Raw genomic sequence first — 57,671 nt, 5'->3', positions numbered from 1 at the left:
TGCTGCCTGCATCTACTGGTAAGGCCTTATGCTCACGGTCTTTTAAATTGGCTGCAACTATATGATTACCCGCAGCGCGCCCAAAGACCAATAAATCAAGTAAAGAATTGGTACCTAAACGATTGGCACCATGTACTGAAACACATGAGCACTCTCCAATGGCATAGAGGCCCTGCACAATATGATTGGGATTACCGTCTTTGGGTACGACAACTTGACCATGAATATTAGTGGGGATACCACCCATTTGATAGTGAATCGTTGGCACCACTGGAATCGGCTCTTTAGTCACATCAATATTGGCAAAGTTCATACCAATTTCATAGACCGAGGGTAAGCGTTTCATAATGGTTTCAGCGCCAATATGGGTTAAGTCGAGCACGACATAATCGCCGTTCGGGCCACAACCCCGACCCTCCTTAATTTCTTGATCCATCGAGCGCGAGACAAAATCGCGGGGCGCTAAATCTTTTAAAGTGGGGGCGTAACGCTCCATAAACCGTTCGCCATCTTTGTTGCGCAATACGCCACCTTCGCCACGACAGCCTTCAGTTAGTAATACACCAGCTCCGGCTACTCCAGTGGGGTGAAACTGCCAAAATTCCATATCTTCTAAAGGAATACCAGCGCGTGCTGCCATGCCCATCCCATCGCCAGTATTAATATAGGCATTGGTTGAAGCAGACCAAATGCGCCCCGCCCCACCCGTTGCCAAAATCACAATTTTGGCTTCAAGAATATACAGCTCGCCTGTTTCCATTTCTAGCGCAGTAACACCGACGACATCGCCAGCTGCATCACGAATTAAATCGAGCGCTAGCCACTCCACATAAAAATGGGTTTTAGCCATCACATTGCGTTGGTACAAGGTATGTAACATTGCATGCCCAGTTCGGTCAGCTGCGGCGCAAGCACGCTGTACTGGCTTTTCACCATAATTCGCCGTGTGTCCGCCAAAGGGGCGCTGATAAATGGTGCCATCGGGATTGCGATCAAAGGGCATCCCAAAGTGTTCGAGCTCATACACAACCTTGGGCGCTTCGCGGCACATAAATTCAATCACGTCTTGATCACCCAACCAATCGGAGCCCTTCACCGTATCGTAAAAGTGATAGTGCCAATTGTCTTCACTCATATTACCTAAGGCAGCGCCAATTCCACCCTGTGCAGCAACGGTGTGTGAACGGGTTGGAAATACTTTACTTAGCACCGCCACATCTAGCCCAGCCTCAGCGAGTTGCAGTGAGGCGCGCATGCCAGAACCGCCTGCGCCAACAATCACTGCGTCAAAACGACGTCGCGGTAATACTTTTTGAATCTCTGTCATCTCACACTTTCCACAAAATTTGAATAGCGTAAGCAGTGCAAGCTATCAACCACAGAGCTGTTAGGGCTTGTAAAGCTAAGCGCGTTCCCACCGGCTTAATGTAATCCATCCAAATGTCACGCATACCTACCCAAGCATGATAAAAAAGACTGAGAAAAGCCAGTAAGGTCAGCAGCTTCATGAATTGATTGCTGAACAAGCTAGCCCAAGCGGTGTAATTTGCGCCCCCATTGAGCACATAGTCGCCCAATAAAATCAAGGTGAAGACCACCATCACCACCGCAGTCACGCGCTGAATCAACCATTCTTTTAAGCCATAATGCGCACCAACAACGAGACGACGCGGACCAACGTTATAAATTGACATCCTGTTCCTTACCTTAAAACAAACCAAATAATTTTGCGCCCAAAATCAGCGTCAGCGAGAGACTAATTATCAAAACTCCAATTGCCGAACGATTAGCTGGAACTTTGTCGATACCAATTTCACGATCTAGAAGCAGATAACGAATGCCGGCAAAAAAATGATGCAGAAAACTCCAAATCAATCCCAAGAGCACTAATTTCGCTAGAGGGTTAGCAACAATGGCTTGGAATTTTTTATAACTGAGTTCTGAGGCGAGGCTCTGATCAAGTAAATACAACAAGAATGGCAAACAAAGAAATAAAGCCGCACCACTAATGCGGTGCAAAATAGAAACCTTCCCTGCCCAAGGTAAGCGGTAATGAATTAACTGCGCCAAGCCAATATTGCGGTAGACCGGCTTGGGTCGCGAAGGGTTCAAGTCCTGCTGGGCGTCAGCCATGTTTTATCTCGGTATAAAAAGGAATAATCGATTAAATATGTTGTATTGCAACATATTTTAGTAGAAAGCAGGAAAGCATGGGGGGATTTTCCATCAATAGGCCTAACTTAAGGTATTTTCATAGTGTTGCGTACTCGTTTCATAACGGGCGAGGCGCATTTCTACAGGCTTATTGCCATAGGAATAAGAAACCCGCTCCACCAATAAAATCGGCGCCCCCAATTGCAAATTTAAGCGCTCGGCGCTCATCGCGTCACTAGCAACGGCCTTAATTTTCTCCTCTGCCCGTACCATATGTGTGGCAAAGGTCGATTCATAGAGAGCATACAGGGGGCCCGCCCAAGCTTGTAAGGTAGCTAAATTCAGCGTCTTAAAACGCAAGCTGGGCAACCAAATTTGCTCAAAGACAATCGCCTTACCCGCAAAGGTTTGCACGCGCTCAATTTCAATTAGACTCTCCCCTGCTTTAATTTTCAAAACCTGCGTAATAAAAGCGGGGGCTTTCATTTTTTTGCAACTGAGAAAGTGATTTTTTAAAACCATTGCTTGGCCGCCATCGGGCGCTAAGCGCAGAAATCGAAACTGCTGGCGCTCTTCATGGTGGGTGGCAACAAACGTGCCTTTGCCTTGCTTACGAATCAATAAGTTTTGGGCAGTTAACTCATCAATCGCCTTGCGTACGGTACCTTGGCTAACTTCATAGCGGGCTGCTAATTCAAATTCGCTAGGAATGACCTCCCCAGGCTGCCATTCCCCCGCTTGCAAACTAGCGAGCAACATGGCTTTAATCTGTTGATAAAGCGGGCTAAAGGTGGCTAAAGCAGTTAAATTGGCACTCAAGATGACTCCAATAAAAAGCTATTTTGGCCCTGGCAAAGGCAAAAAATAAGTGGTTTTGAGGTCTTATAGAAGACATGGTTGACAGTGTAATAGGGGAATCCCTAAACTTAAAGGGATAATAGAAGTAATTTTTAACCTTCATCTGGAGTTTTAGTAATGGCAAAAGCACCCATGCGCGTCGCAGTTACCGGCGCAGCCGGCCAAATTGGCTATTCCCTGCTGTTTCGTATTGCCAATGGCGATTTATTAGGCAAAGATCAACCGGTGATTTTGCAACTGCTTGAAATTCCTGATGAAAAAGCGCAAAAGGCACTAGCAGGCGTGATGATGGAGCTCGATGATTGCGCCTTCCCCCTCCTCGTGGGTATGAGCGCTCACAGCGACCCCATGACGGCATTTAAAGATGTTGATATTGCGATGCTGGTCGGAGCTCGTCCACGTGGCCCTGGCATGGAACGCAAAGATTTACTCTCGGCTAACGCCCAAATTTTTACTGCACAAGGTAAGGCGCTCGACGCTGTTGCCAAACGCACAGTCAAGGTCTTGGTAGTGGGCAATCCCGCTAATACCAACGCCTATATTGCGATGAAATCAGCGCCAGGCTTACCCGCTAAAAACTTTACTGCGATGTTGCGCCTTGATCACAATCGCGCGCTTTCTCAATTGGCGGCGAAAATGGGCAAACCAGTCGCTGAAATTGAAAAATTAATTGTCTGGGGAAACCACAGTCCGACGATGTATCCAGACTATCGCTTTGCCACGATTAACGGCGAATCGGTAGAAAAACTGATTAATGATCCAGCTTGGAATAAGGATGTTTTTATTCCTACAGTTGCGAAACGCGGCGGCGCCATCATTGAAGCTCGCGGCCTATCTTCTGCGGCTTCGGCTGCAAATGCAGCTATTGATCATATGCATGATTGGGTGCTTGGTACTAATGGCAAATGGACCACAATGGGTATTGCCTCAAAAGGCGACTATGGTATTCCAGCTGAAATGATTTATGGTTTCCCCGTTATTTGTGCAAATGGGGAATATCAATTGGTTGAAGGTTTAGCCATTGATGAGTTTTCACGTGAACGCATGACTCACACCTTGAATGAATTACTTGAAGAACAAGCAGGCGTAAAGCACTTACTTACTTAATTAAGGAACACAACATGAAAAAAATCGCACTGGTACTACCTCTCAAAATCGCGCTGGCAAGTACTGCTTGCTTAGTTGCATTAACGAGTCAAGCACAAAGTCTGCGCAATTCTTCGCCCTTCTCTTGGACCTGCAGTAATGGCATGGAACTCAAAACCTCCGGCACAGCTGAAAATCTCACTTTAGAATGGAACTCGAAAAACTTTGTGATGAACAAAGAAACGTCCTTACCCGGCAGTTTGCGCTATAAAAATATGGACACGGGTCTAGACCTCGTGGTGTTGGGCAATAAAGCCATGCTCTTTAATATTAAGAGTGGCGTACGCTTAGCTGATTTTTGCCAAACTGCTGACATGAAAGGCGGCAAAGACCCTCACCTGTTTACTAAAGTCGAATAAGACTAATGAAATAAAGGTTGTTGGGTAGGCGAGTCTTCTGGCATTTCCGCATGCACCACTTCACCTAGACGATCTGGGAACAGGGGCGCCCCACAGTCGTCACACAATTCGGGCGCAAACAAAACGGCGTGTCGAAAAACGTCTTCAATTCCAGCATCCCGTAGCGCGTCACAAATTTCTTTAATGGGGCTTTCATCGTTTGAAACATCATTTAACGCGTCGTTAGCAACATGTTCGCGATCGTAAAGGGGCCAAATTACGCCATAGACAACATCGCCCGAACCCTTCATGCTAAAGGCTAAACGATATTCATCGGCCTGCTCTTCGCCAAAAGCACCAACTACACATGATAAGCCCGCCGGAATGATGCTCAGCGCAGATTCTAGAAAGTTAACCGCTGCCCGAATACTCAGGGGACGCACTTGTTTATCCGCTAAGCGGCAATTAGTGAAATATGCTTCAGGCAATAGTAAATTAAATTCACAGCCAGGAAACAAACTTGCAATTGGCTCATGCATAGCCGCTTGCCACTCGACTAAACTCACGCCACGCTCTTGTCTGGACGGGGTTTCAGCCTGCCAACGAAATAACGGTTGCGAACTGGGAGCGGCAATAACCGCAATAATAAAACGCGGATCTGCTAATACTGCAATTGTTTCAGACATACCGCGCATCTCTAATTTCATCTCGCTAGCAGAAACTGCTGCCGTCGATAAAGCATCAAGCAAAATCCGGGTTTGGCAATGCGAATGGGGCATTTGATCGATGCTATATAACCAAGGCACAATTGCTAGACGCGTATCGGTGGCGGCAATCGAACGTTGTAGTGCTAAAGCAGTTGCTTCAATCACTTGCACAGGCAAAGCGCCCGACGGAATTTGATACCGCGTATGCGCCACAATGGGCATGGCAATTAAGAGTGCATCCCAACTTTGCCCTTCGTATTCAAGCGTCAGCGATTCGGCTAAAGTTTCTGCGTTATCCGCCAAAACTTCAAAAGCGACTGTATTAATTTTAAAAGTTTGATCTAATGCTGCGTCAATCACGTTTTGATTTTGGCTTTTTAGCAGGCGCGCTAAACGCTCAAGTAAGCGAAGTTCCCAAAACTCATCCTCAATTCGACTACCCGATGCCGCGAGGGAAATCGCATCGGCCACTAAGCGATCGGCTTCGGGCGAAGAACGTTGTGAGGTTTTTGAACGATAGACAGCCATAATGAAAAGCCTTAATTTTTTTCTGCGCGATAAAAAACCGGTTGTAATGGCTTGGATGCTGCTGCATTGTAGCGGTAGCCAGCTAAATTAAATTCCCTTAAATCAGCGGCGTCTGTAATTCGCTTGTCAACTACGAAACGCGTCATTAGGCCACGCGCCCGTTTTGCATAAAACGAAATAATTTTGTATTGCCCTGCTTTCGCATCTTTAAAAACTGGGGAGACAATGGGGCAATCGAAGTCTGCAGCTTGTAACACCTTAAAGTACTCCTCGGAAGCCAAGTTTAGTAAAAAAGGATTTTTTTGGCTCGCAAGGATTTTTTTTAGTGCTTTGGTAATCCGCTCACCCCAAAACTCATACAGATTTTTTCCCCGCCCATTTTTGAAGGCAGTGCCCATTTCTAAGCGATAAGGCTGCATTAAATCAAAGGGTTTTAGCACCCCATACAGCCCCGAAAGAATTCGCACATGGTCTTGCGCAAAATCTAAGGCCTTGGCATTTAAGGTGCTGGCATCCAAACCGTCATACACGTCGCCATTAAAGGCAAAAAGGGCTTGCTTGCTATTTGCCGCGGTAAATTTACTCGACCAATCGCGAAAACGGCCGACATTTAAGGCTGCTAATGGATCAGATAGACCCATTAGCTTAGCTAATTGTGGGGGCGAGAGTGTTTTTAAGCTGGCAATCAATTCAGCGGCTTCGGGCACGAATTCAGGGAGAGTGTACTTTTTCAGCTTCACTGGGGTTTGGTAATCTAACGATTTTGCAGGGGAAAGAACGATCAGCATGGCACAATTTGGTTATGAAGAAACAAGATTCCCCCTATTTTAGCGACAGCACGCCACCATCAGCACATTCCGCTGCAATTGCGCCCTTTCCCTCGCGCTTACCACACGTGGGGACGACCATTTTTACTATCATGTCGGCGCTCGCCAGCGAGTCAAAGGCAATTAATTTAGGCCAAGGTTTCCCCGACTTTCCGTGCGATCCCGCCCTGATTGCAGCAGTGAGTGCTGCCATGATGGCTGGTCATAATCAATATCCACCCATGGCAGGTATTCTTGAATTACGCCAAGCGATTGCCGAGAAAATTCTAACTTTGTATGGCAAAAGTTATCAGCCTGAAACCGAAATCACAATTACTGCGGGAGGGACACAAGGTATTTTGACCGCTGTGCTCTGTTGTGTTCATTCTGGTGATGAAGTCATTTTGCTCGAGCCAGCGTACGATAGCTACCAACCCGCCATTGAACTAGCAGGTGGCAAACCCATTGGCATTGCGCTTCAAACCATCCGCGATCAGAAAGGCCAAGTAACTTCTTATGAAATTCCTTGGGAGCAATTAAGTCAGGCGATCAATAAAAAAACTCGCCTCATCATGATTAACTCACCCCATAATCCTACGGGCATGGTGTGGAGTAAGGCCGACTTAGATCGCTTGGCAACACTACTTGCAAATACCGATGTCCTAGTTTGTAGCGACGAAGTATATGAACATATGGTCTACGATGGCCAAGCGCACCAAAGCGTTGCTAGTCATCCGCAATTGGCTAAACGTAGCTTTCTGATTTCGAGCTTTGGCAAAACCTATCATGTCACTGGTTGGAAAATTGGCTATGTGGCGGCACCAGCCGAACTTACGCATGAGTTTCGTAAGGTTCATCAATTTAATGTCTTCACCGTTAATACACCTGTGCAATATGGTATTACCCAGTATCTAAAGACTGCTGCACACTATCAAAATTTACCGCGTTTTTATCAAGCTAAACGGGATTATTTTCGTGCCGGTTTAGCGAACACGCGCTTTCAACTCCTGCCTTGCCCTGGCACTTATTTTCAATGTGTCGATTATTCCGCCTTAACCGTGCCCGAAGCAAAATTGAATGAAAGTGATTTTTGCCGTTGGCTGACGACTGAAATCGGCGTCGCGGCTATTCCGGTTTCAGCCTTCTATGCCAAGCCACTGGAATCAGGCGTCGTGCGCTTCTGCTTTGCTAAGCAGACCGAAACGTTAAAAAGTGCATTATTACGCCTCCAGCACTTGTAAAATCAAGCAATCACTTTAAGGAAACCAGATGGTAAAGAAACACACGCCCATGGAAGTCTATAGCTGGCCAACCCCCAATGGGCACAAGATCCATGTGATGATGGAGGAATGCGGTTATCAATTAGGCCGTGATTGGGACGCTTATGCTGTGGATATTGGCAAAGGCGACCAATTTAATCCTGATTTTTTAACGATTAGCCCCAATAATAAAATTCCTGCTTTAGTCGATCCGCATGGGCCTGATGGCAAGCCAATTCATCTCTTTGAATCGGGTGCAATTTTGCTCTATCTCGCCGGGAAAACAGGTCGCTTTCTACCGAAATCAACCCGCGATAAATATGTCGTCATGGAATGGTTGATGTTTCAAATGGGAGGGGTTGGGCCCATGTTAGGCCAAAACCACCACTTTCGTCTCTACGCGCCTGAAAAAATTGACTACGCCGTGAATCGCTATACCAATGAAGCCAAGCGCATTTATGGGGTCATGGACCGACAACTGGCCAAGCATCCATTTATTGCTGGCAAGGAATATACGATTGCTGATATTGCGACTTATCCTTGGACCCGCAATTGGAAAAACCAGGGTATTGAATTGGATGACTTCCCCCATTTTAAAAAATGGTATGAAAAAATTGGCGCTCGCCCTGCAGTTCAACGCGGCGTCCAAGTACTTGCAGAATTTCGTAAACCGCTAACTAACGCTCCCGCGAAAGATCAGCTCTTTGGCATAAGCCCAAAGCAGAAAAGCTAAAACCAGATTAAGCAAGTGCTGCAACATTTAATGTCGTAATTATTTAATAGAGAGTATGCCGTGAAAATTCAATCAGTCGGAATTATCGGCGCAGGCACAATGGGTAATGGCATCGCGCAGGTTTGCGCAGTTGCTGGTCTTGATGTCGTAATGATCGACATGAACGATGCTGCGGTTAAGCGTGGTCTAGATCAAATCAATACAAGCTTAGATCGCCTCATTAAAAAAGCGGTGCTTACAGCTGAAGCGAAAGAAATTGTCCTACAAAAAGTAAAAGGTAGTACTAACTATAACGATCTCGCTGGGCTCTCAATCATCATTGAAGCTGCTACCGAAAATCAGGCGACTAAAGAAAAAATTCTGCAGCAAATTGATGAGATTGTTAGCGCCGAAACGATTATTGCCACCAATACCTCTTCACTATCGATTACTAAACTCGCGGCCTTAAATTCTAATCCAGCGCGTTTTATCGGCATGCATTTTTTTAATCCACCGCCCTTAATGGCTTTGGTTGAGGTCATTCGCGGTCTACAAACTAGCGATGCCACTCATGATGCGGTAATTGCAATGGCTAAATATATTGGCAAAGAACCGATCACCGTTAAAAATTCACCCGGCTTTGTAGTGAACCGCATTTTGTTGCCGATGATTAATGAAGCATTTTTTGTGCTGGCCGAAGGTTTAGCGAGCGCTGAAGATATCGACGCGGGTATGAAATTGGGTTGCAATCAACCTATTGGTCCCCTGGCATTAGCCGACTTAATTGGTCTTGATACTTGTCTAGCTGTCATGCAGGTGTACTTTGAAAACTTTAGTGATTCAAAATATCGGCCTTGCCCCCTCCTCCAAGAGCTTGTGGCGGCGGGCTACTTAGGCCGTAAAACAGGCCGTGGCGTGTATCAATATGCCACTTAAAGCAGTACGCCTTCTGGGTTACGCCGGCCTCTTACCGTTTATTGGCTTGACATTCGTAACGCAACTGGGCTCAACGCCGAATAATTTTCTCGCCGCTGAATCCTTAGCGGGATATGGCGCAGTCATTGTGGCATTTTTAGGTGCAATCCATTGGGGTGCTAGCTTGCGCTCAATCAACTCAACTCCTACTACTGCCACAAGGTGGAGCGAACGCAATGCCTGGGTGTGGGGTGTGATTCCGGCCTTAACCGCTTGGTTGGCCTTGCATCTCTATATTCCGGTAGCGCTGCTCATTTTGGCAGCACTATTACTGATTCAGTTAGTAATTGATAAAACTACTTACCCCCACTACTTCAGCAATGAAGTTGCTTGCCGCGTATTCCTGCAGATGCGCACCCACCTCACTTTCGTGGCGATGGCTTGCTTAGCCTGGAGTGCTAACGTGATTCTGCTGAATTAAACAGTATGGGCGAGCTCTTTGATACGCAGCCGCCACCACCATTAGCCGAGGCTTTACGCCCTAAAACAATTGACGCAGTGATTGGTCAGACCCATTTATTGGCAGCTGGCAAACCACTAAATCTCGCCTTTGCTTCAGGTCAACCGCACTCGATGATTTTATGGGGGCCGCCAGGTGTAGGTAAAACCACTTTAGCGCGACTGTCTGCACAAGCCTTTCAACGCGACTTCATTGCTATTTCTGCAGTCTTGGCGGGCGTAAAAGAAATTCGCGAAGCCATTGAACGCGCCCAGCAAACCATGGCGCAATTTGGCCGCCAAACAATTTTATTTGTCGATGAAATTCACCGCTTCAATAAAAGTCAACAAGATGCACTCTTACCCCATGTTGAATCGGGCCTCTTTACTTTTATTGGTGCCACTACCGAAAATCCTTCCTTCGAAGTCATCTCAGCGCTCTTATCACGTGCGCAAGTCTATGTGCTCAAACCGCTCAGCACCGCTGAGCTCAAGCTACTCTTAACCCGCGCGCGCGCTGCTGCACTCCCCGATATCGCCTTTGATAGTGCGGCCATTGAAGCTTTAGTGGCACATGCCGATGGTGATGCCCGCCGCTTACTCAATTTAGTCGAACAAATTCGCAATGCCCTCTCAGCCCCAGGCTGTGAAGTCAAACAAATTGATCAAGCTTATGTGCAAAATACCTTGGCGAGCAATGTCAGGCGCTTTGATAAGGGCGGCGATCAGTTTTATGATCAAATTTCTGCTTTGCATAAATCCGTCCGCGGCTCGCATCCCGATGCAGCGCTCTACTGGTTATGCCGCATGCTTGATGGCGGCGCCGACCCACGTTACTTAGCCCGCCGGATTGTGCGCATGGCCTGGGAAGATATCGGCTTGGCCGATCCCCGCGCGATGCAATTGGCTAACGATGCAGCGCAAACCTATGAGCGACTAGGCTCACCTGAAGGTGAATTAGCCCTTGGTCAAGCAGTCGTGTATTTAGCAGTAGCGGCTAAAAGTAATGCGAGTTACAACGCCTACAACGCCGCACGCGCCTTTGTGGCAGGCGACCAAAGTCGTGAAGTACCAATCCATTTACGTAATGCGCCTACTCAGCTAATGAAAGGGCTTGGTCATGGTCACGCCTACCGTTATGCACACGATGAACCCCATGCTTATGCTGCCGGTGAAACTTATCTACCGACTGGTATGCCAGAGCCCCGCTGGTATGAGCCAGTTGAGCGCGGCTTAGAAAGCCAAATTGCGGAAAAAATGGCTTTTTTGCGTCAATTGGACGTCGACGCGAAGAAATAAGCGATTGTCAAAAAACTCCCCTATACTGTATAAAAATACAGTATATGCAAAATTCACTTATTCGCCCCAAATACCCGCTGCAAGTCGCTCGTTTTCCGCTCTACGCCTGCCCGGCTCCGGCAGGTTTTCCTTCGCCTGCCGCCGATCATTACGATAAGCGCCTTGATCTGAATGAGCATCTGGTTTTGCATCCCGAAGCGACTTTTTTTCTACGCGTCAAGGGCGACTCGATGATTGGCGCCGGTATTCACGATAACGATTTATTGGTGATTGATCGCTCAGTCGAGCCCACCCATGGCCGCGTCGTCATTGCTGTAATTGATGGTGAGCTCACCGTTAAACGACTGCATCGGCAGCGCGGCAAAATTATTCTTAAAGCTGATAATCCCAGCTATCCCGATCTGGCCATCGCAGCCGACCAAGAATTACAAATTTGGGGCGTGGTCTCACACGTAATTCATAAGCCATAGCCCTTCGTCACCGCCTCTCGACTAGCAATTTTCTTCCCATTCTGGCCATTCATTCTTTTTCATGCCCCAACCATTTAACAGCGCACCACCTACCTTTGCGCTCATTGACGCCAATAATTTTTATGTTTCTTGTGAGCGCGTCTTTAATCCGCAGCTAGAAAAAAGGCCCGTAGTTGTACTTTCAAATAACGATGGTTGTATCGTCGCGCGTAGTCAAGAAGCAAAAGATTTAGGTATTGGCATGGGCATCCCTTTTTTTCAAGCTAAACATCTAATGCAAAGCCATGGTCTCATTTGGTTTAGCTCCAACTACACACTCTATGGTGATATGAGTGCGCGTATGATGACTTTACTTAGCAGTTTTGCACCCCAACAAGAAATTTATTCCATTGATGAATGCTTTCTCGATCTAACCGGCATCCATCATGATGCCGTCAGCTATGGCCAAACCATTCGTCGGTCTACGCGGCGCTACTTAGGTTTACCCACTAGCGTAGGTATCGGCAAAACCAAAACCCTCGCCAAATTAGCAAACCATCTCGCCAAAAAACGCCCACAGTATGGCGGTGTTTTCGATTGGCAGGCTTGTGAGCCCTTGGTAGAAGATTGCTTAATGGCCCAAATAGATGTCGGTGAAATTTGGGGTGTTGGTAGACGCTTACGCGTGCAATTAAGAGCGCTGGCAATTCAAACTTGCCGCGATTTGAAATATGCGCAGGCCAGCTTAATCCGTCAACGTTTTGGCGTTGTACTCGAGCGCACAGTTGCAGAATTAAATGGCCTCGCTTGTCTCGCCTTAGAAGATACCCAAACCAATCAGGAAAAGCGCAAACAACAGATTATTTCGAGTAAAAGTTTTGGTCAACCCATTACCACATTGACCGATTTAAGTGCAGCCGTATTAAGCTACACTGCGCGCGCGGCAGAAAAATTGCGCCAACAAGACTCAGTCTGCTCACATATCGTCGTATTCATCCAAACGAATCCTTTTTCCAGCCAACAAAAACAGTATGCGAATAGCCTTACCTTACCCCTGATTGTGGCAAGTAACGATACCCGTCGCTTAGCACAACTCGCGGTCTTAGGCATCGAAAAAATCTATCGCGCAGGGTATCGCTATAAAAAAGCAGGGGTCATCCTACTCGGATTACACCCTGCTACGCAGCAACAAGGGAATCTATTCGTGGCAGATGCGCCTGCGCGCAATAATAAAGTCATGCATGTCATGGATCACCTCAATCAAAAGTATGGTGCCAATACCTTAAGCTTGGCTGGCGCTGGTCTGCAGCCACACTGGCGCATGCAGGCGTCCCAACGCACCCCCAACTACACTACCGCTTGGGATGAACTAGCACAAGCCCATGCTGATCGTTAGAACCCAGAAAACTAATACTCAATACAATTAGGGATGACTGCCTTGCAGCGTAACCTATTCATCTCTTTTTAAAGGAAATTGCTATGCGTAAAATTCTGGTTTTATTCACAACTATCGTCAGCCTGGCTTGCTTTGCACAATTCGCCTATGCAGGCCCTAAAGTTGAAATGAAAACGACTTTGGGTAGCTTTGTGGTTGAATTAGATGCAACTAAAGCGCCTAAATCAACTGCTAATTTTTTGAATTATGTCAAAAGCGGTTTTTATAATGGCACTATTTTTCATCGTGTCATTGACGGCTTCATGATTCAAGGTGGTGGCTTTACTGCCGAAATGGTACAAAAACCAACCCAAGCACCAATTCCTTCAGAAGCCCAAAACGGCCTCAAGAATCAAGCCTACACCATTGCCATGGCACGTACTGCCGATCCTGATTCAGCCACTGCACAATTTTTTGTTAACGTCAAAGACAATGAAGCCCTCAACTATCCCAATGCTGCAGGTAATGGTTATACCGTCTTTGGCAAAGTGATTTCAGGCATGCAAACTATTGATGCCATCAAAAAAGTGCAGACTACAACGGTAAATGTGCCTGGTGCGGGACGCTTCGCTGATGTACCAACCGTGCCGGTTGTGATTCAGTCGGCCACTATTTTGAATTAAGCTAATTCATTTCCGCCAACTAACTGCCGTAAGCGTTCACAATGATCTTGCTTGATGATGTTGAAAGCACGCCTGCGCTACCAACCAGTCGCCTCTACCGCCACCCAACTCAATACTGGGCTGCTAAACAGGTCACAGAAATTGCTAGCTGTCTTACGGCAATTGAGTCTGCGACCCAACAAGGTCTCTATGTAGTCGCTGCCTTTGCTTATGAATTAGGTCACTATTTACAAGGCATGTCGTCGCGCAATGATCATGCGCCGCAACCTGCTAAAGCAATGGCCGAAGATCCTTTAATTGAAGCCTGGGCTTTTTCAACGGTCAACAAGCTGAGTAAAACAGAGGTAGATCAATGGCTTTTGGCAGAGCTACAACAATTGCCGCCAGATGAAGCGAGCGCAGGGGTAGCTCATTTAAGTGAGTCCCTTTCAGCAACAGACTTCAGTGCCGATATTGCGCGCATTCAAGCGTGGATACAAAGTGGCGATACCTATCAAATTAATCATACTTATCAAGTGCGAGGTCAAGCCTATGGTGCACCACTAGCTCTCTATGCCCGCTTACGCGCCCGTCAACCAGGTCGTTATGGTGCATTTGTGGCGGCCAACACACATTATATTTTGTCGCACTCGCCCGAACTCTTTGTCCAGCGCACTGGCCAGCAAATTGCGGCGATGCCGATGAAAGGTACAGCCAATGCACTTGAAAGCTCAACTGCGGCATTAAGCGCCGACCCTAAAAATCGCGCAGAAAATGTCATGATTGTAGATTTATTACGTAACGATCTTGGTCGCATTGCGCTTACTGGTAGCGTTACTGTGCCTGCATTATTTGAAGTGGCCCGTCATGGTGATGTATTACAGATGACGTCAACCGTCACCGCCCAATTACAGCCTAGAATTTCATTACAACAAATCTTGGCGGCAATTTTTCCTTGTGGTTCGGTCACTGGTGCGCCCAAAAAACGTAGTATGGAAATTATTCGTTCGCTCGAACCCCAAGCTCGCAACTATTACTGCGGCGCTTTAGGTTGGTTTGATCCCAACCAAGACTTTGCTTTAAGTGTACCCATTCGCACCATTCAATTAAGTCGCAATGCCGCAACCCAAGCAACCCATTTTGTGATGGGAGTAGGTGCAGGCATTACCAATGATTCAAATCCAGCCGCAGAATGGGAAGAGTGCCAAGTCAAGTCGGGTTTTTTAAGTCATTTACCCAGTAGCGTGGGTTTATTTGAAACCATCCGCGTCACTACAGGCCAAGCAGTACAACTGGCTGCCCACTACGCCCGTTTAACCAAATCAGCACAGAGTTTAGGCATTCCCATTTCATCATCACAGTGGCATAGCTGTGTTGAAGATGCCCTCCAGCAAATTCCTGCGCAGGGCGAGTTTCGTCTTAGAATCGATTTATCGCCCGCGGGCTTGTTGTCATTTCAATTTAGCGCGCTAGCGGCCCTACCAAGCCCAGTCAACATTTTTTGGGCGCAAGATTTGCTCCGCGATCCTGCCATGGCCATCATGCATTCCGGTAATCTGCTCTTACAACATAAAACTACTCAACGCTTAGCCTACGATACGGCTTGGCAAGCGGCAGTTCAGCAAGGCGGCTTTGATGCCCTCTTTACTAATGAGCAAGGCATGGTTACCGAAGGGGGGCGGAGTTCGCTGTTTATCCGTCCCAAAGAAAGCCAGCAATGGTTAACGCCACCCCTCACTGCGGGTGTCTTACCTGGAATCATGCGCCAACAGTTACTCGATGATAATCAGCGTCAAACCCATGAGGTCAACCTGACTGTTGCTGAAGTCTTAGCTGCCGAAGAGATTATTATTTGTAATGCCCTACGTGGCCCCTTGTCGGCCACTTTTTAATATCACTCCCGCATTCCGCCTTAATAAAACGAATTCCTGATGAAATATTGCACCCGCTGTGGCTCACCCGTCACCCTACACATTCCCGCTGATGACACTCGTCTGCGCCATGTTTGTTCGGTTTGTCAACACATTCACTATCTCAACCCCCGTAATGTAGTCGGAAGTATTCCCATCTGGCAGCAGCAAGTATTACTCTGTCGGCGGGCGATTGAACCACGTTTGGGTTTCTGGACCTTACCCGCAGGATTTTTAGAAATTGGAGAAAGTACTAGTATGGGTGCAGCGCGTGAAACTCTCGAAGAAGCGGGTGCTGAGGTCGATATTGGGCCGCTTTACTCCCTGCTAAATGTGGCTCATGTCGAGCAAGTCCATCTATTTTATTTAGCGCAAATGCGTAGCGCAGATTTTTTAGCGGGCACGGAAAGTTTAGAGGTAGCCCTATTTAATGAAGCCGATATTCCTTGGTCTGAGATTGCGTTTCCGACTGTAAAACAAACGCTACTCTGGTTTTTTGCTGATCGGGCTGCAGGTAAAATGGCTACGCACTTCGCTGGCAGTATGCATAGCCGAGATATTCTCCCACACGAAAAAATCTAAGTGGTAATTACTCGATGAGTCCTATCCCGTGGCTTGGTATAGCCGATTCCTTTCCTGATCCCAGCCTTACTCCTGATCCCGATCCAGCCGTACCTGGGCTCTTCGCAGTAAGCGAACATATTTACCCAGGTCAATTGAGCCAAGCTTACCAATTAGGTTTATTTCCTTGGTATTCCGATCGTCAACCTGTCTTATGGTGGTCGCCCGACCCGCGCATGGTGCTGAGTCCCGCGCAATTTATTGTCAGTAAATCACTTCATAAATCCTTACGCCATTTTTATCATCAATCCAACACCCAAATACAAGTGGATCAGCATTTTGATGCTGTTTTAAGGGCCTGCGCCACCATCCAGCGCAAAAATCAGGAGGGCACCTGGATTACCCATGAAATAATTGAGGCCTACACCGCGCTTTATGAAGCTGGACATGCCCATAGCCTTGCCGTCCTTGAAAATGACCAATTATTGGGCGGCCTCTATTGTGTTAACTTTGGCGGTATGGTGTACGGAGAGTCGATGTTTAGTTATACCGACAATGCTTCAAAGATTGCCTTGGCAGCGCTTTGCGCATGGTGCTACGATCGAGGTGTGAAAATAATCGATTGCCAACAAGAAACTGCGCATTTAAATTCTTTAGGGGCTCGCCCCATTACACGCGCCGCATTTCTTCAACACATTAACCAAGCGATTCAACAAAACCAGACGGCGGTGCCATGGTCTTTTGATAAAGCAATTTTGCAACGCTGGCTATGACGCAAGTTAACGAGCTACCCTTAACGGCCCTACAGTTTTATGCCACCGCACCTTATCCCTGTAGCTATTTGCCCGATCAAATTGCCCGCTCGCAAGTTGCCACTCCTTCGCATTCCATTCATGCTGATTTATATGGCGAGCTAGTCAATGCTGGTTTTCGACGCAGTGGTCTGTTTACATACCGGCCCTATTGCGATCAATGCCAAGCCTGCATCGCAACCCGCATTCCGGTCAACCAATTTAGCCCCAACCGCAGTCAACGTCGCGCTTGGAAAAAACATGCGCATTTACAAGTTCAAGTCTTAAATTTAACTTACCAAGAAGCACACTACGAACTCTACCAACAATACCAAAATCAGCGTCATGCAGGCGGAGATATGGATCGCGATGATGAAGACCAGTACCGCCAATTCTTATTACAAAGTCGGGTGAACTCTCGACTAGTAGAATTTCGCGATGGGCTCAGCGGCGAACATCCTGGCCGCTTACGCATGGTTAGCATGATTGATATTCTCGAACAGGGCATCTCTTCGGTCTATACTTTTTTTGATGCTAACGATGCCACTACTAGTTTTGGTACCTATAGCGTGCTCTGGCAAATTAATCAAACCCAGCAACTTGGCTTAAACTATCTCTACCTAGGCTATTACATTCAAGCCAGTGAGAAGATGGCCTATAAAGCAAAATTTCAACCGCTTGAGGGTTTAATTAACGAACAATGGCAAACCCTAGCCTCACCCGCTGTACTACCCTTGTCTAATGTATCGCCATGATTGACGTCTATGCCTTATTGCGCCCCGGTTTATTCTTAATCGACGCGGAGCAAGCGCATAACCTCACTTTAGGAAACTTAGACCGCGCAGAGCGCTTAGGCTTATTAAAATATGTTGTTCCCTCGATCCCCCCTCAACCACAGACTCTCTGTGGTCTCACTTTCCCTAATCCGGTAGGTCTTGCTGCGGGACTCGATAAAGATGGTCGCCATATTGATGCTTTAGCCCGTTTAGGTTTTGGGTATTTAGAAATTGGTACCGTTACACCACGACCGCAAGCAGGTAATCCTCAGCCGCGCATGTTCCGCCTCAGCGCGGCACAAGCCTTAATTAACCGCATGGGCTTTAATAACGATGGCGTGGTCGCCTGTGTAGAGCGAGTAAGGCAATCCCATTTTTGGCAAACGGGCGGCATCATTGGCCTCAATATTGGAAAAAACGCCACGACCCCAATTGAGCATGCAGCGGATGACTATATCGCCGCCATGACGGCAGTCTATGAAGTCGCTTCGTACATCACCATTAATATATCGTCGCCAAATACAGCCCATTTACGCTCCCTCCAGGAAGAGGCGCCCTTGCGCGCCCTGTTGACCCATTTAAGTGAAGCACGTCAACGTTTAGCCGATCAATTTGGCTTGAAAAAGCCGCTTTTTCTAAAAATTGCGCCCGACTTAGTAGCAAGCGATGTGGTTCTCATAGCCAATTTGCTTTTGGAGTATGGCATCGATGCAGTGATCGCTAGCAATACCACCACTTTGCGCGAGGGGGTACAAGGACTTGAACACGCCCAAGAAATGGGGGGACTCTCCGGCGCCCCACTTCAACAGCGCTCTAATCAACTCATTGCCAGCTTACATGCCCAACTCCACAATCAAATTCCCATTATTGGGGTGGGCGGCATCCTGTCGGGTCACGATGCCCAAGAAAAAATAAGCGCGGGTGCGCAACTCATTCAACTGTATACAGGACTGATATACCGCGGTCCCAGCCTCATTAACGAGTGCGTCAAGGCCCTCGCACCCAAGCGCTAAAAGCGCAGCTATAAAATTTGATTTCATAATATGCAATCGTAGTAAGAATAGCTACAATAAGAGCATGACTATTGCCAAGCCCTCCAAAACGCCCAAAGCCATAGGGGAAGTGGGTAAAACTGCGATTCAGGTTGTCGAGCGCATGATGAATTTGCTCGATGCTTTGGCCGAGCAGGAGGAAGCCAGCCCCCTTAAAGTGCTAGCCGAGCAAACTGGCCTGCATTCCTCAACTGCGCACCGTATCCTCAACGACTTAGTTGCCTGTCGCTTGGTTGAGCGCGGCGATGGTGGTACTTACCGTCTAGGCTTGAAGCTTTTAGAGTTAGGTAATTTAGTCAAAGCGCGCCTATCGGTGCGTGAAGCTGCCCAAATGCCCATGCGTAACCTGCATAAACTTACTGGGGAAACGGTCAATCTTTCCTTGCGTCAAGGAGATGAAATTATTTATGTCGATCGCGCCTACAGCGAACGCTCTGGCATGCAAGTGGTTCGTGCTATTGGTGGTCGCGCGCCCTTGCACTTAACTTCGGTGGGTAAGCTCTTTTTAGCTAGCGATGAAGCGCCGCAAGTACGTGCCTATGCAACCCGCACAGGTTTAACTGGCCATACTCGCAATAGCATTACTGAAGTCAATGCGCTGGAAATGGAACTGGGTAAAGCAAAAAAATTAGGCCATGCCCGCGACGATGAAGAACTTGAGCTGGGGGTAAGCTGTTTGGCTGCGGGCATCTTTGATGACAGTGGAAAATTAGTAGCGGGTTTATCGTTAAGCGCACCTACCGATCGTATGCAGGTAGACTGGCTTAAAGCCCTGCAAGAAACTGCCGTTCAAATCTCCCGTGGGCTTGGCTTTAAACCCAAATCAACTTCTTAAAATGATTCTCTAGTCTCACATTAATTGGCGCCCAGCAGGTGCAGCACCAATTGGAATGCGTTCATACCAATCTCGCACCCGTTCAGCATCGGCAAAGCGCGACTGTGTACCAACTGAATCTAAAAATACCAATAAAAGTGGTGCACCGTTTACCCGTGCTTGCATCACCAAACATTTACCCGCAGCATTAATAAAACCCGTTTTTTGCAGGCCAATATCCATATTGCCAGAACGAACCAAGCGATTGGTATTTAAAAATTTTTGCGGCCGATTATTAATCAAAATAGTTTGCTCGGGTAAAGTAGAAAACTCGCGAATTAATTTATATTGGTAAGCAGCATTTAGCATGCGGGTTAAATCTTCTGCGCTAGCCACGTTTTCACTCATTAAACCGGTTGGGTCAGCGTAATTAGAATGCACCATGCCCAATTCTTTGGCCTTCCGATTCATCGCGGCAACAAACGCGGTCATACCGCCAGGATAATTACGCCCAAGGGTATAAGCAGCTCGATTTTCTGAAGACATTAAAGCTAAACGTAAAAAATCTTCGCGGCTAAAGGCAGAACCTAAAGCGATGCGTGAATGCTTATAGCTTTGCACATCCTCGGCATTAATTACCAAGAGCTCATCAAGGGGCAATTTAGAGTCGAGCACCACCATCGCCATCATCAATTTGGTTATCGAGGCAATCGGTAAACTCACGTTCGAATTTTTCTCGAAAATCACTTCTTTAGTATCTTGATTCACGACTAAAGCTACGCTCGATTTCAAACTTAATTCATCATGCTGCCCACGCAAACCCAAGGCGGTGGCAAAGGATGGTCGCGCCGCTTCAGCAACCATAGTAGTGGGTTGGCGGGTAACGGTAATGCGTACTCGCTTAGGCTTTTTAGCGACGACAACCTTAGCGCTCGTTTTGGGTGCTGATTTATTGCTAACAGCCGCAACCGGGGCAACTGCTTGAGTAGAGGCTTTTTTCTTAGTATTAGTACTACCGTTATTTTGCGCGACAGCCGGGTTGCCGAGAAGACCACCTAAAATGATAAACGCCAGAACTCCTGCAACACAGAAATGCTGCCACTGCAATAAGGCAGAATGCTTTAAATATTCAATAAATTGAAAACCCATCTAAACCACTTTCTATCGACCTGAATCTGAGCATGATAAATACTTTTTCAGCCAAGCAACGCATTTATGCAAACCAACATCTAAAAATAGCGCTAGGGAAGACTGACTTGCGCTTTGTGATTCACTATGAGAACACCTACCATGGTTAAAAGAATGCCAAAAATCATCAGCGCGGTTAGCGGCTCATGAAAACCAATCCAAGCCATAACTGCAGTGGTTGGCGGAGTTAAATACAACAAACTAGTTACGCGGGTAGCGGCACCCTTACGAATTAATAAAAATAACAAGCTCACTGATCCAATCGAGAGCGGCCCAATAGACCATCCCAAGGCAATAACAACGGGCCAATTCCACACCATCTTGCCAGTTTCAAATAAGGCAACAGTAATGGCAGTCAACACCACCGCAACGGCAAACTGAATGAGTGATCCAGCCCGTAAATCAAAGTTGGCACAAAACTTTTTTTGATATAAGGTACCCAGCGTAATCGATAGTAAGGCTCCAATAATGAGCAAATAACTTGCTAATGGTAGTTGTACAAAATGGGTTTTTTCAAACACCACAAATGCCACTCCAATAAACCCCAAAGCCAAACCCAGCCATTGTCGTTGGGTAACATGCTCTGCGACCCACGCCGACCACCAGGCTGTCAAAATCGGTTGCAAGCCTACTATCAGTGCGGCTAAGCCTGCGCTCATGCCAAAGCGCACTGCACACCATACTCCTAAAAGATAGCCAAACTGCAATAAAGCCCCAGCAACGCCAATGTGACCAGCTAATGGCCATTTGGGCCAAACGGGGCGCCAAATTAAGCTCAGGATACCCATGGCCAATAAAACTCCCATGAAGCGCCAAAGCAAAAAAGTGGCTGGCTCGACATAAGGCATGCTGAGCCGCGCAATAATGAAGCCGGTACTCCAAATAAGGACAAAAATGGGCCCCATCGCGGCCTCTAGTGAAAAGCGCATTGTGTTATTGAGCTGCCACTAGGCACAAAAATGGGATCATGGCCCTTATTTTAGGCGGAAACCGGAAACTGGCCTTTTTTGTTGCATTGCATCAATTTTGCTATATAATTATAAAAATTAGGTGCATAACCTAGGGGCCAATAGGACAATAGAAAACTACCAAAAGCCCTTTTTTATTAATTAAAAAACCTGCGGAGAGTAATAATGAACTTAACACCAGAACAATTAGCAGCAGCCCAAAAAGCCAACCTAGAAACATTAAGCGGCCTCACTGGCCAAGCTTTAAAAAGTATTGAGAAGTTGGTTGAACTGAATATGCAAATAGCAAAATCAAGCCTTACCGATAGCTTAGGAAATGCGAAGAAAGCTTTGGAAATTAAAGATATTCAGCAATTGCTGGCTCATCAAGCCGACACAGTTAAACCCATGGCTGAAAAAATTATGGCGTATAGCCGCCACCTCTACGATTTAGCGCATGAAACCCACAGCTCCTTCAGCCAATCTGCTGAAGCCGAAATTCAGGCTAGCCAGAAGAAAATTCAGTCGATGGTAGACGATTGGGCGAAAAGTGCACCTGCAGGATCCGAGGCGGCAGTTAATGCCATGAAGCAAGCCATTGCCTCAGCCAGTACCGTATTTGAAAACAGCCAAAAGGCCGTTAAACACGCAATTGATATTGCCCAAACCAACTTAAATACTGCTACCGACAGTGTCATGCAAGCAGCCGATAAAGCTGTGAAGTCAGCTAAGGGCGGCAAAAGCAAATAAGTCGTTTTATCCGATCTCGACCGTAGCAAAATGATTGAAGCCCAGAATTTCTGGGCTTTTTTCATTTCTTCCGCTGGGCAGGTAAATCCGTACACGAGCCATGCTGTACTTCTGCAGCTAGACCCACTGTTTCACCTAAGGTTGGATGGGGATGAATCGTTTTACCCATATCAATTGCATCGGCGCCTAACTCAATAGCTAAACACACTTCGCCAATTAAATCGCCCGCATGGGTGCCAACAATACCGCCGCCAATTATGCGCTGCGTGGCCGCATCAAATAGTAATTTAGTAAAACCCTCATCGCGTCCATTGGCAATTGCACGGCCACTTGCAGCCCAAGGAAATAAACCTTTTTCATAAGCAATTCCCTGTGCCTTACATTGCTCTTCTGTTAATCCAGCCCATGCAACTTCAGGGTCGGTATAGGCCACTGAAGGAATTTGCTTAGCATCAAAAAAAGATTTTTGACCAGCAGCAGCTTCTGCTGCTACATGCCCTTCATGTACGGCTTTATGGGCCAGCATGGGTTGCCCTACTAAGTCACCAATCGCAAAAATGTTCGGTACATTGGTACGCATTTGTTTATCAACAGCAATAAATCCGCGCTCATCAACCTGCACGCCTGCTAAACCCGCGTCAATTTTTTTGCCGTTTGGCGTGCGTCCCACAGCAACCAACACTAAATCGTAGCTTTGTGGCGAAGCGGGAGCGTGCTCACCCTCAAACGTCACTTCAATTCCTGTTGGCTTTGCTTCGGCCTTGGCGGCACGGGTCTTTAAGAAAATATGCTCAAAACGTCCTGCATTCTGTTTTTCCCAAACCTTTTCCAAATCCCGATCAGCGCCAGCCATCAGGCCATCTAACATTTCCACAATATCGATCTTTGTGCCGAGGGCACTATAAACGGTCGCCATCTCTAAACCAATAATGCCGCCGCCAATAACCAACATGCGCTTTGGAATACTCTTTAATTGCAATGCTCCCGTACTATCCACAATACGCGGGTCGGCTGGTAAAAACGGTAAATGCACAGGTTGACTACCAACTGCAATGATGGCTTTTTGAAAACGAATCACTTCCTGTGCGCCGCTTAAATCTTGGCCATCACCACGGGTCAAATGAACAGCCACATGATTCGCATCAAGAAAATGGCCAACCCCGCGAACGACAGTCACCTTACGTGCTTTAGCCATACCAGCCAAACCGCTGGTTAACTTACCAATGACTGATTCTTTATAGGTGCGTAATTCAGCGAGGTCAATTTCCGGAGCGCTATAGCGAACGCCATGGCGAGAAATAGATTTCACTTCATCCATTACTGCAGCAGTATGTAATAAGGCTTTTGAGGGAATACAGCCCACATTTAAACAAACCCCGCCTAAGTTCGCATAACGCTCGAGCAAAATCGTTTTCATACCTAAATCGGCGCTACGAAAAGCAGCGCTATAGCCACCAGGCCCTGCACCCAAAACGAGTACTTCGCACTCATGCTGTACGGCGCCACTATATTGCCCGGCTGCTCTAGGCGCTGAAACTGAAGAAGCTGGGGTAGGCACTGGAGGTAGTGACGTAGTCTGTGCAGATGACTGCGAAGGCGCCGTAGCCGGTGCCGCCGAAGATGCCACTGCAGTGACTTCAATCTCGCCAATCACCGTACCCTTACCCACTTTATCGCCTAGCTTAATTGCTAGGCTCACTATTTTTCCAGCGATTTCTGCTGGAACTTCCATGGTGGCTTTATCCGACTCTAAAACAAATAAGGGCTGTTCCTTTTCGACGCTATCGCCTACTTTAACCAGCACTTCAATTACCGGCACATCATCGTAATCGCCAATATCAGGCACGATTAAGGCTTGCTTAGTCATCTGCGCTCCTTACAGTACTGCACGCCGAAAATCAGCGAGCAATTGGGCAATATAGGCATTAAAGCGGGTTGCCAAAGCACCATCAATGACGCGATGATCAGCACTTAATGACAAGGGGCAAATTAAACGGGGAATAAATTGCTGGCCATCCCAAACTGGTTTCATGGCCGCCTTACTCACACCCAAAATAGCGACTTCAGGCGCATTCACAATAGGTGAAAAAGCGGTGCCGCCAATACCGCCGACGGAAGAAATGGTAAAGCTGGCTCCCTGCATTTGATCGGGCTTTAATTTTCCCTCTCTAGCGAGCGCCGCCAATTCGGAGGTTTCTTGGGCAATCTCAAAAATACCTTTTTGATTAGCATTTTTTATCACTGGAACAACCAAACCATTGGGCGTATCTGCAGCAAAGGCAATATGAAAATACTTTTTCAAGACCAGGTCATCACCATCAAGCGAACTATTAAATTCAGGATATTTTTTCAAGGCTGCAACGGCCGCCTTAATTAAAAAAGCGAGCATGGTAATTTTTTTACCCTGCTTCTCATTTTCTTTGTTCGTTGAAATGCGGAAGGCTTCTAAATCAGTAATGTCAGCATCTTCATGATAAGTAACAGCGGGAATCATCACCCAATTACGCGCTAAATTTGCAGCAGAGATTTTTTTAATGCGCGACAGCGGTTGCCGCTCGACTGCACCAAATTTAGTGAAATCCACTTTAGGCCAAGGTAAAAGATTGAAATTACCTAATCCCGTAGCTGACGCATTAGTATGAGAACCGGTATTAGCAATCATTGCTGCTTTAATAAAAGCCTGCACATCTTCCTGCGTAATTCTGCCCTTCAAACCAGAACCCGTTACTAAGGCAACTTGCACTCCCAATTCGCGCGCAAACTTACGCACCGACGGGCTGGCATGGCTAGCTTTCCCCATTAAGTCGCTATCCCCTATTGGGCTAGTCACTGTTGTTGGGGTGGCCGTATGAGTTTGAGTAACGGCAACTGCGGGAGGAGCTGAAGCTGTATGCGGTTGTGCCACTGCAGCTAAAGGAGCGGCCGTTTGACTTGGTGCGGCTGCGACTGGGGGGGTTGCCGCAGCGTCAGTAGCTTCCAGCAGCAAAACCAGCCCACCTTCAGAAATATTATCGCCAACCTTTACCTTCACCTCCTTAACGACACCAGCATGGGAAGAAGGCACATCCATTGTTGCCTTATCCGACTCAAGGGTAATTAAAGACTGCTCTTTTTCAATCACATCGCCAGGCTGAACTAAAACTTCAATGACTGGAATGTCTTGGTAATCACCGATGTCGGGAACTTTAACTTCAATTAATTGGCTCATAAGAACTTTAACCGTATATTAGGCTGGGCATTAAACTGTTAGTGGATTAGGCTTGTTGGTATCAATGCCATATTTCTGTATGGCCTCGGTAACTTTCTGCCGCTCTAATTGGCCAGAATCTGCTAGTGCTTTTAAGGCAGTTAACACAATCCAATGGCGATCTACTTCGAAAAATTGTCGTAAATTTTCACGCGTATCCGAGCGACCAAAGCCATCGGTGCCCAACACTTCGTAACGTCTTCCCAAATTTTGAATTGCCGGGCGAATTTGTTCGGCAAACATCCGAATGTAATCACTTGCTGCAATTACGGGGCCAATGGTATCTTTTAAACAAATCTCGACATGCGACAAGCTTGGCTCAGCCGCAGGATTCAAGAGGTTATGACGATTCACGGCATTCCAATTCCGCGCTAACTCCGTAAAACTCGGGCAACCCCATAAATCAGTAGCTACACCCCATTCACTTTGTAACAGCTCGGCAGCTGCGATCACTTCACGGAAAATGGTCCCGCAACCCAATAGTTGAACGCGTAATTTCGCGTTAGGCTCGCCCATACTTTGTAACTTATACATCCCTTTAATAATGTCTTCCGCTGCGCCTTTTGGCATACCTGGATGCGCATAATTTTCATTCATCAGGGTGATGTAGTAATACACGTCTTCTTGCTCAGTAAGCATACGACGCATACCATCCTGAATCACAACCGCTAATTCAAAAGCAAAAGTAGGGTCGTAACTAATGCAATTAGGCACCGCTGCACTCCATACGTGACTATGACCATCTTCATGTTGCAAGCCCTCCCCATTTAAGGTAGTTCGGCCAGCAGTACCTCCAAGCAAAAAACCGCGGCTACGCATATCACCGGCTGCCCAAGCTAAATCGCCAATACGTTGAAAGCCAAACATCGAGTAAAAAATATAAAAAGGTAGCATCGGTACGCCATGGGTTGAATACGAGGTCGCCGCAGCTATCCAATCGCACATTCCACCCGCCTCATTAATGCCTTCTTGCAAAATTTGGCCGTGCTTATCTTCTTTATAAAACATCAACTGATCATGGTCTTCAGGGGTGTATTGCTGCCCCAATTGATTCCAGATGCCTAGTTGTCGAAACATTCCCTCCATACCAAAGGTACGCGATTCATCGGGCACAATTGGCACAACCCGCTTACCTAAAATTTTGTCGCGAATCACAATATTAAGCAGTCGCACAAATGCCATCGTCGTAGATATTTCACGTCCTTCACTAGTCGCCTCTAAAAGCGGTGCAAAAGTGTCTAGCGCGGGTACTGGCAAGCTTTCAGCTTTGGTGCGACGTTGGGGCAAATAACCACCAAGTTCATTACGCCGCGCCCGCATATATTCCAACTCGGGGCTGCCATCTGCAAATTTAACCAAAGGGATCTCATCTAACTGATCATCACTTACTGGAATATCAAAACGATCACGGAAACGCCGCACATCTTCAGGGTTCATTTTTTTAGCTTGGTGGGCAATATTCATGCCCTCACCTGACCCCCCCATACCGTAACCTTTAATGGTATGAGCCAAAATAACCGTAGGTTGATTTTCATGATGAACCGCGGCATGAAATGCGGCATACACCTTATGGGGATCATGACCGCCGCGATTCAAATTCCAAATATCATCATCACTCCAATCGGCCACTAGCGCTTTTAATTCGGGGGTATTAAATACAATTTCACGCACATAGGCGCCATGCTTAGACTTCATGGTTTGATAGTGACCGTCAACAATTTCACCCAAACGCTGCATCAAAATACCTTTTTTATCGCGCGCAAACAAAGCATCCCAATGGCCGCCCCACACTACCTTAATGACGTTCCAACCTGCTCCACGAAATTCACTTTCAAGCTCTTGAATAATCTTGCCATTTCCACGCACAGGACCATCAAGCCGCTGTAAATTACAATTCACCACAAAAATAAGGTTATCTAGTTTTTCGCGGCCAGCCATGCCAATTGCACCTAACGATTCAGGCTCATCGGTTTCACCGTCACCTAAAAAAGCCCAGACCTTGCGACCTTTTGTAATTGCGAAACCGCGGTCTTCTAAATACTTCATGAAGCGCGCTTGATAGATCGCCATAATTGGCCCCAGACCCATCGAGACCGTTGGAAATTGCCAGAAATCGGGCATCAACCAAGGATGGGGGTAGCTCGAAATACCTTTACCTCCGACCTCTTGGCGGAAATGGTCTAACTGGCTAGCCTCGAGCCTGCCCAACATGAAGGCCCGTGCATAAACACCTGGCGCAGAATGCCCTTGAACAAAAATGAGATCACCGCCATGTTGCTCAGAAGGCGCATGCCAAAAGTGATTAAATCCAACATCATATAAAGTGGCGGCCGATTGAAACGAAGAAATATGCCCACCCACATTGGTATCTTTGTTTGCCCGCAACACCATGGCCATCGCATTCCAACGAGTATAAGAACGGATCCGATGTTCAATATTTTGATCGCCTGGTAAGCGTACTTGCAATTCAACGGGAATCGTATTGATATAGGGTGTTTCAGCATGGAAGGCTTGATTAACGCCATTCACGCGGGCATGGGAAATTTGTTGGTCAATTAAATACGCTGCCCGTTCAGCGCCTTCGGTACGAATTACGCCATCAAGCGCTTGTAACCACTCTTGAGTTTCACCTGGATCTTCATCCTTGGTGTTGGCAATAAGTTGCCCCAATATTTGCTCTGGAACTGCTGCCATTTTTAATCTCCATAGTGATATGTAATGCCGTTGAACTTCACTTTATGGCTGAATTTTAAGAAGAGAAAGTTATATTGACAAGAAATATTCCACATAATGATAGTATTTATCATAATATGGAATTATATTGCGCTGCAAATCAACTTGGGAATAAGGCAGAATAAGGGTAATCTCTATACGCCCCATGCGCTCCCTCAAACAACTCTTCGCAGCCAAACTCTTTAACCGCAACCTTTTAACAAAGTTGCGGGCATCACGCATTGTCTTTACACCGCTATTAGCAATTATTATTTTTACACTGGCGATAGGCATTATTTTGGGAACGCTCCAAATGCAAGAGCGCTCCCAGCAAGAAAATGCTCTCTTCAGAGAGCTTTCATTTGTAAAGCAACGCATTCAATTGCGTTTTTTAACAAACTCAGAAGCATTAGTGGCAATGAGTCAAGAGCTGGCTAAGGCCAACACCGATAACAATGCCCAAGTAAAAGTATTAAAACAGGCTGAAGCCTTTGTCGCCAATAACCATGAGATTAGCCAATTAATTTGGTTTAATGAAAATAATTTACGGCAATGGATGATTCCCTTACCCTCGCAAGCGACTGATTGGTTTGATCAGTCACCTAATGCCGAAACAATCGAGCGGCAATTAAAACGGGCAATAATTTTAAGCAGGGAAACCAATCGTCCAGCGTATAGCGAAATTATTAGCCTGCAATCGAATACCGATCAACCCATTCCGCTCGAGCGACAAACCGTATTTTGGCAAACTGTACCCACTACCATCGAAGGCGAGGGCGCAGGCATTCTGGCGGTTTTATATAGCGCCCATGGAATTTTAGAGTACATCATTCCCACGGAACTAAAAAGTCAATATCGCTTTACCTTGCTAAATTATTCCGGTAATGTGCTGGCCATTTCTTCGGATCGAAATACCCCAACTCGGGCGCTGAGTAATGAAACTAGTCTTGAGTTAGGCGCCTTTAGCCCCACTTTAATTTTAAAAGTAGATACCTATCCACCCCCAACTAATCTTACTTTTAGAATGCTACTTGGCGTCGTGATTGGCTTAAGTGCATTCGTTATTTGGAGTTTATGGTCGGTCTTAAAACAAATTCAAGCACGTAATAAAATTGAAACCAACTTGCGTGCGGAAACGAGTTTTCGTAGCGCCATGGAAGATTCCACGCCAATTGGAATTCGCGCTCACGATATGGAAAAACGTATTACCTATGTGAATCGGGCTTTTTGTGAAATGGTAGGCTACTCTAGTGAAGAATTAATTGGCCTAGTACCGCCCTTTCCCTTCTGGCCAGCCGATAAGCATGATCAGCTTGGCACCAATATGGAACGGGTATTACAAGAGCAAAATCATCAATTGATGAAAGCAGGTATTGAAGGCGAACTACAACGCCGTAATGGCGTACGTATCAATACGCGTACCTATGCCGCTCCTCTGCTAAACGAAAAAGGTTTGCAAACTGGCTGGGTCACTTCGATTACGGATATTTCTGAACCCAAAAAAATTCGCGAAGAATTAACGGCAACGCAAGAACGCTTTGTCACGGTTTTGGAAGGATTGGATGCCGCAGTTTCAGTAGTCTCTCTAGAAACCGGCAAATTATTATTTGCCAATCGTTTTTATCGACAACGCTTTGGTCCTACTGAAAAAGGCCACATTAGTTTAAATGCCGATGAGATGAGCCCCCATGTCATTCATGATATGAAAGATGATAGTGTTGATGTTTTTGCTGGCCTACCTGAATCGGAGTTCAATCAAAATACGGGCAGCGATTCACATGAAGTGCAATTAATGGATGGTGAACCATCTTGGTATGAAGTACGCGGGCGATATATTCCCTGGGTCGATGGTCATTTGGCGCAACTACTCATTGCTACCGATATTACGCTCCGTAAACAAGCCGAAGATTTAGCGCGCCAACAGGATGAAAGGATGCAATTTACCAGTCGCCTAACAACAATGGGTGAGATGGCTTCTTCACTGGCGCACGAACTTAATCAACCTTTGTCAGCTATTTCTAATTACTGCATGGGCGTAGCCAAACGATTAAAAACCTACTCTGATTCCAGTCTAATAGCTGAGCTAATGCCAGCCTTAGAAAAAGCTTCCGCCCAAGCCTTGCGCGCTGGCACCATTATTCAGCGCATTCGAGACTTTGTTAAACGCAGTGAACCACAAAGAAAAAGCTGCGATATCGCCCAAATTATTGGCAATGCGGTTGATCTGCTAGAGATTGAAGCGAATCGCCATCGGTTTTCAATTGTGGCTGAGATCATGCCTAATTTGCCGCGTATCGAACTCGATCCCGTCTTAATCGAGCAGGTTCTCGTTAATCTCTTAAAAAATGCCCTAGATAGTTTGCGAGATGCTTACCCCCTACCTTCACGCTGGTCTGCCCCGCCGGTAAAAATTACTGCTGATTTAGATCCTGAGACCTACCCAACTGCCCTACGTATTCAAGTGACAGATGCAGGCTCTGGTATAGCAGATGCCGTGATTCAGCGGATGTTTGAGCCTTTTTTTAGTACTAAAGATGATGGCATGGGCATGGGGCTGAATATTTGTCGCTCTATCATTGAGTCACACCATGGCCGCCTCTGGGCCAAAAATCAGCTAGATCCAGAACATGCCCGCCTTTTTGGTTGCACCTTTACAATCCTATTACCCATAGAGCTGTCTGAGAATTTAAGCGAGAACCATGATGATCCAAAGCAATACCCCGAAAACCAGTCAAGCTGAGGTTGTATACGTTGTTGACGACGACGAAGCCGTTCGTGATTCTCTAACTTGGCTCTTAGAAAGTAACGGCTACACGGTGCGCTGTCATGCAAGCGCTGAACGTTTTTTACAATCGTTACAAAATACCGATAAATCCACTATTTCCTGTGCCATTCTAGATGTTCGTATGTCAGGTATGTCGGGGCTGGAATTACAAGAACGACTCACCGCTGAAAATTTACCAATGCCAGTCTCCTTTATAACGGGGCATGGCGATGTCTCTATGGCGGTATCCACCATGAAACGGGGTGCCGTTGATTTTATCGAGAAGCCATTTAAAGAAAATGAGCTCTGTCATTTAGTTGAACGAATGTTAATGAAAGCACGTGCCGATTACTCCTTAGCTAGCAACCGCAAAGTAACCCAGAGTCTATTAGGAAAACTCACTGGCCGTGAGCGCCAAGTACTCGAACGCATTGTTTCTGGCCGACTCAATAAGCAAATTGCTGACGACCTTAGTATTTCTATTAAAACGGTTGAAGCCCACCGCGCAAATATTATGGAAAAGTTGAATGTCAGCACAGTTGCTGACCTTCTGCGTCTCGCTTTATCCGAGTCTCAGGGAAGTTGATCATCCGATAAATAACTGGTAAACTGGTTTTTTATTTCCACCTAAACCAAAGAGTTCATTATGCCAGCCCAGTTAATCGATGGAAATGTTTTATCAAAAAAGCTACGTACCGAAATTACGGCCCGTGCGGCCATTGTTACAGCTAAAGGCTTACGCCCTGGCTTAGCAGTTATTTTGGTAGGCGAAAATGCTGCCAGCCAAGTCTACGTCAGAAATAAAGTTAAGGCTTGCGAGGAAGCTGGTTTTCATTCTGTTCTAGAGCGCTACGCAAGCGAATTATCCGAAGAAGAGCTACTAGCACGTATCGCCACTTTAAATGCTGATCCCTCCATTCAAGGAATTTTGGTGCAATTACCTTTGCCTGAACATATTGATTCAAAACGGGTCCTCGAAGCAATTACCCCGCCAAAAGACGTGGATGGCTTCCATATCGCCAATGCTGGTGCCTTAATGGTGGGTGCACCTGAATTCATTCCCTGCACTCCTTATGGTTGTATGAAAATGTTAGAAAGCATTGAATACCCGCTACGTGGCGCAAAAGCCGTCGTGGTTGGTGCATCGAATATTGTGGGCAAACCCATGGCGATGTTATTACTCCAAGCGGGTGCGACCGTCACAATTTGCAATAGTAAAACCCGTGACTTAGCCCACCATACTAAAGATGCCGATGTGCTTGTGGTAGCCACTGGCAAACCTAAAATGATTACTGGAGCCATGATTAAACCGGGTGCGGTAGTCATCGATGTTGGCATCAATCGCTTGCCTGACGGTAAATTATGTGGTGATGTCGACTTCGATTCAGCTAAATATGTCGCTGGCTGGATTACCCCTGTACCTGGAGGCGTAGGGCCAATGACCATTACAATGCTCTTAATGAATACCATTGAAGCAGCCGAAAAAGCGGTCAAATTGTCTTAACTGGAATTGGAGTTTTGGAAGTCGTGCGCGATTTAAGCAGTCCTGCCTCCAGCGGCAATCCCTTACTGAACTTTGGCCGCGGCATTCCAAATTATCCGGCGATTCAGCCGGCCGATATCGATCCTGCAATCACCTGGCTATTGCAACAGGCCGAAGCAGCCGTGCAGCGCGCGCTAGATTACAACACTATCCCCAATGCGCAACTCAGTTGGAATACTTTAATTGAACCACTTGAAGATGCTACAGAGGCCTTGAGTCGCTCATGGGGGGTGGTTAGTCATCTGAATAGCGTGGCCGATACCCCTGAATTGCGTGCAGCTTATGGCGCAATGCTGCCCCAAGTTACCGCGTTTTTTAGCGACCTCGGCCAAAATCTTGCTCTATATGAACGTTTTAAATTACTACAACAAAGCCCTGCTTTCAAACAACTTCAGCCGGCGCAACAAAAAGTCTTAGAAAATTCTATTCGTGATTTTCGTTTAGGAGGCGCAGAGCTTCCGGCTGCAATAAAACCACGCTTTGCAGCTATTCAAGATGAGCAGGCGCAATTAGGCAAAGCATTTTCTGATCATGTGCTCGATGCAACCGATGGCTTTTTTCATCACGTCGTCGATCTACAGGAATTACAGGGTCTGCCCGCCGATGCCTTAGCTGCTGCTGCCGATCAAGCAAAACAAAGAGGGCTAACAGGTTGGGTCTTTACCTTGCACTTTCCTGCCTATTACCCCGTACAACAATATGCCGAAAATCGAGCACTACGGCGTCTGCTCTGTGAGGCTTATTTAACTCGAGCTTCAGAACTAGGTCCGCAATATGGTCATGGGCAACTAGCTTGGGATAACACCGAAAATATGCTGCAGCAACTGCGCTTACGCCATGAAGAAGCACAGCTCTTGGGTTATGAAAATTATGCAGCTCTTAGCTTAGCTGCCAAAATGGCAGGTAGCGTTAGTGAAGTTGAAAATTTTTTAAAGGATATTGCAAGCCGCGCTAAACCATTTGCCCAAACCGATTGGGATGAGCTGCAAGATTTTGCTAAACGCGAATTAAATCTTGGTAACGATAGTCAGGAAGGCTTAGAGCCTTGGGATATTACCTTTGCTTCAGAAAAGCTGAAACAAGCCCGCTATGCTTTTTCCGAAAATGAAGTGAAGCAATATTTTCCTTTGCCTAAGGTGCTAGATGGCTTATTTGGCTTGATCGAAACCTTATTTACCGTAAAAATACTGCCTGCGAATTTACCTACTTGGCATGCCGACGTGCAATCCTTTGCCGTCAATCAGAAAGATGGCAAAACCATCGCTTATTTTTATCTGGATCCCTATTCCCGCTCGGGAAAACGGGGTGGTGCGTGGATGGATGATGCACGGGGACGCCGTGAATTACCTGATGGCACCATTCAAATTCCGATAGCCTACTTAGTCTGTAACTTTCCTCCGCCTCTCGAGATTAATGGCGTTAAGCGTGAACCCACTATTACACATGATGATGTCATCACTTTGTTTCATGAAAGTGGTCATGGCATGCACCACCTGCTCACTCAGGTGGGAGCGCTAGGGGTATCTGGCATTAATGGTGTGGAGTGGGATGCCGTAGAGTTGCCTAGCCAATTTATGGAAAACTTTTGTTGGGAATGGGACGTCGTCAAAAATATGACGGCCCATATTGATACTAAGGCACCCTTACCCAAGCCATTATTTGACAAAATGTTAGCAGCTAAGAATTACCACAATGGTTTAAGCACCTTGCGCCAAATTGTTCTTTCGCTCACCGATTGGTACTTACACGCTAATTTTGATGCCAAAGAAGCCAATCATTCTGCAATCATTCATCTTGCTGCAGCAATAAATGAGCGTTTAAATGTCCTCCCCCAAGCGCCAATCTCGCGCTGGCCTAATAGTTTTAGTCATATATTTGCTGGTGGCTATGCGGCAGGCTACTACAGTTATAAGTGGGCAGAAGTCTTGTCTGCCGATGTCTATTCCGCCTTTGAAGATGCCGCCAAGGTGAGTGGTAGTGTGCTCGATACTAAAATTGGCGCACGTTATCGACAAGAAATTTTAGCCGTTGGTGGTAGTCGTCCTGCGGCTGAATCATTTAAAGCTTTTCGTGGTCGTGAACCGAGTATCGATGCTTTACTTCGACATGGCGGCTTAACGACAGCGGCTTAAATGCCAGCAATTTCTGCCACCACCGGAGCATGGTCGGATGGTTGCTCCCAGGTTCGGGGAATTTTATCGACCCAACTCGCCCGACACAAACCCTTTAATTGCTGGCTTAATAAAATATGGTCTATGCGCATGCCAGCATTACGCCGAAAACCCATCATGCGGTAATCCCACCAGCTAAATACTTTGGGGGGCTGCTCAAATAAACGAAATGAATCGACTAATCCCAATTGAATTAACCCTTGAAAGGCAGCCCGCTCTTCTACAGAAACTAAATTTTGACCAATCCAAGCTTGCGGATCATGCACATCAATATCGCCAGGAGCAATATTAAAGTCACCCAATAAGGCTAAGCGCTCAAACTGTTGCAATTCATCGCTTAACCAACCCTCTAAGGCACGAAGCCAAGCTAATTTATAAGAAAATTTATCACTGCCAGGAGCCTGTCCATTAGGAAAGTAGGCTGAAATTAAGCGTAGCGGTGCAACTCCCTTAAAACAAACGGTTGCAGCTAGAATGCGCTGTTGTTCATCGGTACTGCCTGGAATATTGCGGGTCGGCTTTAAAAAAGTGGTTTCAACATTGCTAGAAATCGCTGCTAAAGCACCTCGACGTACTAAGATTGCAACTCCGTTATACGTTTTTTGACCTGCTACTAAACTTAAATATCCAGCTGCTTCAAGTTCAGCATGCGGATATTTATCATCAGTGAGTTTTAATTCTTGCAAACATAATGCATCGATCGGTGTCTTGGCTTGATTCTGCTCTTGTAACCAGCGGATAACCTGTGGCAAGCGCACCTTTAAGGAATTGACATTCCAAGCTGCAATTCTAATCATTCAAATCCAATTCTTGGAGCTTACGGGTAATCGTATTACGTCCAATTCCCAGTCGTTGAGCAGCCTCCACGCGCCGGCCCCGGGTGACTTCTAAAGCGGCTTTCAGAACCGCTTTCTCAAAGCGTAGTGTTAAGGTATCAAATACACTCTTATCACCATCTTGTAACATTTTCATCGCTAAGCGTCCCAAGGCAATATCCCACTCGTCCCGATTAGCGCGCTGACCATGACCCACCGACGAGGGTGCCTCAATATCGGTCACCGCAGAAAGCGCCGCAGCATCGGCCAAGGTCTCGGCTGGCAAATCACTGAGGCTAATAATATTGGCAGGCGACATGACCGTTAGCCAATGACACAAATTTTCTAATTGCCTAACATTGCCAGGAAACGACATTAAACTCATCTCTTTTAACACTTCATCTGCGAGCCGCTTAGGTTCTATATTTAAGCCATTAGCGCAAGCCAACATAAAGTGACGGGCTAAGGCGGGAATATCTTCAGCCCGCTCACGTAACGCTGGTAAACGCAGTTGAATCACATTTAAGCGATGCAATAAATCCTCGCGGAATAAACCGGCTGCCACACGCGCCTCTAACTGATGATGGGTCGCGGCAATCACCCGCACGTTTGCACGAATCGACTCTGTACCTTCGGCGCGATAGAAATGCCCATCGGTCAGCACGCGTAATAAACGGGTTTGCAATTCAAACGGCAGTTCACCAATTTCATCCAGGAATAAGGTGCCCCCTTCAGCCTGATCTAAAGCGCCCCGTTTTAGGCCCTTGGTATTGCCAAACTGTGCTCGCTCATTGCCAAATAGTTCAGCCTCTAATAAATCTTGTGGAATTGCCGTTGTGTTTAAGGTTACAAATGGCCCTTTTGAGCGCGCACTATGCTTATAAAGTGCATGTGCAATTAATTCTTTACCCGTACCCGACTCACCTCTAATTAAAACCGTGGCATTGGATTGGGCTAAGCGTCCAATCGCCCGAAAAATTTCTTGCATGGCTGGTGCCTGACCGATTATCTCTGGCACATCTTTGCGCCAACTAGCATGATCTTTAGAGCCCGTCTTATTCCGCAAGCCCTCACTGACTGCCCGCTGAATTAATTCCACTGCCTTTTGAATGTCAAAAGGTTTGGTTAGATATTCAAATGCACCCCCTTGAAATGAAGATACCGCTGAATCTAAGTCAGAATATGCTGTCATAATAATCACCGGCAAATTGGGATTACTGATTTTTACTTGTTGCAATAAATCTAAGCCGTTACCTCGCGGCATCCGAATATCAGAAATTAATACCTCAGGCGTTTCTTTTTCTAAGGCGTCTAAAACATCATTTGGATTAGTAAAGCTACGATGGGGAATATTTTCTCGGGTCAGCGCTTTTTCTAAGACCCAACGAATAGATTGGTCATCATCCACGATCCAAACGGGTTTTATCATGCTACTAGCTCCTGTTTACGATAGGGAATTTGAATTTGGAAATCAGTTAAGCCTGGGCGACTTTCACAGGCAATAAAGCCTTGATGTTGCTGCACAAAGGTTTGCGCCAAGGTAAGCCCTAAACCGCTTCCGCCTTCTCGACCAGAAACTAAAGGGAAAAAAATGCGTTCGCGAATCTCATCAGGTATACCAGGACCATTATCAATGACGTGCAGATCAAAAGCCATCTTATAGCGCACTTTCGCAATCGTCACCGAGCGGGCAATGCGTGTTTTTAATTCAATTTTGGCAGTACCGAGTTTCATTTGATCTTGTAACGCTTGGGCAGCGTTATGCACAATATTGAGTACAGCCTGAATCAATTGCTCTTGATCGCCGGTCACATCAGGCAAGCTCGTATCATAATTCCGCGCAATACTTAAGCCACGCGGAAATTCTGCCAATACCAAGCTACGAACCCGCTCTAGGGCTTCATGCACATTGAAAGTTTCCATCGCATGGGCTTTACGGTGAGGCGCAAGCAAACGATCGACCAAGGTTTGTAAGCGATCGGATTCTTTAACAATGACCTGAGTATATTCACGTAAATTTTTATCTGGTAATTCAAATTCCAATAACTGTGCAGCGCCGCGAATACCGCCCAATGGATTTTTAATTTCGTGCGCTAAATTACGCATGAGTTCTTTATTGGCCTCTACCTGTTGAGTCACTCTTTCATCGCGCTCACTACGCAGTTGTTGATCGATAGGAAACCAATCCATCATCAATAAGTTAGGCTCTTCCAGCATCCCTATAACCACATGAGCTGGCATCGATTCTTGATGAATGCGGCTAGGCATAGGGTCTAGTACTAGCTCTTGGCGCTTGGTGGCTACACGGCCTGCTGAAACTTCTGTAATCATGTGCTGTAAAGCCTCATTGTGCGCAAATAAATCTAGAATGGAATAACCTAATAACGATTTTCGTGACAGATCGAGTGCAGCTTCAGCAGCGGGATTAACATAAATCAACTGAAAAGTTGGCATAGTAAATACCACCAAAGCATTGGGTAAATGTTCGAGCAATCCCGGAACAAAAGGGGCAGCCGCAGCTGCCCCTTTGAAAGGATTGCGCAAGATACTTGCGCTCAAGCTGTTTCCTTTAATCTTTCCTTCTTAAAAACAAATTACAGCGAGTAATACATTTCAAATTCGACTGGATGGGTCGTCATCCTAAACTTGGTAACCTCCTCCATCTTTAAACTAATGTAAGCATCGAGCATCGAATTCGTAAAGACCCCACCGCGGGTTAAGAATTCACGATCCTGATCCAAGCATTCCAAGGCCTGATCGAGGCTATGGCACACCGTTGGAATTTTGGCATCCTCTTCTGGTGGCAAGTCATACAAATTCTTATCGGCCGCTTCACCGGGGTGAATTTTGTTTTGCACGCCATCTAAACCCGCCATTAACAAAGCAGAGAACGCTAAGTAGGGATTTGCTAGCGGATCAGGAAAACGCGTTTCAATCCGTCGACCCTTCGGATTAGCCACATGCGGAATGCGAATCGAGGCCGAACGATTGCGGGCCGAGTAAGCCAGCTTCACTGGTGCTTCAAAACCAGGCACCAAACGCTTATAGGAATTAGTCCCCGGATTGGTAATTGCGTTCAACGCACGAGCGTGTTTAATAATGCCGCCAATGTAGTACAGAGCAAATTCAGAAAGGCCAGCATAACCGTTGCCAGCAAATAAGTTTTCACCATTTTTCCAGACTGATTGGTGCACGTGCATACCAGAGCCGTTATCACCAACCACGGGCTTAGGCATAAAGGTAGCCGTTTTGCCATAAGAATGGGCGACGTTTTGCACCACGTACTTTTGCCAAATAGTCCAGTCGGCACGTTGCGTTAAGGTGCTGAACTTCGTCCCTAATTCACATTGACCTTGTCCAGCAACTTCATGGTGATGCACTTCAACTGGAATGCCCATGTAGTTTTCCAAAATTAAACACATTTCTGAGCGCATATCTTGAAAGGTATCCACTGGCGAAACTGGGAAGTAACCACCTTTTTTGCCTGGACGATGGCCTGTATTTCCGCCTTCAAACTCAGCGCCAGAAGACCAGGGGGCCTCTTCCGATTCAATTTTGACAAAACAGCCCTGCATGTCAGCGCCCCAGCGAATGCCATCAAAAACAAAAAATTCAGGCTCTGGACCAAAATAAGCGGTGTCGCCAAGGCCCGTACTTTTTAAATAATCTTCAGCCCGCTTCGCAATAGATCGTGGATCGCGGTCGTATCCTTTGCCATCCGATGGCTCGATGACATCACAGGTAATGACTAAAGTCGACTCTTCATAAAAGGGATCAATATAGCAAGCGGTTGGATCTGGCATCAGCAACATATCAGATGCTTCAATGCCCTTCCATCCTGCAATTGAAGAGCCGTCAAATGCATGACCACTCTCAAATTTATCTTCATTAAAAGCTGAAATTGGTACAGTCGTATGCTGTTCTTTACCTTTGGTATCGACAAAACGAAAATCGACAAAAGTACACTCTTTATCTTTCACTAACTTCATCACATCTGCGACGGTCTTCGTCATGCAAATCTCCTCTAAGAAAAAATACTGGATCTCACAAGCTCCAGGCTTTAAATCAACTACGCTTCCTGTTTGCAGCAAACCAAAAGCGAATACCGATAAGACTAATTTACTGAAACCATGGTGTTGAAGGCATTATTATTGCACTAAATTAGTGCATAAATTGAACTACCCGTCAATTCCTCACTCTCCAGCCTGAATTAAGTACTGCGGGCTGGCAAATCATGAATTTCATACCCCAAAGCTGTGGTGCCTTGGCGCAAAGCCTCCCAGGCTGGATCTAAGGTGCTTTGCTCGCCCTTCACGCCTAATTCAATATGGCGTTTAGCAAAAATACCGCTGCGCGAGGGGTCGCCAACCGAAGGCAAACTAAACACCTTCACGCCTGCAAAGTCGCGCTCAATTTGCTCCATCAGCGGCGTTAGGGTTGACTCAATGCCACTGGGGACGATAAAACTTTTTTCAGCCCATTCGCTACGGTGAAATAAATCCGCATAGTGCTGATCCAAACACCAGGCCATCATCGGCGCTGCCATCACCGGAAACCCGGGCAAGAAATGATGCTCTTGAAGCCGAAAACCCGGAATTTGGTTATAAGGATTAGGGATAATTTCACAACCGAGCGGAAATTCGCCCATTTTGAAGCGATGCTGATTTTCTGGCGTATGCAGATCTGCCTTCACCGGATCGCCCTCAGCAGTTGCCTGAATTCGGGCAGCAATTAATACTTTAGCTTCAGGATGCAGGGCTAGACTTAACCCCAAAGCTTTAGCTGCACAAGCACGGGTATGGTCATCAGGGGTGGCACCGATACCGCCTGTGCTAAAAACCACATCCCCACTGGCAAAGGTGTCTTGTAGGGTTTGAATAATTTGCGCGGGATCATCTGCCACATAGCGCGCCCAAGATAAATTCAAGCCCCGTTCGTTGAGTAATTCAATCAGCTTGGCAAGGTGTTTATCGCTTCTTCGGCCTGACAAAATTTCATCGCCAATAACGAGCAAACCAAAACGTCTTGTAGTCGGCGAATTGGCCGAAGTGGAGATCTGCTGCTCTGGGCTCTTATTCTGCGCAGAACGCCTTGGGTTAATTGAAGACATATACGCAATTATCCATGCAACGGGTCATGCTCAATCACGTCAACGGTACTCGTACTCCGCAGTTCAATTAAGGCTTGTAATAAGAAATGGGAAAACCATAGAGCAGCAAAAACAAAAATGATTGAATAGACCCACAGCGCCACAAACGACACAAACGGAAATAACACTAAAGCTAGCACCGAAGTAGCCCAAAAGAAGCTAGGCACCACTCCCAGTAAGCCCGCCAAAATACCCATAACTAATAAAGACCAGTGATATTTTTCTAATATGGCATGCCGTTCAGCAGTGCTGGCATGCTTCGCCAAAACATCGTAAGTCATTAAACGCATCGTTAACCAACCCCATAACAAAGGTGGCAAGATTGCAAACAAGGGTGGTATCCACCAAATAGGTAAAGTAAGAAAAACCAAAACCAAGCAAATTAAACTTGACCAAAGGGTATAGACTAGGCCACTAAAAAACCCCCCAAATAAACGGGTGCCAACAGGCAGCGCCAAATTAGCATAAGCTGGCTGCTCGGTCACGCTATTTACAATGGCGGGCACAGTTGTAAAAGCAATCACTAGCAAAAGACTAATCGCCGCAACTGGCATTAAAAGCATGATAAAAAATAACGGTGCTAACCAGGTTTGAGAACCTTCAATGCCAAGCCAAGCAAGGGCATGCTCGATCCAACTAGTAAAAATCGAAGCGCTTAAAAAAATTCGTAAATAATCGAGCGCAGGCGACCAAGCGAACCAGAGCAAAACACCCCAAAAAACTGCCGCCATTAAAAATGGTCTAAAGCTTAGCCATAACATACGTGGATGCATTGAACCTACCAAGGCCAAACCCAAAGCACGAATGACGCTACTAAAACCAACCATCTAAACTCCCTTTAAAGTTACTTCTAGACCTTTAACGCGAATGAGGGCGTTTAAAAAAAGTCTGCCAAGCCAATTTTAAGCTCTGCCATTGATGCTTTAGTACGCCATTAGCAAGTTGCAAATGCTCTACGCCAGTGGGGTGAACTTGCTGATCAAAATTAGCCGTTTTAAAAATCATATCCCACCACGGGAATAAAACACCAAAATTACACCCGCCCAATACTCCAGGTTGATTGCTGGCTTCATAGCCCAGACGAATAGCATGATGGCGCCGATGGAAAATAGGCGATACCAATAAATACTTAGCCCAGCCTAAATGCACTTTTACATTTGCATGCTGCCAACTTTGAATAAATTGACTGACGACCACCAGCAAAATAAATTGACCTGGGCTGACTCCAATAACTAAAGCGCAAAACGCAAAAACCAAGGCGCGCATCACATCATCTAAAAAATGATTGCGATTATCCGACCATGCTGTCATGGTAGTTTGGCTATGATGTAAAGCATGTAACTGCCACCACCACCGAAAGTAATGGGTAGCACGGTGATAACAATAATCAACAAAATCTAAGATGATTAAATAAATCAAAAAGCTAACCCAAGGAATTGAGGTCATGCCAGGCCACCAACTTTCGACATTAAAACGCTCAAAACGCCAGTCGTGTAATTGCCCTTCAAATTGGAAAAAGAGATCGGCAAAAACAATGAAAATGATTGCGTGAAATAAACCCAAGCGATGAAAAAAAGTGTAAAACACATCAGCCGACATGCCCTTGGCCTGACGTACTTGCAATTCAGCGGGATTCAATTTCTCCCACAGGCGCAATCCAAAAGCAATAAGAAAAATTTGTAGTAAGCCTAATAAAAGCCATTCACTGCCATCAAAAGCATCCTCTGCCCAATGCATTAAGCCAAATTGATACAGCACTGGCTCAAGCAAATAATGATACAAAGCCTCTTGCGCTTGGCTATATTGCTGGGATAAAAAATCGAGCATCGTCGTACTTCAGCCTTATGGTTTAAGAGGCAGGGATTTAGCAGTCATTACAGGTAAAGTAGCAAAACAAAATCCCCGCTGTTTCAAATTATCAATCAAGGGCTCTAAAACTGCTGGCGCCCAGGCCTCTTTACGTGACCAAATACCTAAGTGAGCCATGGCAATATCCCCATCTTGAATATTTCTACTAGCTTGCTCAAGTAAGACGGCATTAGGGAAGCGCGCCGAGTCAAGCTCATCGCCTAAAAACCCTGCTCTGGACCAAGCTATATGTTGAAATCCACACTGCTCAGCAAGTGCAATTAACCGAGCTGAAGTTCGACCGCCTGGAGCGCGCCAGATGGGCTCTAAATGCCGCCCCGTTAAATCATGAAAGCGCCCATCAACCCGCTTTAACTCCGCACATAATGCGGGGGCGTCATACCATTTGCCAATGCCTGCATCGGCACCAAATTGTGGCTTAAGACGAACAAACCCAGCTTTGCCATCGCCTTGAAAATACAGATGATCATAAGTATGACTGCCAAAATGATGGCCTGCTTGCGCTAATTTTTGCCAATAAGAGCGCCAGCTATCGTCTAAAGAAAAATCTCCGCGGCTGGTTTTTTCGTTGGCCACAAAAAAAGTAGCCTGTACTTGCTGGCGCTGCAGAATAGCTGCAATTGTTTCAGCCATTGCCATATTGCCAGTATCAAAAGTGAGGTACACCGTTTTATTGCAAACTGACGTAGGCATAGTTTGTGCCCACCCCAAACTGGTCAAACAAAATAAAATCAGCAGCGAGTTAAAGAGCCTACGCAAAATCTACTCCCAGGCAGCTCGCGGATAAAAGAAAACGCCATGCGGTGATTTACCTACTGGAATAATTGAGCTTACTTTCATACTCGTAATATCAATCACCGCCACTTTTTTAGCAAACCGCAAGGTGACCCATAAACTTTTTCCATCAGGAGTAATTTCCATGTCGTCTGGGCCCGCTGGTAAACCAGTAATATCACCCACTTTAGTTAAGGTCTGCATATCAATTAAGCTAATCGTTGAAGCTACGCGATTACTCACAAAGACATGCTTTCGATCGCCTTGAGGTCTAAAGTTATGCGCGCCCTTGCCGGTCGCAATGCGCTTAATGGATTGGCGCGTTCGCCAATCAATCACTTCCACATAATCAGCACCAGTAATACCCACCAATAAATATTGATCTCCTGGGGTCAGCCATAAACCGGCAGGCGTTGGTCCCGTGGGCATTCTCCACAATACCGTCTGACTAGCTAAATCAATCGCCACTAACTCAGAAGAGTCTTGCAACGTAATAAAAGCAATTTTGCTATCGGCAGTAAAGGCAATGTGGCTTGGAGTTTTAGCCAAAGTAAGTGACTTCGCTAAAGTAAAGTCATTGCCTTGCACAGCATAAATATCTACTCGATTCAAGCGATTCCCATTCACTACAAACCATTGACTATTTGGTGAGTAGCCAATTTGGTAGGGGTCAATGATTTTGGGAATACGCCCTTTTACCTCGCCAGTGTTAGCGTTTAAAACCGCAATATCATTGCCTACCGCATTGGCCACTAATAGGGTTTTTTGATCAGGCGCCATCATTAAATGATGCGGCTCTTTCCCGATGGGTACAGTTTTAATAACTTCACGTAATTGCATATCGACTAGGCTAATACTGGCATCACCTGAATTTAATACGATGGCAACCTTTGGCTCGCCTTGCCTCGCTAGGGGTGGGGTAACAGTTTGCGCAAGACCAGAATGCGGAAAGAGCAAATATGTGACAAAAAAAACAGTAACGCTGGAAAGAAATTTCATTAGCCCATTGTAAATCCCCTCTCTACAACAGGCTTTGATACGAATCAAGACTTAGCTATATTTACCTATAAAGGCTTTGCAGCACCTTTTCGAGGCGTTTAACTGACATTGGCATAGGAGTTTTTAATTCTTGAGCAAACAGGGCTACCCTGAGCTCTTCTAATTGCCAACGAAAATCTTGTAAACGCGCGTCTTCATCTAAAACATAAGATGCGCCCCCTTTCTGGCCTTGAAGTAATTTTTGCCAAGGCCTCGCTAAGGCCTCCCACTCTCGCTGAGCCTGGGCATCGCGCACCGGATTAGCGCGTAATTTATCAAGACGTAAAATAATGGCTTTTAAATAGCGGGGTAAGTGCACTAATTGCGTATAGGGCACGTCATCAATGCATCGCGGAAAAATCAAACCCTGAATTTGCTGGGTAATATCAGCATGAGCGCTAGCAGAAAGGGCTTTTGCTTGCGCTAATTTTTTCTGTACATCGGCGTGGGCTTCCAAGGCGACTAAGAGATGGCGGGCAATTTCTTGGGCAATTAAAGTTAGCCGTGGCTTGCCTGCTTGCAAACGCGCTTGAAATTGCTCATGATTATTCGGCAACAGTTCTGCCATGAATGCTCGTTCAAGTGCTAAATTCAGAATCTGCTCCATGATGCTCTCTACCGTACCAATTTGCATAAATAACAAGCCAATTTCACGCGCATGGGGTAATTGTTTTTGCAGGGCTTTTAGGGTATCGCGTTGACTCAGCGCAAATAAACGGCGTAAACCGAGCCAATGGAATTTACGTGCCTCAACTACATCATCAAATACCGCTAATTCACAAGATTCCCCGCCATCGACTAAGGCAGGATAACCAAACAGGGTTTTGCCTCCTTTTTGAATTTCTAAGGTCTCTGCCAGTTCGCCAAAGTCCCACTGGGTATAAGTGCCAGAGCTAAGGGCTGTACGAGAAAGGGCTGATGGCGCCAGCGCAACGGCCTGAAAAGCAAGACGGGCGCTATTACCAAACTCAGCTTTTAAACGCGGCAAGTTACGCTCTAATTCTAATTGCCGACCGTGCTCATCCAGTAAACGAAAATTCATCAGCAAATGCGGCGCTAACGCTTCAAGACGAAAATCGCTACGCTTTACCTCTAAAGACTTCACTTGACGTAAATCCAAGATCAAGCTATCGAGATAATCGCCCTTACCAAATTCATCCGCTGCTATCCTACGCTCCAAAAAATCCTTAGCGTAGTCAGCAATTGGTACGCAATGACGCCGCAACTTTTGCGGGAGCGACTTGACTAGTATTTGCGTTTTCTCTTCGCACATCCCAGGTACTAACCACTCACAACGACGACTATCTACTTGATTCAATAGCGTTAAAGGCAAAATTAAGGTCACCCCATCTTTTGGGCTAGCTGGCTCAAAGTGATATGACAAAGTAAATTCAGTGCCCCCCATGACTAATTGCTGAGGATATCGATCGACCGTTATTCCTGCAGCTTCATGACGCATTAAGTCGGCTTTATCTAAACGTAAACTCGCTTCAGCAGTAGCCGTTTTTTGTAGCCAAGCTTGTAAACCAGGGCGACTATAAATTTCCGTCGGTATACGTGCCGCATAAAAAGCAAACAATAGTTCATCGTCAACTAGTACATCTGGGCGACGCGAGCGATGCTCGAGCGCCTCAATTTCCCGCACTAAACGGCGGTTATGCCAGAAAAACGCATAGTTATGAGGATAGCGCTTTTGCGCCTCTATTTCGGTTTCTTTCGCCAGTGCCGGGGTATCTACCCGCCCAAACATCTCCCCTTCAACCAAGGCTTTTTGAATAAATAATTGACGGGCTTCAGCTTGATCATGGGGAGCAAAAGTGACTTTGCGGCCATGGTAAATCGACAGCCCATACAAGGTACCGCGTTCATGCGCCATGACTTCACCTTGACGACTATCCCAGAAAGGGTCACTTAAAGATTTGACCAAACGGTGTGCGCCCACTTGTTCGACCCAGTGTGGCTCAATTTTGGCAAGCGTGCGGGCATACATCCGTGTGGTTTCTTGTAATTCACCTGCCAAAATCCATGCCCCGGCCTTTTTTCCCAAGCTTGAACCGGGCCAAATAAAAAGTCGAATTCCGCGTGCGCCCAAATAGGAGCCTACTTTAGTATTTGGCGTGGTGGTCTTATCACTCTCTTCTTTTTTAGCTACATGCCCCAATAAGCCGGTTAATAAAGCTAAATGAATTTGCTCATAAGTCGCCGGTATCGTATTTTCACGCCAACCCTTTTCGCCTAACATAGTATGTAGCTGGCCATAAACATCTCGCCATTCACGTAATCGGCGGGGGGATAAAAATTGACTTCGACATAAATTTTCTAACTGTCGATTAGAGTGCTTATGATGTAAGGCATCTTGATACCAATTCCAAATTTTTAAATAATTCAAAAATTCAGATTTAGGGTCAGCGAAACGTTGGTGCGCTGCATCGGCAGCAGCTGCCTGCTCCAACGGTCGATCGCGTGGATCTTGGGTCGCTAAAGCAGAAACAATAATAGTAACTTCTTTTAAGGCCTGATGATCTCGCGCCGCCAGTAGCATGCGCCCAACTTTTGGATCTAACGGTAATTCTGTTAATTCACGCCCTAAGGCAGTAAGCTTAATTTCACCTGCTTGAGTACCATCTTCAGCGCTCGTTTCAATCGCGCCTAATTCATCTAGCAATTGCATGCCATCGGCTACTGCTCTGCCCAATGGGCGATCTAAAAAAGGAAAATCATGAATACGCGGTAAATGTAAGGCGCTCATGCGTAATAAAACTGCTGCTAGCGAGCTACGCAAAATTTCCGGATCAGTAAATTTTTGCCGCCCCAGAAAATCTTCTTCACTATACAGGCGCACACAAATACCATCTGCAACCCGACCACAGCGGCCTGCACGTTGGTTGGCAGCGGCTTGTGAAATGGGCTCAATTTGTAATTGCTCCACTTTATTACGATAGGAATAGCGTTTCACTCGCGCTAAACCGCTATCAATCACATAGCGAATATTGGGCACCGTTAAAGATGTTTCAGCAACATTGGTAGTTAGAATAATGCGGCGTCCATGCCCTGTTTGAAATACCCGCTCTTGCTCTGCCACCGATTGACGCGCAAATAAGGTTAAGACCTCGGGATGAAAACGCTGTTGCAAATGGGGATCTTTGCGTAACACTTCAGCACATTCGCGAATCTCCCGTTCGCCTGGTAAAAATACTAACGCGTCCCCAGCACCTAAAGCACCCTCACGCCATAAATCATGAATCGCCTCTGCTACACCCTCGCTCAAATCCTTTGTTTCCTTTTTGCCTGCGCCCTCTAAAGGAAAATACCGTTGCTCTACTGGAAATAAACGGCCGCTCACTTCTATAACTGGAGCGGGCATTTCATTAATAGCGAAGTGTTGCGCAAAACGATTCGCATCAATTGTGGCCGAAGTAATGATCACTTTGAGATCTTTACGTTTGGGCAAAAGTTGCCGCAAATATCCCAATAAAAAATCAATATTTAAACTGCGCTCATGGGCCTCATCAATAATAATGGTGTCATAAGCCTTTAAGAGTGGATCGCGCTGCGTCTCAGCCAATAAAATGCCATCCGTCATTAATTTGATTGAAGCGGTAGAGCTAGTCTTATCGGCAAAACGTACTTGATAACCCACATCCTGACCCAATGGGGAATGTAATTCATGCGCAATGCGTTTGGCGGTTGCTGTGGCAGCAATACGGCGGGGCTGCGTATGGCCAATTAAACGCCCTCCATTAGCACGTCCCCGACCAAGCGCAAGACAAATTTTGGGCAGCTGAGTCGTTTTTCCTGAGCCAGTCTCGCCGCAAACAATCACCAATTGGTGTTCTCGCAAAGCTGCCATAATCCGCTCACGCTCACCTGAAACTGGCAATTCTTCGGGAAACTCAATCGCAAGAAGGCAAGCTTTGGCCTCCTCAGAAGTGTTGGAAGTGGACACAGGTAGAGACTCTGGGTTGAATTTTGTTTGGTTTATCGGCTTCTGCACCCTATAATTTTCTCACTATGAACGCGAATCCACCTAAGCTCGACCAAAACCGGCGCGACTTAGCCGCCACTACCCAGCAAACTTCGTCATTAAACCTGGCTGCAATCCCTGCGGGCACTGATTTCCCCTTTGTTGCTTGGCTCCGCGATGTTGCGCCGTATATCCATAGTTTTCGTGGAAAAACCTTTGTCATTGCTTTTGCTGGCGAATTGGCCCAAGAAATTGGCTTAGAGAGCCTAATCGAAGATATTGCTATGCTGCACGCCATGGGCATGCGGATTGTCTTGGTCCACGGCATTCGCCCGCAAATTGAAGAGCAGCTTAAGTTGCGCAAAATTAAAAGTAAATACGGCAAAGCCACCATGAGCGCATACCGCATTACTGATGCTGCGGCCTTAGAGTGTGTAAAAGAAGCAGCTGGTGAATTACGGCTAGATATTGAGGCCGCTTTTAGCCGCGGCTTGCCCAACACCCCCATGGCAGGTTCACGCATCTCAGTTATTTCTGGAAACTTTATAACTGCTATGCCTTTTGGCGTAGTTGACGGAACCGACTTTATTCATACCGGCTTAGTCCGCAAAGTCGATGCTGAATCCATCAATCTCTCGCTTGATAGCAATAAAATAGTTTTGCTCTCGCCGCTTGGTTTTTCGCCCACTGGCCAAGCATTTAATTTATCGTATGAAGATGTCGCTGCAGCGACTGCTGCAGCCTTAAAGGCTGACAAAATTTTATTTCTAACGCCCTATCCCGCTCTGCGCGATGAGCAGCACGAACCCATAACTGAATTGTCGCTGGAGCAATTAAACACTTATGTGAATAGCCATGCCGAATTACTCCCCGGTTTTCGTAGCTTACTGAATTTAGCCGCACAAGCTGTTAAAGCTGGCGTCAACCGCGTACATTTTTTACCTGCCAATCGCGATGGCGCGCTTTTGGAAGAGTTATTTACTCACGATGGTATTGGCATGATGCTAGCCTCCTCCAACATTGAAAATTTACGCGAAGCCAACCAAGATGATGTTAGCGGTATTTTGCAGCTCACCATGCCGCTTGAAGAAGAAGGTATTTTGGCGCCCCGCGGTCAAGATGTGATTGAGCGCGATATCGCGCGGTTTTCGGTTATCGAGCATGATCGGGTGTTATTTGGTTGCGCTGCGCTCTTCCCTTTTCCGAATCAGGTTGGCGAGCTCGCTTGTTTAGCCGTTGATAGCGAAGTACAAGGCTCGGGTGATGGAGAGCGCCTCCTCAAGCATATTGAAATGAGAGCAAAAAATGAGGGTATCACCAAGCTTTTTGTCCTCACAACCCGTACCGAACATTGGTTTTTAAAGCGGGGCTTTGTGCGCGCCACAGTCGATGATTTACCCATCGAGCGTAAAGAAATTTATAACTGGGATCGTAAATCAATGGTTTTGATTAAGAACGTCTAAAATTGATTTTCTCTCGATATTGGTATTAAAAGAAAGGTTTTTTCATGGTACGCATGGTTCAATGCATCAAACTCAATAAAGAAGCTGAAGGTCTTGATTTTGCTCCTTTACCGGGCGAATTAGGGAAGCGCATTTGGCAACAAGTGTCAAAAGAAGCTTGGGCTGGCTGGCTTAAACACCAAACAATGCTGATTAATGAAAATCGCCTGAATATGGTCGATGCCCGCGCACGCCAATACCTCTTAAAGCAAGCTGAAAAACATTTCTTTGAGGATGGCGCTGATATGGCTACTGGCTATGTGCCACCGCCGCCACCCCAGTAGCGCTCCCGACTAAGAGTAAATCAGCTTTACGTTGGGCAAAGAGCCCAACACTAACGACTCCAGGTATTTGATTAATCTGCAGCTCTAATTGCACGGGCTGATTAATTGATAAACCGTGCACATCCACAATCCAGCCACCGTTATCAGTCATAAAAGGTTGACCTGTTGTGCCAACCATGCGCAAATGGCCGTCACCACCTAAAGCAGCGATCGTACGTCTAATAGAAGGCTCTGCCATGGGAATAATTTCCAGCGGCAAGGGAAAGCGGCCTAATACAGCAACTTGTTTTGAGGCATCACAAATACAGATAAAGCGCTTGGCCATTGCCGCAATAATTTTTTCACGCGTTAAAGCGCCGCCACCCCCTTTAATCATGTGGCCCTGAGGATTAATTTCATCGGCCCCATCGACGTAGACTGGTAAATCAGCTACTTGATTGGTATCAAAAACATAAAAACCTTGCTGAATAAGGCGCTGCGTACTGGCTATCGAACTTGAAACAACGCCAGCGAAGTGGTTGCGATGCGGTGCTAACAAATCAATAAACCAATTGGCAGTCGAGCCTGTGCCAATACCCAAACACTGTCCAGCGGGCAGCTTTAAGACTTCGTCACAAGCGGCTTGAGCCACTAAGCGTTTTAATTCTTCTGGATTCACGTCCGCCTCCCCTCTGAATTCATTATGATATGTCAAAAGAAGATAAATACCGATGAATAGCCTCGATCAACTTAAACAGTACACCACCGTTGTAGCCGATACCGGCGATTTTGCACGGATGCGCCAATTTCAGCCGCAAGATGCCACTACCAACCCCTCTTTAATCCTGAAAGCCGTGCAACAAAGTGCTTATGCAGATTTGGTTAAAGGAGTTCAGCAAGCGCATCCACAGGCAAGCGCCACCGAGCTCATGGACCATGTTTTAGTTGCTTTTGGCTTAGAAATCCTCCAAATTGTGCCAGGTCGGGTCTCAACAGAAGTTGACGCCCGACTATCATTTGATACCTCCGCAACCATCGCCAAAGCACGTCATCTCATTGCCCTGTATGCAAAACAAGGTATTGATCAAGAGCGCGTATTAATCAAATTAGCTGCTACTTGGGAAGGCATTCAGGCCGCTAAACAACTGGAGGCTGAAGGTATTCATTGCAATATGACCTTATTGTTTTCCTTAATTCAAGCAGCGGCTTGTGGCCAAGCCAAGGCAACCCTTATTTCTCCATTTGTGGGGCGCATAACCGATTGGCATAAAACCCGCTTAGGAACGAATTGGGTGGATGCTACTCATGGCGGCGCCAGTGATCCTGGCGTCAATTCTGTTAAACGTATTTACCGCTATTACAAACAATTTGGTATTCAGACAGAGGTGATGGGAGCGAGCTTTCGCAACATAGGGCAAATCATTGAGCTAGCCGGCTGTGATCTGTTAACCATTAGCCCAGAATTACTGTCTAACCTACAAGATAGTGCCATACCCGTCGTACGCCAGTTACATGCAGAAGCCCTGAATGACTTATCGGCTACTGAACTCAACACGAAGGAAGCCGCATTTCGTTTACAACTCAATAATGATGCCATGGCGACTGAAAAACTCGCCGAAGGCATTCGCAGCTTCTGTGCTGATATTGAAAAATTAGAACAATTACTTAAATAAGAGCTAAGCGTTGTCTTACTGCCTCAAATAAACAAACCCCACTGGCAACGGAAACATTTAAGCTTTCGACCACGCCCTGCATCGGAATACGCACCAACTGGTCACAGTTTTCGCGCGTCAATCGCCGCATACCATCACCTTCAGCGCCCATCACAATGCCAATTGAGCCAGTTAAATCAAGATCATAAATTGATAACTCGGCCTCTTCATCGGTACCAATTAAGGTAATACCCATTTCCTTTAACTCTTTCATACTGCGCGCTAAATTTGTTACTGGAATTAAAGGTACTACCTCTGCTGCACCGCTGGCAACTTTAGTAACCGTCGCATTTACGTGCGCCGAACGGTCTTTGGGTACCACAACCCCGTGTACCCCTGCGCCATCCGCCACTCGCAAACAGGCGCCTAAATTATGCGGATCGGTAACGCCATCTAGAACTAACAGCAAAGCTGGTCCCTCGATACCATCTACTAATTCAGGTAATGTTCTCGCCACAGTCATTTTGTCTGCTAGCGCCACAAGGCCTTGGTGCCGATCATGCCCTGCCAAGCTATGTAAACGCTCAGAATTGGCAGAATGCAAGCGATCGCCTAATAATGGTGTTGCTTGTTTTAAAAAATCACCCATACGGCGATCACGGCGCGCAGGATCGTAATAGACTGCAAGTAAACTTTGGGCGTCTAAACGTAAGCGGGTTTGAATTGCATGAAAACCCAAAATGATATTTTTCACTTACGCTTACCTTTACGCACTGGCGGCTTATTACCAGCGGGTTTATGGGCTCCGCGGCCTTTTGCTTTATGCTTGCCGCTCTTGGTAGCAGCCTTACGATTGGCTCCATTCGCGCTACCAGTCGCCGCGCTAATCGCGCTTCCTTGTGAGCCTTTAACAGGCGCTTTACTATCGGGACGGGTTTTTTTTGAAGCTGCTTTTTTATGAGGGCGCCCAGTATCCGCAGCCAACATTAAATTACGGGTCCGCGAGCCACCGCCCTCTGCGCCAACCGACTTGACTAAACTAAACTCAATTTTGCGTGCGTCCAAATCAACTCGACTTACTAATACATGTAGTCGATCACCAAGACGATGACGAATACCTGTGCGCTCGCCGCGTAATTCTTGGCGAGCCTCATCGTATTGAAAATAATCACCGCCCAATTCTGTCACATGAACCATGCCTTCAACAAAAAGATTCTCAAGTTGAATAAATAAACCAAAATTAGCTACCCCGGTAATCGTGCCAGCATATTCTTGCCCTAAATGATCGCGCATGTAATAACATTTCAGCCAAGCCTCAACATCACGTGAAGCCTCATCTGCACGGCGCTCATTAGCTGAGCAATGGACCCCTAACTGACCCCAAACAGGCAAACTCAAGTGCTGTCCCTTTGCACCCTTATCACCTTGTGCACCCTTAGGCCCTTTGATTCCTTTGGACTCTAAGCGAGATTGCACTGCCTCACCATGCGATTTTTTAGCGGCTACGGCATTCGCACGAGCAGTGCCTTTGCGAGGTAAGGTGAGATTCAGGGGCACCCGCTCTGGCAGAGTTGGGTGATAGGTTTTTTTCTGCAAAATGGCTTTGATCGCCCGATGCGTCAATAAATCAGGATACCGCCGAATCGGGCTGGTGAAGTGGGCGTAAGCAGGATAAGACAAACCAAAATGCCCAGCATTTTCAGGCTGATAAACTGCTTGTTGCATGGAGCGCAAAACCGATGATTGCAGCATCATTGAGTCGGGCCGCGGTTTAATTTCCTTAATTAAGCGCGCAAAGTCTTTGGGCTGTGGTTTATCACCCCCCGCTAAGCTAAGGGCTGAGGTACGCAAAGCTTGCCTTAAGGTGGCTAGTTTTTCTGCAGAAGGCTCTTCATGCACGCGGTACAAGCTATAGTGATTATTTTGTGCCAATAAATCAGCAGCGCACACATTAGCTACCAACATACATTCTTCAATCACTTTATGGGCTTCATTGCGGATGCGTGGCTCAATCCGTAAAATCTTGCCTAATTCATTACTAATAATTTGGGTTTCAGTGGTCTCAAAATTAATCGCCCCGCGCCGTTCACGCGCTGCATCAAGAATCTTATATAGTTGATATAAATTACTTAATTCAGTACGAAATGCTGCGAAACGAGCTGCTTCTGGCCCCTTCGAATTACTTAAAATTTCCCACACGGTGTCGTAAGTAAACCGCTGTGCTGAATGCATAACTGCTGGATAAAACTGATACGCCAAAACAATGCCCTGTAAATCGACTACCGCATCACACACCATACATAAACGATCGACTCCAGGATTTAATGAACACAAGCCATTGGAGATTTTCTCTGGCAACATCGGAATCACGCGCCGCGGAAAGTATACCGAGGTCGCTCGTAATAAGGCTTCATCGTCCAGAGCACGATCAGGTTTGACATAATGCGAAACATCAGCAATAGCCACAATTAAGCGCCAGGCTTTCGACTTTCCAAACAGGGTCGGCTCGCAATACACCGCGTCATCAAAATCGCGCGCATCAGCACCATCAATTGTCACTAAAGGTATGTCGCGCAAATCAACTCGACCCTCTAAATCAGCTTGCAGAACACCGTCAGGTAATGCGGCGGCTTCTTTAATAACAGCAGCTGAAAATTCATGAGGCACCCCGTACTTACGTACCGCAATTTCAATTTCCATCCCAGGGTCATCAATTTCACCCAACACCTCTACCACCCGCCCTACTGCCTGCCGATAACTATCGGGGTAGTCAATAATTTCTACGCTGACCACTTGGCCTAACTTAGCATTTCCTTGGCCCTTTGGGGGAATCAAAATATCGTGGCCAATCCGCATATCTTCAGGGGCCACAATCAATACTCCGTTTTCATTCAGCAAACGCCCAATGACGAGGCGGTTAGCATGCACCAGCACTTCGACAATTTGCCCCTCAGGTCGACCCCGACGATCGACTCCAAGCACTTTTACATTTACGCGATCGCCATGCATCACCCGTGACATTTCGCGTTCCGATAAAAAAATATCTTCGCCACCATCATCCGGTATCACAAAGCCAAAACCATCACGATGACCTTGTACTGTGCCAATCCGATCGGCCTCGCGTTGCACTGAAGCTTCAGTCTTACGCTTGCTTACTTTCAACATGCATTTCTTTCAAATCAAGATTAGAGTAAAAAATAACCAGATACCCCCTATAATAGAGCCCATTGCCCAGATGGCGAAATTGGTAGACGCACCAGCTTCAGGTGCTGGCGATCGAAAGGTTGTGGAGGTTCGAGTCCTCTTCTGGGCACCACCGAATTTCCGATTTTTAATAAACTAAATTTGACGTGCTGCGTCAACAAAGCTCAACATCGAAATCTGCTGAAGTGCCTCGTTGATTTCTTCCTGATATCTTACTAATTTTTCTGGCGTAGCTGTGGCATCAACTACTTTACTGGCTTGATGCAGGGCCTGTAACTTGAGATTCCAGGCAGCCAATGCTAAGGCTGGCTCCCATTCGGCAATCTTGCGTGTTTGGCACTCTTGAATTAATGGCGCTAAAAATGGCACTAAATCGGCTTCTTTCTTCACCCCTAAGACCATCTCAAGCAGCTCAAGACGCGCTCTAAATTGATCGCGTGCACTCCGAGTATTATCAATATAGGCTTGAAAAATGCCTATGGCTGCTTCCACTTGACCAGCGCCTAAACTCTGGCTTGCTGCTTTCTTCGAAACTGCAAGGCTATCTGAACCGCCTCCGCCGCTACGTTGATTAATACAATCGGTTAGCCAACTTTGGGTAGCAGCGTCTGCAAAAGGCGTCTTTTGGCCACCGAATGTGAGTGATTCAATGCCAGGTAATCGTTTCACAAAGGCTAATACTTCATCAATTACTGCCTCCTGCATCGCTACAGCCGGAGTACCGAGAGCGCTATAGGCCTGAGCAGACTGGTGGTCTAGATCTAACCAAAAGGGGTATTGGGTAATACGGGCCTCACAAAATTCAATTGTCGCCTGGGGATTTGTACCGGCGCTTACTGATTGCAGCATTTCAATTTCAGATGGAGGTGGCTCAGGAATTAATGTCGCCCCAGCGGTAGCGGGGGGCAAAGCTAAGATGGCACCACGCGCAGCAAAGCGAATTAAGCGCACAGATAAGGGGTTATAGGGATCGAGCTTAGTCAATACCTGAGCAACATCACCAATATAAGGCTGCACAGAAGATAGGGCATTCTCAACATCATCTAACGTATTAAGTGTTGCGGCACCTTTTAAATTTGCTGGCGCACTGGCTAATGATGCACCAGAAGTATTCGCAGTATTTTCGTTGGAGTTAGGCGCAGAATCTGCATTGGAAGATGGATCTGCGCTTACCACTGGATCGGCAGCAGGTGACGGTTGCGAAATCACCGTTAAGCTATTTAGTGCCCGAATAAAGTCGCCTAAACTAGGTGCATCAGGATCCTTGTCTGCCAGATTTTTATCAAGTGCATTTGCCCCTTGATTCAAGCCATCAAATAATTCTTGGGTGATGGGTGAAAGTGTTCCGCTGGACAAAAATAAATTAGCTCGATCATTCCACCAAATAATGGCATTTCGCCTACCCCGAATACGATTCAGCGGCGGAAAAGATGTATCCCAAAACTTGTCAAATAAGCCATTAAACAAGCTCAAACCAGCTAAAAGGCCATCTAAACCTTGTTTTTCAAGCCAGGCAGAAGCTAGCCACCCTGCTACTAAAAAATCTTTGGCTTGTTGCGTGAGCACCTCGGTCGAAAGGGTTTCAATTTTTCCCCAATCGGGTGCACCTACATCCTTGGCACGCGTTAATTTATCAACCTCTGTAGCAATAGAGGTGTAATCTGCACCCATACGACAATCTTCACCGGCAGGATGCTCGGCGGAAATGGGTTGTAATAAAGCTTGAAAATCAATTGGCATAATTAATAAGGGCAGTTAGCAACTTTATCTGGAATGACTGGCTTGGATTTGCTGTTCATTAAAGCAGCAAGCTCGGTAGCAAGCTTTTTCACCTGTCGATCTGCCACAGCTTTTTCTAATTTTGCCTTCTCGGCTTTAATTTTTGCTAGTTCAGTAGTTTCTTCTTGATATTGTTTAGCTGCTGCAACAAATGCAGAGGCTCCCGATAACTTAAAAAATACATCAATTTGTTTAATTCCAAGTTGATCCAAAGCCACAGCTTGCTCAGGGAATTTCTTTGTTAAAAAAGTTTTCTTACCAGTTTTAAATTCATTTAAAAATTGACTAAACCCAAATTCGCCTGACCAAACTTTCGTCAAAGTTTGGTCACCAACAAAAATCTGTAATTCGGTATCGCCACAAGTATTAGCCTTCCAAAGAAAGCTTTGTGAAATAGAAAAATTCAGTTGAGTGAGCCGTTGTTGTGAGCTTCCGCAACTTAAGGTTATAGCAGCACCGAAGGGCAGGCTTTTCGCCATCGTATTTGCCTGTACCGGCAAAGAATCAATTTTAATAGTGAAGTTAGTCTGGTTAAACTTGGTTTGATTTTTATCAATATCCTGAATGCGCCCATCAATTTCTTTAATTTTTACGTCATCTCTGGTATTGGCCAGCTTATCCTCTAATTCGGCCTTTTTAATCGCGGCGTCGCGCGCTCGCTTGTCACTTGCTGCATTATTTAAAAAAGGAATAAAGTTTGCGTCCCAATCTAGAGACCAACCATCTACTG

Annotated in this window: 50 protein-coding genes and 1 tRNA gene (2 of these 51 cut by a window edge); 25 read left to right on the top strand and 26 right to left on the bottom strand. The window is 46.4% G+C overall.

Annotated elements, in window-relative coordinates; genetic code table 11:
• The 4 genes from sdhA to LZG75_RS07275 form a co-directional block, all read right to left on the bottom strand.
• On the bottom strand, window positions 1-1,327 hold the 5' portion of the coding sequence (sdhA, locus tag LZG75_RS07290) for a succinate dehydrogenase flavoprotein subunit (RefSeq protein WP_233936876.1). 452 nt of this gene lie to the left of the window's left edge; the window shows 1,327 of its 1,779 coding nt (coding positions 1-1,327); the start codon lies at window positions 1,325-1,327; its stop codon lies off the left edge, out of view.
• A gap of 1 nt (window position 1,328) precedes the next feature.
• A complete protein-coding gene (sdhD, locus tag LZG75_RS07285; RefSeq protein WP_233936868.1) occupies window positions 1,329-1,694 on the bottom strand; it encodes a succinate dehydrogenase, hydrophobic membrane anchor protein in 366 nt (121 codons plus the stop codon).
• A 13-nt stretch (window positions 1,695-1,707) separates the two neighbouring features.
• On the bottom strand, window positions 1,708-2,133 hold the full coding sequence (gene sdhC / locus LZG75_RS07280; protein WP_233923649.1) for a succinate dehydrogenase, cytochrome b556 subunit: 426 nt from the start codon (window positions 2,131-2,133) through the stop codon (window positions 1,708-1,710).
• 102 nt (window positions 2,134-2,235) lie between these two features.
• Window positions 2,236-2,973 carry a GntR family transcriptional regulator gene (locus LZG75_RS07275; protein ID WP_233923650.1) on the bottom strand — a complete coding sequence of 246 codons (738 nt, stop codon included), beginning with the start codon at window positions 2,971-2,973 and terminating at the stop codon, window positions 2,236-2,238.
• A gap of 156 nt (window positions 2,974-3,129) precedes the next feature.
• On the opposite strand from LZG75_RS07275, the gene LZG75_RS07270 reads away from it, so the two are divergent.
• Both LZG75_RS07270 and LZG75_RS07265 read left to right on the top strand, forming a co-directional pair.
• The gene (locus LZG75_RS07270; protein ID WP_233936856.1) at window positions 3,130-4,119 is read left to right on the top strand and encodes a malate dehydrogenase; all 990 of its coding nucleotides are present in this window, start codon (window positions 3,130-3,132) and stop codon (window positions 4,117-4,119) included.
• A 14-nt stretch (window positions 4,120-4,133) separates the two neighbouring features.
• Window positions 4,134-4,517 (top strand): hypothetical protein, encoded by a 384-nt coding sequence (locus LZG75_RS07265; protein WP_233923652.1) that lies wholly within the window; start codon window positions 4,134-4,136, stop codon window positions 4,515-4,517.
• A 2-nt stretch (window positions 4,518-4,519) separates the two neighbouring features.
• Here LZG75_RS07265 and LZG75_RS07260 read toward each other — a convergent pair whose 3' ends face one another.
• A complete protein-coding gene (locus LZG75_RS07260) occupies window positions 4,520-5,731 on the bottom strand; it encodes a DUF2863 family protein (protein ID WP_233936852.1) in 1,212 nt (403 codons plus the stop codon).
• A gap of 11 nt (window positions 5,732-5,742) precedes the next feature.
• Complete coding sequence (gene yaaA / locus LZG75_RS07255) at window positions 5,743-6,519, bottom strand: peroxide stress protein YaaA (protein WP_233936849.1); 777 nt, start codon at window positions 6,517-6,519, stop codon at window positions 5,743-5,745.
• Between the two features lie 14 nt (window positions 6,520-6,533).
• Between yaaA and LZG75_RS07250 the strand changes: the two genes are divergently transcribed.
• The 14 genes from LZG75_RS07250 (at window position 6,534) to LZG75_RS07185 (ending at window position 19,631) form a co-directional block, all read left to right on the top strand.
• Window positions 6,534-7,778 (top strand): pyridoxal phosphate-dependent aminotransferase, encoded by a 1,245-nt coding sequence (locus tag LZG75_RS07250; RefSeq protein WP_255698834.1) that lies wholly within the window; start codon window positions 6,534-6,536, stop codon window positions 7,776-7,778.
• 28 nt (window positions 7,779-7,806) lie between these two features.
• The gene (locus LZG75_RS07245; RefSeq protein ID WP_233923655.1) at window positions 7,807-8,529 is read left to right on the top strand and encodes a glutathione binding-like protein; all 723 of its coding nucleotides are present in this window, start codon (window positions 7,807-7,809) and stop codon (window positions 8,527-8,529) included.
• Window positions 8,530-8,589: 60 nt separating this feature from the next.
• The gene (locus LZG75_RS07240) at window positions 8,590-9,444 is read left to right on the top strand and encodes a 3-hydroxybutyryl-CoA dehydrogenase (RefSeq protein ID WP_233923656.1); all 855 of its coding nucleotides are present in this window, start codon (window positions 8,590-8,592) and stop codon (window positions 9,442-9,444) included.
• Window positions 9,434-9,904 carry a DUF3429 domain-containing protein gene (locus LZG75_RS07235; RefSeq protein WP_233923657.1) on the top strand — a complete coding sequence of 157 codons (471 nt, stop codon included), beginning with the start codon at window positions 9,434-9,436 and terminating at the stop codon, window positions 9,902-9,904. The genes LZG75_RS07240 and LZG75_RS07235 overlap by 11 nt, the downstream gene beginning before the upstream one ends.
• A 5-nt stretch (window positions 9,905-9,909) precedes the next feature.
• Entirely contained in the window at window positions 9,910-11,220 is a 1,311-nt protein-coding gene (locus tag LZG75_RS07230) for a replication-associated recombination protein A (protein WP_233923658.1), read from the top strand.
• A 44-nt stretch (window positions 11,221-11,264) separates the two neighbouring features.
• A complete protein-coding gene (locus tag LZG75_RS07225; RefSeq protein WP_233923659.1) occupies window positions 11,265-11,690 on the top strand; it encodes a LexA family transcriptional regulator in 426 nt (141 codons plus the stop codon).
• 61 nt (window positions 11,691-11,751) lie between these two features.
• Window positions 11,752-13,065, top strand: coding sequence for a Y-family DNA polymerase (locus LZG75_RS07220; protein ID WP_233936847.1), 1,314 nt, complete (start codon window positions 11,752-11,754; stop codon window positions 13,063-13,065).
• 83 nt (window positions 13,066-13,148) lie between these two features.
• A complete protein-coding gene (locus tag LZG75_RS07215) occupies window positions 13,149-13,727 on the top strand; it encodes a peptidylprolyl isomerase (protein WP_233923661.1) in 579 nt (192 codons plus the stop codon).
• 41 nt (window positions 13,728-13,768) lie between these two features.
• Window positions 13,769-15,598, top strand: coding sequence for a bifunctional chorismate-binding protein/class IV aminotransferase (locus LZG75_RS07210; RefSeq protein ID WP_233936846.1), 1,830 nt, complete (start codon window positions 13,769-13,771; stop codon window positions 15,596-15,598).
• 39 nt (window positions 15,599-15,637) lie between these two features.
• On the top strand, window positions 15,638-16,198 hold the full coding sequence (locus tag LZG75_RS07205) for an NUDIX hydrolase (RefSeq protein ID WP_233936836.1): 561 nt from the start codon (window positions 15,638-15,640) through the stop codon (window positions 16,196-16,198).
• Between the two features lie 14 nt (window positions 16,199-16,212).
• The gene (gene aat, locus LZG75_RS07200; RefSeq protein WP_233923664.1) at window positions 16,213-16,950 is read left to right on the top strand and encodes a leucyl/phenylalanyl-tRNA--protein transferase; all 738 of its coding nucleotides are present in this window, start codon (window positions 16,213-16,215) and stop codon (window positions 16,948-16,950) included.
• Entirely contained in the window at window positions 16,947-17,723 is a 777-nt protein-coding gene (locus tag LZG75_RS07195) for an arginyltransferase (protein WP_233923665.1), read from the top strand. The genes aat and LZG75_RS07195 overlap by 4 nt, the downstream gene beginning before the upstream one ends.
• Window positions 17,720-18,757, top strand: a complete 1,038-nt coding sequence (locus LZG75_RS07190) for a quinone-dependent dihydroorotate dehydrogenase (protein WP_233936833.1) — start codon at window positions 17,720-17,722, stop codon at window positions 18,755-18,757. The genes LZG75_RS07195 and LZG75_RS07190 overlap by 4 nt, the downstream gene beginning before the upstream one ends.
• Window positions 18,758-18,821: 64 nt before the next feature.
• Window positions 18,822-19,631, top strand: a complete 810-nt coding sequence (locus tag LZG75_RS07185; RefSeq protein ID WP_233936831.1) for an IclR family transcriptional regulator — start codon at window positions 18,822-18,824, stop codon at window positions 19,629-19,631.
• 15 nt (window positions 19,632-19,646) lie between these two features.
• Here the strand turns inward: LZG75_RS07185 and LZG75_RS07180 are convergent, their stop codons facing one another.
• Together LZG75_RS07180 and LZG75_RS07175 are read right to left on the bottom strand one after the other, a co-directional pair.
• Complete coding sequence (locus LZG75_RS07180; RefSeq protein ID WP_233936823.1) at window positions 19,647-20,759, bottom strand: serine hydrolase; 1,113 nt, start codon at window positions 20,757-20,759, stop codon at window positions 19,647-19,649.
• Between the two features lie 92 nt (window positions 20,760-20,851).
• Entirely contained in the window at window positions 20,852-21,727 is an 876-nt protein-coding gene (locus tag LZG75_RS07175; RefSeq protein ID WP_233936820.1) for a DMT family transporter, read from the bottom strand.
• A 204-nt stretch (window positions 21,728-21,931) separates the two neighbouring features.
• On the opposite strand from LZG75_RS07175, the gene LZG75_RS07170 reads away from it, so the two are divergent.
• Window positions 21,932-22,495 (top strand): phasin family protein, encoded by a 564-nt coding sequence (locus LZG75_RS07170; RefSeq protein ID WP_233936817.1) that lies wholly within the window; start codon window positions 21,932-21,934, stop codon window positions 22,493-22,495.
• Between the two features lie 61 nt (window positions 22,496-22,556).
• On the opposite strand, the gene lpdA is transcribed toward LZG75_RS07170, so the two are convergent.
• From lpdA to aceE, 3 genes are read right to left on the bottom strand one after another with little or no spacing between them, the layout of a single operon-like run.
• On the bottom strand, window positions 22,557-24,362 hold the full coding sequence (gene lpdA, locus LZG75_RS07165; RefSeq protein ID WP_233936815.1) for a dihydrolipoyl dehydrogenase: 1,806 nt from the start codon (window positions 24,360-24,362) through the stop codon (window positions 22,557-22,559).
• 9 nt (window positions 24,363-24,371) lie between these two features.
• Window positions 24,372-25,703 carry a dihydrolipoyllysine-residue acetyltransferase gene (gene aceF / locus LZG75_RS07160; protein WP_233936813.1) on the bottom strand — a complete coding sequence of 444 codons (1,332 nt, stop codon included), beginning with the start codon at window positions 25,701-25,703 and terminating at the stop codon, window positions 24,372-24,374.
• Between the two features lie 30 nt (window positions 25,704-25,733).
• Window positions 25,734-28,436, bottom strand: coding sequence for a pyruvate dehydrogenase (acetyl-transferring), homodimeric type (gene aceE / locus LZG75_RS07155; protein ID WP_233936810.1), 2,703 nt, complete (start codon window positions 28,434-28,436; stop codon window positions 25,734-25,736).
• Window positions 28,437-28,620: 184 nt separating this feature from the next.
• On the opposite strand from aceE, the gene LZG75_RS07150 reads away from it, so the two are divergent.
• From LZG75_RS07150 to LZG75_RS07135, 4 genes are read left to right on the top strand one after another with little or no spacing between them, the layout of a single operon-like run.
• Complete coding sequence (locus tag LZG75_RS07150; RefSeq protein WP_233936802.1) at window positions 28,621-31,194, top strand: PAS domain S-box protein; 2,574 nt, start codon at window positions 28,621-28,623, stop codon at window positions 31,192-31,194.
• The gene (locus tag LZG75_RS07145) at window positions 31,157-31,804 is read left to right on the top strand and encodes a response regulator transcription factor (RefSeq protein ID WP_233923675.1); all 648 of its coding nucleotides are present in this window, start codon (window positions 31,157-31,159) and stop codon (window positions 31,802-31,804) included. The genes LZG75_RS07150 and LZG75_RS07145 overlap by 38 nt, the downstream gene beginning before the upstream one ends.
• Window positions 31,805-31,864: 60 nt before the next feature.
• Complete coding sequence (folD, locus tag LZG75_RS07140; protein ID WP_233923676.1) at window positions 31,865-32,722, top strand: bifunctional methylenetetrahydrofolate dehydrogenase/methenyltetrahydrofolate cyclohydrolase FolD; 858 nt, start codon at window positions 31,865-31,867, stop codon at window positions 32,720-32,722.
• A 23-nt stretch (window positions 32,723-32,745) separates the two neighbouring features.
• Window positions 32,746-34,893: a M3 family metallopeptidase gene (locus tag LZG75_RS07135; RefSeq protein WP_233936799.1), complete on the top strand. Its 2,148-nt coding sequence runs from the start codon at window positions 32,746-32,748 to the stop codon at window positions 34,891-34,893.
• On the opposite strand, the gene xth is transcribed toward LZG75_RS07135, so the two are convergent.
• The 10 genes from xth to hrpA form a co-directional block, all read right to left on the bottom strand.
• A complete protein-coding gene (gene xth, locus LZG75_RS07130) occupies window positions 34,890-35,729 on the bottom strand; it encodes an exodeoxyribonuclease III (protein WP_233936795.1) in 840 nt (279 codons plus the stop codon). The two genes, LZG75_RS07135 and xth, sit on opposite strands and share 4 nt — an antisense overlap.
• On the bottom strand, window positions 35,722-37,173 hold the full coding sequence (ntrC, locus tag LZG75_RS07125; RefSeq protein WP_370635400.1) for a nitrogen regulation protein NR(I): 1,452 nt from the start codon (window positions 37,171-37,173) through the stop codon (window positions 35,722-35,724). The genes xth and ntrC overlap by 8 nt, the downstream gene beginning before the upstream one ends.
• Window positions 37,173-38,306 (bottom strand): nitrogen regulation protein NR(II), encoded by a 1,134-nt coding sequence (gene glnL, locus LZG75_RS07120; RefSeq protein ID WP_370634795.1) that lies wholly within the window; start codon window positions 38,304-38,306, stop codon window positions 37,173-37,175. Before glnL ends, ntrC begins: the two co-directional genes overlap by 1 nt.
• Window positions 38,307-38,341: 35 nt before the next feature.
• The gene (glnA, locus tag LZG75_RS07115; protein ID WP_233923680.1) at window positions 38,342-39,760 is read right to left on the bottom strand and encodes a type I glutamate--ammonia ligase; all 1,419 of its coding nucleotides are present in this window, start codon (window positions 39,758-39,760) and stop codon (window positions 38,342-38,344) included.
• A gap of 197 nt (window positions 39,761-39,957) precedes the next feature.
• Window positions 39,958-40,857, bottom strand: a complete 900-nt coding sequence (locus LZG75_RS07110; RefSeq protein WP_233936790.1) for a molybdopterin-binding protein — start codon at window positions 40,855-40,857, stop codon at window positions 39,958-39,960.
• A gap of 8 nt (window positions 40,858-40,865) precedes the next feature.
• Entirely contained in the window at window positions 40,866-41,723 is an 858-nt protein-coding gene (locus LZG75_RS07105; protein WP_233936778.1) for an EI24 domain-containing protein, read from the bottom strand.
• Between the two features lie 31 nt (window positions 41,724-41,754).
• Window positions 41,755-42,723: a sterol desaturase family protein gene (locus LZG75_RS07100; RefSeq protein WP_233923683.1), complete on the bottom strand. Its 969-nt coding sequence runs from the start codon at window positions 42,721-42,723 to the stop codon at window positions 41,755-41,757.
• Between the two features lie 15 nt (window positions 42,724-42,738).
• The gene (locus LZG75_RS07095) at window positions 42,739-43,458 is read right to left on the bottom strand and encodes a polysaccharide deacetylase family protein (RefSeq protein WP_233936776.1); all 720 of its coding nucleotides are present in this window, start codon (window positions 43,456-43,458) and stop codon (window positions 42,739-42,741) included.
• Window positions 43,459-43,527: 69 nt separating this feature from the next.
• A complete protein-coding gene (locus LZG75_RS07090) occupies window positions 43,528-44,538 on the bottom strand; it encodes a cytochrome D1 domain-containing protein (protein ID WP_233936774.1) in 1,011 nt (336 codons plus the stop codon).
• 61 nt (window positions 44,539-44,599) lie between these two features.
• Entirely contained in the window at window positions 44,600-48,523 is a 3,924-nt protein-coding gene (hrpA, locus tag LZG75_RS07085; RefSeq protein WP_233936764.1) for an ATP-dependent RNA helicase HrpA, read from the bottom strand.
• Window positions 48,524-48,588: 65 nt separating this feature from the next.
• On the opposite strand from hrpA, the gene argA reads away from it, so the two are divergent.
• Both argA and LZG75_RS07075 read left to right on the top strand, forming a co-directional pair.
• Window positions 48,589-50,004 carry an amino-acid N-acetyltransferase gene (gene argA, locus LZG75_RS07080; protein WP_233923687.1) on the top strand — a complete coding sequence of 472 codons (1,416 nt, stop codon included), beginning with the start codon at window positions 48,589-48,591 and terminating at the stop codon, window positions 50,002-50,004.
• A 44-nt stretch (window positions 50,005-50,048) separates the two neighbouring features.
• A complete protein-coding gene (locus tag LZG75_RS07075; protein WP_233923688.1) occupies window positions 50,049-50,327 on the top strand; it encodes an oxidative damage protection protein in 279 nt (92 codons plus the stop codon).
• Here LZG75_RS07075 and rpiA read toward each other — a convergent pair.
• Window positions 50,293-50,985 carry a ribose-5-phosphate isomerase RpiA gene (gene rpiA / locus LZG75_RS07070; RefSeq protein WP_233923689.1) on the bottom strand — a complete coding sequence of 231 codons (693 nt, stop codon included), beginning with the start codon at window positions 50,983-50,985 and terminating at the stop codon, window positions 50,293-50,295. The genes LZG75_RS07075 and rpiA overlap by 35 nt on opposite strands.
• Window positions 50,986-51,037: 52 nt before the next feature.
• Between rpiA and tal the strand changes: the two genes are divergently transcribed.
• Complete coding sequence (tal, locus tag LZG75_RS07065) at window positions 51,038-51,979, top strand: transaldolase (RefSeq protein ID WP_233923690.1); 942 nt, start codon at window positions 51,038-51,040, stop codon at window positions 51,977-51,979.
• Here the strand turns inward: tal and rlmB are convergent.
• Together rlmB and rnr are read right to left on the bottom strand one after the other, a co-directional pair.
• Window positions 51,972-52,712 (bottom strand): 23S rRNA (guanosine(2251)-2'-O)-methyltransferase RlmB, encoded by a 741-nt coding sequence (gene rlmB / locus LZG75_RS07060; RefSeq protein ID WP_233936753.1) that lies wholly within the window; start codon window positions 52,710-52,712, stop codon window positions 51,972-51,974. The genes tal and rlmB overlap by 8 nt on opposite strands.
• A complete protein-coding gene (rnr, locus tag LZG75_RS07055; protein WP_233923692.1) occupies window positions 52,709-55,123 on the bottom strand; it encodes a ribonuclease R in 2,415 nt (804 codons plus the stop codon). Before rnr ends, rlmB begins: the two co-directional genes overlap by 4 nt.
• 64 nt (window positions 55,124-55,187) lie before the next feature.
• On the opposite strand from rnr, the gene LZG75_RS07050 reads away from it, so the two are divergent.
• A tRNA-Leu gene (locus tag LZG75_RS07050) sits at window positions 55,188-55,274 on the top strand.
• Window positions 55,275-55,297: 23 nt separating this feature from the next.
• On the opposite strand, the gene tssA is transcribed toward LZG75_RS07050, so the two are convergent.
• The gene (gene tssA, locus LZG75_RS07045) at window positions 55,298-56,902 is read right to left on the bottom strand and encodes a type VI secretion system protein TssA (protein ID WP_233936749.1); all 1,605 of its coding nucleotides are present in this window, start codon (window positions 56,900-56,902) and stop codon (window positions 55,298-55,300) included.
• A gap of 2 nt (window positions 56,903-56,904) precedes the next feature.
• Window positions 56,905-57,671, bottom strand: partial view of a type VI secretion protein IcmF/TssM N-terminal domain-containing protein gene (locus LZG75_RS07040; protein ID WP_233936738.1) — the end only. 3,106 nt of this gene lie beyond the right edge of the window; the window shows 767 of its 3,873 coding nt (coding positions 3,107-3,873); its start codon lies beyond the right edge, outside the window — the gene reads right to left on this strand; it ends in the stop codon at window positions 56,905-56,907.

It is taken from the genome of Polynucleobacter sp. IMCC30063 (assembly GCF_021395235.1).
Classification (GTDB): Bacteria; Pseudomonadota; Gammaproteobacteria; order Burkholderiales; family Burkholderiaceae; genus Polynucleobacter.
Note: the sequence above shows the minus strand (reverse complement) of the source record. Positions and strands in the feature narration are given on the sequence as shown.

Coding starts and splice junctions, on each gene's coding strand:
- LZG75_RS07220 (WP_233936847.1), top strand. CDS start 11,752: ATGCCCCAACCATTTAACAGCGCACCACCTACCTTTGCGCTCATTGAC.
- folD (WP_233923676.1), top strand. CDS start 31,865: ATGCCAGCCCAGTTAATCGATGGAAATGTTTTATCAAAAAAGCTACGT.
- aceF (WP_233936813.1), bottom strand. CDS start 25,703: ATGAGCCAATTAATTGAAGTTAAAGTTCCCGACATCGGTGATTACCAA.
- tssA (WP_233936749.1), bottom strand. CDS start 56,902: ATGCCAATTGATTTTCAAGCTTTATTACAACCCATTTCCGCCGAGCAT.
- LZG75_RS07090 (WP_233936774.1), bottom strand. CDS start 44,538: ATGAAATTTCTTTCCAGCGTTACTGTTTTTTTTGTCACATATTTGCTC.
- LZG75_RS07210 (WP_233936846.1), top strand. CDS start 13,769: ATGATCTTGCTTGATGATGTTGAAAGCACGCCTGCGCTACCAACCAGT.
- LZG75_RS07145 (WP_233923675.1), top strand. CDS start 31,157: ATGATCCAAAGCAATACCCCGAAAACCAGTCAAGCTGAGGTTGTATAC.
- LZG75_RS07245 (WP_233923655.1), top strand. CDS start 7,807: ATGGTAAAGAAACACACGCCCATGGAAGTCTATAGCTGGCCAACCCCC.
- LZG75_RS07265 (WP_233923652.1), top strand. CDS start 4,134: ATGAAAAAAATCGCACTGGTACTACCTCTCAAAATCGCGCTGGCAAGT.
- yaaA (WP_233936849.1), bottom strand. CDS start 6,519: ATGCTGATCGTTCTTTCCCCTGCAAAATCGTTAGATTACCAAACCCCA.
- LZG75_RS07225 (WP_233923659.1), top strand. CDS start 11,265: ATGCAAAATTCACTTATTCGCCCCAAATACCCGCTGCAAGTCGCTCGT.
- LZG75_RS07205 (WP_233936836.1), top strand. CDS start 15,638: ATGAAATATTGCACCCGCTGTGGCTCACCCGTCACCCTACACATTCCC.
- LZG75_RS07260 (WP_233936852.1), bottom strand. CDS start 5,731: ATGGCTGTCTATCGTTCAAAAACCTCACAACGTTCTTCGCCCGAAGCC.
- LZG75_RS07095 (WP_233936776.1), bottom strand. CDS start 43,458: ATGCCTACGTCAGTTTGCAATAAAACGGTGTACCTCACTTTTGATACT.
- LZG75_RS07180 (WP_233936823.1), bottom strand. CDS start 20,759: ATGGGTTTTCAATTTATTGAATATTTAAAGCATTCTGCCTTATTGCAG.
- lpdA (WP_233936815.1), bottom strand. CDS start 24,362: ATGACTAAGCAAGCCTTAATCGTGCCTGATATTGGCGATTACGATGAT.
- LZG75_RS07170 (WP_233936817.1), top strand. CDS start 21,932: ATGAACTTAACACCAGAACAATTAGCAGCAGCCCAAAAAGCCAACCTA.
- LZG75_RS07195 (WP_233923665.1), top strand. CDS start 16,947: ATGACGCAAGTTAACGAGCTACCCTTAACGGCCCTACAGTTTTATGCC.
- LZG75_RS07100 (WP_233923683.1), bottom strand. CDS start 42,723: ATGCTCGATTTTTTATCCCAGCAATATAGCCAAGCGCAAGAGGCTTTG.
- LZG75_RS07185 (WP_233936831.1), top strand. CDS start 18,822: ATGACTATTGCCAAGCCCTCCAAAACGCCCAAAGCCATAGGGGAAGTG.
- aceE (WP_233936810.1), bottom strand. CDS start 28,436: ATGGCAGCAGTTCCAGAGCAAATATTGGGGCAACTTATTGCCAACACC.
- LZG75_RS07270 (WP_233936856.1), top strand. CDS start 3,130: ATGGCAAAAGCACCCATGCGCGTCGCAGTTACCGGCGCAGCCGGCCAA.
- glnA (WP_233923680.1), bottom strand. CDS start 39,760: ATGACGAAGACCGTCGCAGATGTGATGAAGTTAGTGAAAGATAAAGAG.
- LZG75_RS07250 (WP_255698834.1), top strand. CDS start 6,534: ATGAAGAAACAAGATTCCCCCTATTTTAGCGACAGCACGCCACCATCA.
- xth (WP_233936795.1), bottom strand. CDS start 35,729: ATGATTAGAATTGCAGCTTGGAATGTCAATTCCTTAAAGGTGCGCTTG.
- LZG75_RS07075 (WP_233923688.1), top strand. CDS start 50,049: ATGGTACGCATGGTTCAATGCATCAAACTCAATAAAGAAGCTGAAGGT.
- rnr (WP_233923692.1), bottom strand. CDS start 55,123: ATGTTGAAAGTAAGCAAGCGTAAGACTGAAGCTTCAGTGCAACGCGAG.
- LZG75_RS07230 (WP_233923658.1), top strand. CDS start 9,910: ATGGGCGAGCTCTTTGATACGCAGCCGCCACCACCATTAGCCGAGGCT.
- sdhD (WP_233936868.1), bottom strand. CDS start 1,694: ATGTCAATTTATAACGTTGGTCCGCGTCGTCTCGTTGTTGGTGCGCAT.
- sdhC (WP_233923649.1), bottom strand. CDS start 2,133: ATGGCTGACGCCCAGCAGGACTTGAACCCTTCGCGACCCAAGCCGGTC.
- LZG75_RS07110 (WP_233936790.1), bottom strand. CDS start 40,857: ATGTCTTCAATTAACCCAAGGCGTTCTGCGCAGAATAAGAGCCCAGAG.
- LZG75_RS07105 (WP_233936778.1), bottom strand. CDS start 41,723: ATGGTTGGTTTTAGTAGCGTCATTCGTGCTTTGGGTTTGGCCTTGGTA.
- argA (WP_233923687.1), top strand. CDS start 48,589: ATGAACGCGAATCCACCTAAGCTCGACCAAAACCGGCGCGACTTAGCC.
- aat (WP_233923664.1), top strand. CDS start 16,213: ATGAGTCCTATCCCGTGGCTTGGTATAGCCGATTCCTTTCCTGATCCC.
- LZG75_RS07190 (WP_233936833.1), top strand. CDS start 17,720: ATGATTGACGTCTATGCCTTATTGCGCCCCGGTTTATTCTTAATCGAC.
- LZG75_RS07215 (WP_233923661.1), top strand. CDS start 13,149: ATGCGTAAAATTCTGGTTTTATTCACAACTATCGTCAGCCTGGCTTGC.
- LZG75_RS07175 (WP_233936820.1), bottom strand. CDS start 21,727: ATGCGCTTTTCACTAGAGGCCGCGATGGGGCCCATTTTTGTCCTTATT.
- LZG75_RS07235 (WP_233923657.1), top strand. CDS start 9,434: ATGCCACTTAAAGCAGTACGCCTTCTGGGTTACGCCGGCCTCTTACCG.
- tal (WP_233923690.1), top strand. CDS start 51,038: ATGAATAGCCTCGATCAACTTAAACAGTACACCACCGTTGTAGCCGAT.
- LZG75_RS07150 (WP_233936802.1), top strand. CDS start 28,621: ATGCGCTCCCTCAAACAACTCTTCGCAGCCAAACTCTTTAACCGCAAC.